This window comes from Aminobacterium sp. UBA4908 (assembly GCF_002398115.1).
Lineage (GTDB): Bacteria > Synergistota > Synergistia > Synergistales > Aminobacteriaceae > Aminobacterium > Aminobacterium mobile.
Window position 1 is genome coordinate 172,744 of the sequence record NZ_DHCG01000007.1, and the last position, 57,671, is coordinate 230,414.

General features: G+C 43.9%; 54 protein-coding genes and 3 tRNA genes (2 of these 57 only partly in view). 53 read left to right on the top strand and 4 right to left on the bottom strand.

The window, feature by feature from the left end; genetic code table 11:
• The 3 genes in view from B4J50_RS07245 to B4J50_RS07255 are tightly spaced (at most 20 nt apart) and all read left to right on the top strand, a layout consistent with a single transcriptional unit that may run on beyond the window.
• On the top strand, positions 1 to 28 hold the 3' end of the coding sequence (locus tag B4J50_RS07245; protein ID WP_024822644.1) for a peptidyl-prolyl cis-trans isomerase. The gene continues 827 nt to the left of window position 1, outside the view; 28 of the gene's 855 nt are visible here — the last part of the coding sequence; its start codon lies off the left edge, out of view; the stop codon is at positions 26 to 28.
• 20 nt (positions 29 to 48) lie between these two features.
• Entirely contained in the window at positions 49 to 489 is a 441-nt protein-coding gene (locus tag B4J50_RS07250; protein ID WP_024822643.1) for a hypothetical protein, read from the top strand.
• Between the two features lie 11 nt (positions 490 to 500).
• Positions 501 to 1,391 carry a mechanosensitive ion channel family protein gene (locus B4J50_RS07255; protein ID WP_024822642.1) on the top strand — a complete coding sequence of 297 codons (891 nt, stop codon included), beginning with the start codon at positions 501 to 503 and terminating at the stop codon, positions 1,389 to 1,391.
• On the opposite strand, the gene B4J50_RS07260 is transcribed toward B4J50_RS07255, so the two are convergent.
• Positions 1,360 to 3,132, bottom strand: coding sequence for a phosphodiester glycosidase family protein (locus B4J50_RS07260; RefSeq protein WP_286954036.1), 1,773 nt, complete (start codon positions 3,130 to 3,132; stop codon positions 1,360 to 1,362). The two genes, B4J50_RS07255 and B4J50_RS07260, sit on opposite strands and share 32 nt — an antisense overlap.
• 282 nt (positions 3,133 to 3,414) lie before the next feature.
• Between B4J50_RS07260 and B4J50_RS07265 the strand changes: the two genes are divergently transcribed.
• The 3 genes from B4J50_RS07265 (at position 3,415) to speD (ending at position 4,759) form a co-directional block, all read left to right on the top strand.
• Complete coding sequence (locus tag B4J50_RS07265; protein ID WP_286845924.1) at positions 3,415 to 4,017, top strand: DUF4412 domain-containing protein; 603 nt, start codon at positions 3,415 to 3,417, stop codon at positions 4,015 to 4,017.
• A 59-nt stretch (positions 4,018 to 4,076) separates the two neighbouring features.
• Positions 4,077 to 4,152: transfer RNA gene (locus tag B4J50_RS07270), tRNA-Ala, on the top strand.
• Positions 4,153 to 4,345: 193 nt separating this feature from the next.
• The gene (speD, locus tag B4J50_RS07275; protein WP_024822639.1) at positions 4,346 to 4,759 is read left to right on the top strand and encodes an adenosylmethionine decarboxylase; all 414 of its coding nucleotides are present in this window, start codon (positions 4,346 to 4,348) and stop codon (positions 4,757 to 4,759) included.
• Positions 4,760 to 4,855: 96 nt separating this feature from the next.
• Here speD and B4J50_RS07280 read toward each other — a convergent pair.
• Positions 4,856 to 4,931, bottom strand: a tRNA-Glu gene (locus B4J50_RS07280).
• An 8-nt stretch (positions 4,932 to 4,939) separates the two neighbouring features.
• Positions 4,940 to 5,013 (bottom strand) — tRNA-Gln (locus tag B4J50_RS07285).
• A gap of 517 nt (positions 5,014 to 5,530) precedes the next feature.
• Between B4J50_RS07285 and B4J50_RS07290 the strand changes: the two genes are divergently transcribed.
• The 7 genes from B4J50_RS07290 to lptB all read left to right on the top strand — a co-directional run bounded on the left by B4J50_RS07290 (position 5,531) and on the right by lptB (position 11,761).
• Complete coding sequence (locus B4J50_RS07290; RefSeq protein ID WP_024822638.1) at positions 5,531 to 6,871, top strand: sodium-dependent transporter; 1,341 nt, start codon at positions 5,531 to 5,533, stop codon at positions 6,869 to 6,871.
• 158 nt (positions 6,872 to 7,029) lie between these two features.
• Positions 7,030 to 8,286, top strand: coding sequence for a class II fructose-bisphosphate aldolase (locus B4J50_RS07295; protein ID WP_286845921.1), 1,257 nt, complete (start codon positions 7,030 to 7,032; stop codon positions 8,284 to 8,286).
• Between the two features lie 111 nt (positions 8,287 to 8,397).
• Complete coding sequence (gene thrC, locus B4J50_RS07300) at positions 8,398 to 9,447, top strand: threonine synthase (protein ID WP_024822636.1); 1,050 nt, start codon at positions 8,398 to 8,400, stop codon at positions 9,445 to 9,447.
• Positions 9,444 to 9,599 (top strand): hypothetical protein, encoded by a 156-nt coding sequence (locus B4J50_RS07305; RefSeq protein WP_286845918.1) that lies wholly within the window; start codon positions 9,444 to 9,446, stop codon positions 9,597 to 9,599. Before thrC ends, B4J50_RS07305 begins: the two co-directional genes overlap by 4 nt.
• 85 nt (positions 9,600 to 9,684) lie before the next feature.
• Complete coding sequence (locus tag B4J50_RS07310) at positions 9,685 to 10,170, top strand: ACT domain-containing protein (protein WP_286845916.1); 486 nt, start codon at positions 9,685 to 9,687, stop codon at positions 10,168 to 10,170.
• A 105-nt stretch (positions 10,171 to 10,275) separates the two neighbouring features.
• On the top strand, positions 10,276 to 11,052 hold the full coding sequence (gene lptC, locus B4J50_RS07315; protein WP_286845914.1) for an LptA/OstA family protein: 777 nt from the start codon (positions 10,276 to 10,278) through the stop codon (positions 11,050 to 11,052).
• Positions 11,033 to 11,761, top strand: coding sequence for an LPS export ABC transporter ATP-binding protein (gene lptB, locus B4J50_RS07320; protein ID WP_024822633.1), 729 nt, complete (start codon positions 11,033 to 11,035; stop codon positions 11,759 to 11,761). Before lptC ends, lptB begins: the two co-directional genes overlap by 20 nt.
• Here the strand turns inward: lptB and B4J50_RS07325 are convergent.
• Positions 11,734 to 12,210 (bottom strand): hydrogenase 3 maturation endopeptidase HyCI, encoded by a 477-nt coding sequence (locus B4J50_RS07325; protein ID WP_286954040.1) that lies wholly within the window; start codon positions 12,208 to 12,210, stop codon positions 11,734 to 11,736. The two genes, lptB and B4J50_RS07325, sit on opposite strands and share 28 nt — an antisense overlap.
• Before the next feature lie 41 nt (positions 12,211 to 12,251).
• Here B4J50_RS07325 and murJ point away from each other — a divergent pair, with 41 nt between their 5' ends.
• The 40 genes from murJ to tgt form a co-directional block, all read left to right on the top strand.
• Complete coding sequence (gene murJ, locus B4J50_RS07330) at positions 12,252 to 13,835, top strand: murein biosynthesis integral membrane protein MurJ (protein ID WP_024822631.1); 1,584 nt, start codon at positions 12,252 to 12,254, stop codon at positions 13,833 to 13,835.
• Entirely contained in the window at positions 13,822 to 14,370 is a 549-nt protein-coding gene (locus B4J50_RS07335) for a hypothetical protein (protein WP_024822630.1), read from the top strand. The genes murJ and B4J50_RS07335 overlap by 14 nt, the downstream gene beginning before the upstream one ends.
• Before the next feature lie 5 nt (positions 14,371 to 14,375).
• Positions 14,376 to 15,392, top strand: coding sequence for a tRNA (adenosine(37)-N6)-threonylcarbamoyltransferase complex transferase subunit TsaD (tsaD, locus tag B4J50_RS07340; RefSeq protein ID WP_286845907.1), 1,017 nt, complete (start codon positions 14,376 to 14,378; stop codon positions 15,390 to 15,392).
• A 198-nt stretch (positions 15,393 to 15,590) separates the two neighbouring features.
• Positions 15,591 to 15,881, top strand: a complete 291-nt coding sequence (groES, locus tag B4J50_RS07345; protein WP_024822628.1) for a co-chaperone GroES — start codon at positions 15,591 to 15,593, stop codon at positions 15,879 to 15,881.
• A gap of 30 nt (positions 15,882 to 15,911) precedes the next feature.
• Complete coding sequence (gene groL, locus B4J50_RS07350) at positions 15,912 to 17,549, top strand: chaperonin GroEL (RefSeq protein ID WP_286845905.1); 1,638 nt, start codon at positions 15,912 to 15,914, stop codon at positions 17,547 to 17,549.
• Between the two features lie 127 nt (positions 17,550 to 17,676).
• On the top strand, positions 17,677 to 19,209 hold the full coding sequence (guaA, locus tag B4J50_RS07355; protein WP_286845903.1) for a glutamine-hydrolyzing GMP synthase: 1,533 nt from the start codon (positions 17,677 to 17,679) through the stop codon (positions 19,207 to 19,209).
• A gap of 145 nt (positions 19,210 to 19,354) precedes the next feature.
• On the top strand, positions 19,355 to 20,434 hold the full coding sequence (locus B4J50_RS07360; RefSeq protein ID WP_286845901.1) for an AI-2E family transporter: 1,080 nt from the start codon (positions 19,355 to 19,357) through the stop codon (positions 20,432 to 20,434).
• Positions 20,435 to 20,443: 9 nt separating this feature from the next.
• Entirely contained in the window at positions 20,444 to 21,094 is a 651-nt protein-coding gene (locus B4J50_RS07365; RefSeq protein ID WP_286845899.1) for a molybdopterin-guanine dinucleotide biosynthesis protein MobB, read from the top strand.
• A 118-nt stretch (positions 21,095 to 21,212) separates the two neighbouring features.
• A complete protein-coding gene (locus B4J50_RS07370) occupies positions 21,213 to 23,174 on the top strand; it encodes a sodium-translocating pyrophosphatase (RefSeq protein ID WP_286845897.1) in 1,962 nt (653 codons plus the stop codon).
• A gap of 93 nt (positions 23,175 to 23,267) precedes the next feature.
• The gene (gene dnaG / locus B4J50_RS07375; protein WP_286845895.1) at positions 23,268 to 25,019 is read left to right on the top strand and encodes a DNA primase; all 1,752 of its coding nucleotides are present in this window, start codon (positions 23,268 to 23,270) and stop codon (positions 25,017 to 25,019) included.
• A gap of 88 nt (positions 25,020 to 25,107) precedes the next feature.
• Entirely contained in the window at positions 25,108 to 25,383 is a 276-nt protein-coding gene (locus B4J50_RS07380; RefSeq protein WP_286845893.1) for a S4 domain-containing protein, read from the top strand.
• A gap of 35 nt (positions 25,384 to 25,418) precedes the next feature.
• Positions 25,419 to 26,705 (top strand): phosphopyruvate hydratase, encoded by a 1,287-nt coding sequence (gene eno, locus B4J50_RS07385; protein ID WP_286846116.1) that lies wholly within the window; start codon positions 25,419 to 25,421, stop codon positions 26,703 to 26,705.
• A gap of 43 nt (positions 26,706 to 26,748) precedes the next feature.
• Complete coding sequence (locus tag B4J50_RS07390; RefSeq protein ID WP_286845891.1) at positions 26,749 to 27,375, top strand: redox-sensing transcriptional repressor Rex; 627 nt, start codon at positions 26,749 to 26,751, stop codon at positions 27,373 to 27,375.
• A gap of 85 nt (positions 27,376 to 27,460) precedes the next feature.
• Positions 27,461 to 27,844 carry a preprotein translocase subunit YajC gene (gene yajC / locus B4J50_RS07395; RefSeq protein ID WP_286845889.1) on the top strand — a complete coding sequence of 128 codons (384 nt, stop codon included), beginning with the start codon at positions 27,461 to 27,463 and terminating at the stop codon, positions 27,842 to 27,844.
• Between the two features lie 86 nt (positions 27,845 to 27,930).
• Entirely contained in the window at positions 27,931 to 29,325 is a 1,395-nt protein-coding gene (secD, locus tag B4J50_RS07400; protein ID WP_286845887.1) for a protein translocase subunit SecD, read from the top strand.
• Between the two features lie 48 nt (positions 29,326 to 29,373).
• Positions 29,374 to 30,219: a protein translocase subunit SecF gene (gene secF, locus B4J50_RS07405; RefSeq protein ID WP_286954043.1), complete on the top strand. Its 846-nt coding sequence runs from the start codon at positions 29,374 to 29,376 to the stop codon at positions 30,217 to 30,219.
• Between the two features lie 263 nt (positions 30,220 to 30,482).
• Positions 30,483 to 31,862 carry a radical SAM protein gene (locus B4J50_RS07410; protein ID WP_286954045.1) on the top strand — a complete coding sequence of 460 codons (1,380 nt, stop codon included), beginning with the start codon at positions 30,483 to 30,485 and terminating at the stop codon, positions 31,860 to 31,862.
• A gap of 39 nt (positions 31,863 to 31,901) precedes the next feature.
• Complete coding sequence (locus B4J50_RS07415) at positions 31,902 to 32,294, top strand: LapA family protein (RefSeq protein WP_286845880.1); 393 nt, start codon at positions 31,902 to 31,904, stop codon at positions 32,292 to 32,294.
• Complete coding sequence (locus B4J50_RS07420; RefSeq protein WP_286845879.1) at positions 32,291 to 33,955, top strand: single-stranded-DNA-specific exonuclease RecJ; 1,665 nt, start codon at positions 32,291 to 32,293, stop codon at positions 33,953 to 33,955. Before B4J50_RS07415 ends, B4J50_RS07420 begins: the two co-directional genes overlap by 4 nt.
• Positions 33,956 to 33,973: 18 nt before the next feature.
• Entirely contained in the window at positions 33,974 to 36,283 is a 2,310-nt protein-coding gene (locus B4J50_RS07425; protein WP_286845877.1) for a RelA/SpoT family protein, read from the top strand.
• Between the two features lie 7 nt (positions 36,284 to 36,290).
• The gene (dtd, locus tag B4J50_RS07430) at positions 36,291 to 36,740 is read left to right on the top strand and encodes a D-aminoacyl-tRNA deacylase (RefSeq protein ID WP_286845875.1); all 450 of its coding nucleotides are present in this window, start codon (positions 36,291 to 36,293) and stop codon (positions 36,738 to 36,740) included.
• Positions 36,741 to 37,379: an MBL fold metallo-hydrolase gene (locus B4J50_RS07435; protein WP_286845873.1), complete on the top strand. Its 639-nt coding sequence runs from the start codon at positions 36,741 to 36,743 to the stop codon at positions 37,377 to 37,379.
• 2 nt (positions 37,380 to 37,381) lie between these two features.
• Positions 37,382 to 38,056, top strand: coding sequence for a RadC family protein (gene radC, locus B4J50_RS07440; protein WP_286845871.1), 675 nt, complete (start codon positions 37,382 to 37,384; stop codon positions 38,054 to 38,056).
• Entirely contained in the window at positions 38,053 to 39,132 is a 1,080-nt protein-coding gene (locus B4J50_RS07445) for a rod shape-determining protein (RefSeq protein WP_051461145.1), read from the top strand. Before radC ends, B4J50_RS07445 begins: the two co-directional genes overlap by 4 nt.
• 21 nt (positions 39,133 to 39,153) lie before the next feature.
• Positions 39,154 to 39,957 carry a rod shape-determining protein MreC gene (gene mreC / locus B4J50_RS07450; RefSeq protein WP_286845868.1) on the top strand — a complete coding sequence of 268 codons (804 nt, stop codon included), beginning with the start codon at positions 39,154 to 39,156 and terminating at the stop codon, positions 39,955 to 39,957.
• The gene (locus B4J50_RS07455) at positions 39,954 to 40,415 is read left to right on the top strand and encodes a hypothetical protein (protein WP_286954047.1); all 462 of its coding nucleotides are present in this window, start codon (positions 39,954 to 39,956) and stop codon (positions 40,413 to 40,415) included. Before mreC ends, B4J50_RS07455 begins: the two co-directional genes overlap by 4 nt.
• Positions 40,408 to 42,156, top strand: coding sequence for a penicillin-binding protein 2 (mrdA, locus tag B4J50_RS07460; RefSeq protein ID WP_286845864.1), 1,749 nt, complete (start codon positions 40,408 to 40,410; stop codon positions 42,154 to 42,156). The genes B4J50_RS07455 and mrdA overlap by 8 nt, the downstream gene beginning before the upstream one ends.
• A gap of 14 nt (positions 42,157 to 42,170) precedes the next feature.
• Entirely contained in the window at positions 42,171 to 42,839 is a 669-nt protein-coding gene (gene minC / locus B4J50_RS07465; RefSeq protein ID WP_286845861.1) for a septum site-determining protein MinC, read from the top strand.
• A 26-nt stretch (positions 42,840 to 42,865) separates the two neighbouring features.
• Complete coding sequence (minD, locus tag B4J50_RS07470; protein WP_024822590.1) at positions 42,866 to 43,669, top strand: septum site-determining protein MinD; 804 nt, start codon at positions 42,866 to 42,868, stop codon at positions 43,667 to 43,669.
• A gap of 25 nt (positions 43,670 to 43,694) precedes the next feature.
• Positions 43,695 to 43,952: a cell division topological specificity factor MinE gene (gene minE, locus B4J50_RS07475; RefSeq protein ID WP_034326862.1), complete on the top strand. Its 258-nt coding sequence runs from the start codon at positions 43,695 to 43,697 to the stop codon at positions 43,950 to 43,952.
• Between the two features lie 10 nt (positions 43,953 to 43,962).
• Positions 43,963 to 45,072 (top strand): rod shape-determining protein RodA, encoded by a 1,110-nt coding sequence (gene rodA, locus B4J50_RS07480; RefSeq protein WP_286845859.1) that lies wholly within the window; start codon positions 43,963 to 43,965, stop codon positions 45,070 to 45,072.
• 21 nt (positions 45,073 to 45,093) lie between these two features.
• A complete protein-coding gene (locus B4J50_RS07485) occupies positions 45,094 to 46,929 on the top strand; it encodes a TIGR03960 family B12-binding radical SAM protein (RefSeq protein ID WP_286845857.1) in 1,836 nt (611 codons plus the stop codon).
• Positions 46,929 to 47,585 carry a TIGR03936 family radical SAM-associated protein gene (locus tag B4J50_RS07490; RefSeq protein WP_286845855.1) on the top strand — a complete coding sequence of 219 codons (657 nt, stop codon included), beginning with the start codon at positions 46,929 to 46,931 and terminating at the stop codon, positions 47,583 to 47,585. The genes B4J50_RS07485 and B4J50_RS07490 overlap by 1 nt, the downstream gene beginning before the upstream one ends.
• Entirely contained in the window at positions 47,582 to 49,081 is a 1,500-nt protein-coding gene (locus B4J50_RS07495) for an Rne/Rng family ribonuclease (RefSeq protein ID WP_286845853.1), read from the top strand. Before B4J50_RS07490 ends, B4J50_RS07495 begins: the two co-directional genes overlap by 4 nt.
• Complete coding sequence (gene smc / locus B4J50_RS07500; RefSeq protein WP_286845852.1) at positions 49,056 to 52,472, top strand: chromosome segregation protein SMC; 3,417 nt, start codon at positions 49,056 to 49,058, stop codon at positions 52,470 to 52,472. The genes B4J50_RS07495 and smc overlap by 26 nt, the downstream gene beginning before the upstream one ends.
• The gene (locus B4J50_RS07505; RefSeq protein ID WP_286845850.1) at positions 52,460 to 53,206 is read left to right on the top strand and encodes a tRNA1(Val) (adenine(37)-N6)-methyltransferase; all 747 of its coding nucleotides are present in this window, start codon (positions 52,460 to 52,462) and stop codon (positions 53,204 to 53,206) included. Before smc ends, B4J50_RS07505 begins: the two co-directional genes overlap by 13 nt.
• Positions 53,206 to 54,027 carry a 16S rRNA (cytidine(1402)-2'-O)-methyltransferase gene (gene rsmI, locus B4J50_RS07510; protein WP_286845848.1) on the top strand — a complete coding sequence of 274 codons (822 nt, stop codon included), beginning with the start codon at positions 53,206 to 53,208 and terminating at the stop codon, positions 54,025 to 54,027. The genes B4J50_RS07505 and rsmI overlap by 1 nt, the downstream gene beginning before the upstream one ends.
• A gap of 22 nt (positions 54,028 to 54,049) precedes the next feature.
• The gene (gene metG / locus B4J50_RS07515) at positions 54,050 to 55,981 is read left to right on the top strand and encodes a methionine--tRNA ligase (RefSeq protein WP_286845846.1); all 1,932 of its coding nucleotides are present in this window, start codon (positions 54,050 to 54,052) and stop codon (positions 55,979 to 55,981) included.
• Between the two features lie 66 nt (positions 55,982 to 56,047).
• Complete coding sequence (locus B4J50_RS07520; RefSeq protein WP_286845844.1) at positions 56,048 to 56,842, top strand: TatD family hydrolase; 795 nt, start codon at positions 56,048 to 56,050, stop codon at positions 56,840 to 56,842.
• On the top strand, positions 56,843 to 57,671 hold the 5' portion of the coding sequence (tgt, locus tag B4J50_RS07525; RefSeq protein ID WP_286845842.1) for a tRNA guanosine(34) transglycosylase Tgt. The gene runs 299 nt beyond the window's last position; only the first 829 of its 1,128 coding nucleotides appear in the window; its start codon is at positions 56,843 to 56,845; its stop codon lies off the right edge, out of view.

A 57,671-nucleotide genomic window follows, 5' to 3' on the forward strand; every position in this document is an offset into this window, starting at 1 on the left:
CGAGTTGAAACGAATTCGGATCCCCTAAAGAGAGGAGCGTCTATAACCATGGGTGATCGGCTGACAGTTTCTTCGTTTTCTTATCCGATGTGGGCAAGAATAGCTTCTTTGATAGTGGGTTTTTTGCTTGTATCTATAGGTATGGGAAAAATTTTTGCTCGTTCCATAACAGACCTAAAGTTGTTGCTTCCATATGTGTGCGTAGGGGTTATTTGTCTTTATATGGGCGGAATAAATGTAAGATTTTTTTTGTCAGATCAGGGGGTAGTACGAGAGTTCTCTAGCTGGGGGAAAAAAAAGGAAGAGCTCCTTCCGTGGAACACAATAATAGCTATTGATACTATTCAAAGAAAAAAGATTTTTAGTGCTTTTTTTATGAAGGAAACAGGAAAAGGATGGCAAGTTACTTTCCCTGTTGTTTTATGGGAAGATTTTCTGACAACGGTGAAAAAAGCTCGTCCAGATCTTTCTATACAAATCAAAAACTGAGGAGGGGCTATATGGGACAGATTAAGGCAGCATTCCCTTTTGCCCATCAAATAATGGTAATTATAGGTATTATTATAACGTGGTTTATTGTAAACAAAGTTGCTTTATTGGCTATTTCCAGGGGTTTTTCTTTAGTGTACAGATCAGTTGAGAAGAACGGGAAAAATGGTAATCGGCCGGTAGCTCTTCAGAGAATTGAAACATTAAGGGGAATTACGCTCAATATAGTGAAATGGGTGATAGGCGCTATTTTTGTTCTAAGCATAATAGGTAGTTTAGGGTTTAATATCACCCCGATTTTAACAGGTGTCGGGCTAGCGGGCCTGGGAGTTTCTATGGCTGCCCAAAATATTATTCGTGACTTTATAAATGGAATCTTTGTGGTAATAGAAGACCATTATGGGGTTGGAGATTGGATCCAAACAAATATGGGTAGTGGAACGGTTGAGAAACTAACCCTTCGCACCACCCATTTGAGAGATGTAGATGGGAATCTTATTATTATGCCAAACGGGAGCATTGATGGAGTTACAAATTACACAAAAAATTGGTCCCGAGCAGCTATTAAAATCAGAATTCCCTTTGATGCAGATACGCGAAAAGCCATGGCTATTATGGAAAAGGTAGCATTTGATTTAAAAGCAGAAAATCCGACGCTTTTTATTGGCGAACCTTCAGTTCAAGGGATCTTAGATTTTCTTGACAGCTCTACTCTTTTGAGAACGCTTTTTGATACCACTCCAGGCGACCAATGGGCTATGTCAAGAGAGTACCGTCTTAGAGTAAAGGAAGCCTTCGATAACGCTGGTATCCCTTTGGCAATTCCGCAAACCGGTGTGAGGCTTCAAACTTCAGGAAGCACACCTTCCTTTACGAAACGGGAGATCCCTCCCCGCCAGTAGTGCTGGGTGCGAAAAAGATTCCATAAGGGAGAGGTCTCTCTCTTCCCCCAGGAATGGCATTAATAATTTGTCCTTTCCAAACAAGTTCGGAAGACCCTCCTCCGTCAAGGTTCAAAACGGTGGATAGGCCGAGGTCGTTAGCGAGGCGAGCTGCTTCTAGAAGCGTTGCTCCTCCACTGTGCCATGGGTTACGACCATCTATTACTATCCACCATACCTTTTGTCCGTCAGTTCCTACTATAGTGCGTGGATGTTTCTCTTCTCTCAGCTTTTGAGAGAACCCTTCATTGCGTGTCTGAAGTTGCCCATCTTTGAGAAGCATTGGTCCACCTTGCAGGGCATAAGATGATCCATCCATAGAGGGGTCTCGCCACTCTATTTCCATAGAAATAGTTTTTCCTTCAGAGATGAAAGATTTAATCATATCTATGCCTATTCCGCGAGCGGCGAGAAGAAGGCTGTTATCTGGAACAGCTCGCTGAGAACGAATGAGAGATCCAGCTTCCGAAATACTGTCATTTCCGAAGAGATAAAGAACTGAATCTAGAGGAAGAGGTTTAAAGAACTGTCCTGCTATGGAAGAAAACAGCCCTAAACCATTCTCTGGAGGAACAGAATTAAGATCGGTTATAGGGGCTATACGATATTCGTCTCTTAATAGGGCACGGAATTCTCCATTCCCCCAGAAAGTAGCCCCTTCTTCGGTCCATCCCATAGCAGAACGCTGTGCATACGAGGGAGAAAGAGGAATGCCACGAACAATGAGGGTTCCTATTGGTTTTCTCGAAGAGAAAAAGCCACCATTAATAGCAGCTTCAGCTCTTGTTTTGTCGGTCATGTGTTTAAGAGGCAAAAGTGGTTGTCCTAAAGATGGAGCTGTTATGATGGTTGGTGTTTTCTGGATACCCTCTGTTTGAAGAGCTGCCCAAAAAAGGGCCTCGCTTTTTTGTTGACTGTGAGGAACGATTTTAGCGCCCAACTCCGTAGGTAAGGTTTCGAATATTTCCCATGCTTTAACAAAATTAGAGTATGGTCCTGTGTAAACAGTGTAGGTAGTTTCAGAATTAATAATAAAAGCAGAGAGCCCTTTTTGAGATAACTCTGCTTCTATTTTTTGTGCAGCAGTTGCATCTGGTGTTTCTGTTATAAAAATAGCCCAGGAAATAGGTGGTGTTCCGACCTTTTCTCTATGTATTCGAAGACTCGTGTGTTCTCCATAAAAAGTTTGATCCCAGATCATAGAGCGGCGGCATGAATAAAGCCAGTTGGCTAACTCAGCAAGGTCTTCTCTCTCAAGGTTTTGTCGGGGAAAGTTGATGAAGGGTTGTGGAGCCAGAGGAGAACAAAGAGCCCCTAGAGATAATGAAGGCAACATAAAAGGAGGGATATCTTCGTTTTCTTGAGGAGCCAAAAACTGAGCGATTTCTGCTTCGTGAGACCATCCCATGGCTTTGAAAGCAAAATGGAGAGCTTCTATTCGTGTGGCCTCCAAATCCGGGTGAAATTTTTCTCCGGGGAAAATAATCCCATAAGCTCGAGCTGTTTCTATTGCAGAAAAAAACGGATGATCTGTGGGCACATCGGAAAAACGATCTTGTCCTGTCCATCGAGGGAGATCTAATGTTTTAATTATGACCTCAGCCATTTCTCCACGACTAACAGCTGAAGCAGGTTGTAGGTTTACGCAAGATATGAGGAATAGAAGACCAATTAGCAATAGTGATGTCGTTTTTCTTCTCACAATTATCAAGACTCCTTTTATGTGTGTGTTTGGGTATTATTACTAGCTGCGACATTTAATGTAATTATTCAGCTCATGGCGAAATTACTTTATGTATGTTGCTATAAGTATTTTCTCATTGCCTCTTAGGGGAATCAATCAGACTCAGGGAGGGAAGTTGAAAGGGTATCTAGTCCTTTTTTCACGTGATAGCTTTCCCTTAATATTTTTAAGGTGTAGATGAATGTTCGATACTGTAGAATAATATGGAATTACCTAATTCTTCAAAAAGGAGGCGATGTGGTGAGGAATAGAATTATTTTGATTGCATTAACTGGCATCTTTGTTTTATGTGGCCTATCGTCATGGAGTTTTGCTGGAGCGAGTGTGGAGTTTGAGGCGAATTTTACTATAAATATCGAGGGAGAAGAAACGGAATCAGGACGTATTTATGTAAAGGGACAAAAATTTCGTCAGGAAGTAGAGGAGGACGGGGTAGCACGAATTGTTATTTCTGAAGGTCTTCAAGGGAATGTTCTCGTGATTTTGCCGGAAGAAGAAGCGTATCTGAAAATACCTTTGGATGGATGGAACGTAGCTATGGACCAAAAGAGCGCTGAAGAAACTTTACAAGGAAAAGCTGTCATGGAGAATCTTGGCAAGGAAAAAGTGAATGGATATGACTGTAACAAATATCGCTATACATACCGTGATCCTGATATGGGTGTTATGATAGTGTGGTTTTCTGAGAAACTCCAAGCCTCTATAAAGCATATTCAGACAGGCCCTTCTGGTACATCAGAGATGATACTTTCAGATATAAAAGAACATACAATACCTGATCACCTTTTCGAAGTTCCGAAAGGATACCAGGAGATGAATATTTTTGCTCCGGGAGGGAAATAACTGTTTTAGAGGTTGACAGAAGCTCTAGAGCTACTTATAATACTCACGTTCTGCGATGTGGGGCTATAGCTCAGCTGGGAGAGCGCTTGAATGGCATTCAAGAGGTCAGGGGTTCGAATCCCCTTAGCTCCACCAGATTATATAGCGGTCTATCTTTAAGGAGATAGGCCGTTTTTTTATCTCCTTATTCTTATATCTAAATCAAGAAAATTTATAAGAAAGGTTTTTATTGTTTTTATTTTCTTATGTGTTTTTTGCTCTTTTTGTAATATACTTATCCCACTTGAACCTAAGGTATGGTTGTTAGGCGTAAAGAGGAGGAGGGTACATGTCACCAAAAGGATATCACTTTATTGTTGAAGCTTCTGGGTGTGGTGATGTTATCGGACAGGTAGAGAAACTTCAGGAGATACTTGTAGAAGCGGCGAAGAGGGCGCATACTCAGGTTTGGTCCGTATCCTTTCACAGATTTCCTCCTAATGGGGTAAGTGGCGTAGTAGTGATCAGCGAATCGCATCTTTCTGTTCATACTTGGCCTGAAGCGCAGTATATGGCTCTCGATATATATACGTGTGGGGAACATAGCATGCCGGAAGCAGCGGTTCAGTATGTACTTGAGCAAATAGAGGCTACCCATACTCACATTACAGAGATAACTCGAGGAATTGACGATGGAGATCAACTCTATTATCACTCGTTTATCACTTGGGAAGAGAGACTAAAAGAGGGAAGCGAAGGGTAGAAAATTAGTTTTAAATAAAAAGGGGAAGCAAAAGCTTCCCCTTTAGTTTTCCCGTGCCCTCTTATCGAATCTTCTCGCTAAGCAACACGTTTATAATGGTAGCCCCAACGGGATTCGAACCCGTGTCTCCACCTTGAGAGGGTGACGACCTTGACCTCTAGTCGATGGGGCCTTTTTTACTGGCTGGGGAACCTGGATTCGAACCAGGATTACCTGATCCAGAGTCAGGCGTGCTGCCGTTGCACCATTCCCCAATCATATATATCCAATATCTGTGTCCATCACAGCGAAGGGTATATTATCATGGTCTTTATGAAACTGCAACCCTTTTCTTTTTAGAGTAACGAGAAGATCGATTTGAATTTTTTAAGAATACCTCTTCGGGAAAGAGCTTTGAAATATTTAATGAAATAGAATTTGACAAGTCTGAAAATAATATATAAGATAACGCTACTTTCAAGGATACAAAATACACTAATAGCAAGGAGGGGAACGCAGTGAATATCAATTGGAATATTTTAATTAACATAATAATTATACTCCTAGTTATTATTAGCTGCGGGTCCTCTTCCGGAGCGCCTACTGGCATTTGATTTTTTAGCCGGCAGACTTTTCGGGGTCGGACCCTTTTTAGGGTCTGACCCCTTTTTTTATCCGGTTATCATAATCATATTAAATTTTTAAAAAGCTAAATATTTAAAGATATAAATGAGGCTTATCACTGCGCATCTTTCTTTTTTGAATATTCAAATATTGATAGGAGGGGTTTTTGTGAAACAGGAAGAAACGGAAAGGGAACAATGGGGAAGCCAAGTTGGTTTTCTCCTCGCATCAGCAGGATCAGCAATTGGTCTTGGTAATATTTGGCGTTTCCCCTACATTACAGGGAAAAATGGAGGAGCAGCTTTTCTAGTGATATACGTTATTTTGGCATTCACTATTGGAGCGTCAATAATGCTGGCAGAGTTTGTCATCGGGCGTGCGGCGAAAAAAAATGCAGTGGGAGCTTTCAAGGAGCTAAAGGGAGGGGCCTGGCCTATCGTTGGTTGGATGGGACTAGTTGTGGCTTTTATTATCCTCTCGTACTATGCAGTTATAGGGGGATGGACTTTCGCTTATATTTTCAAGTCGTTCACAGGCCTCATGTCTCTTCATGATACGTCGGCTGCTCAGAATGCTTTTCTAGGCTTTATTGCCAATCCCACTCAAGTTCTTTTTGCTTTTTTTGCTTTTATGCTTATGGTTGTTCTTGTAGTGTATAAAGGCATTGGACAAGGTATTGAGCGGGCCAGCAAAATCCTCATGCCAGGACTTTTTGTCATCATACTCATTCTTGTTGCCAGGGCTTTGACGCTTCCCGGAGCATCGAAAGGTGTTGCTTTTTATCTTAAACCCGACTTTTCCAAAGTTACTGGGGGCACGATTATTGATGCTTTGGGACAGGCTTTTTATTCCCTTTCTCTCGGCATGGGGGTCCTCATTACTTTTGGCAGTTACATTGGCAAGAATGAAAATATTCCAAAATCAGTTGCCATAGTTACTCTTCTTGATACCCTTGTTGCTTTTCTTGCAGGATTAATCATTTTCCCTACTGTTTTCTCTTTTGGTATTGATGCGGGAGCAGGTGCAGGCCTTACTTTTATAACTTTGCCCGCAGTCTTTTCGAAGATGTGGGGTGGTATGGTTTGGTCGGGGCTCTTTTTTGCACTTCTTTTTATAGCTGCACTTACCTCGTCGGTATCTCTTTTTGAGGTGGTCGTTTCTTACTGTAAAGATGAATTGGGCTGGAGCAGAGGAAAGAGTTCCTTTCTTATGGGAACGGCTATCTTCCTTCTTGGAATTCCATCAGCTCTCTCCCAGGGTGCCTATCCCATTAATCTTTTTGGTAAGAGTTTTCTCGATGCCATGGATTGGATCTGCAATAACATTCTTTTAACTACAGGCGGTCTTTTGATCTCCCTTTTTGTAGGATGGGTTGTAACAGATAGAATCAAAGATAATGTTTCCAATAAAGGCAGACTCAACTTTGCCTTTATGTCACCGTGGCTTTTGATACTGCGTTTTTTTGCTCCTATAGCTATTGTTCTAATTATGTGGAATGGCCTTCGTTAGGGGCTTTTCATAAGTAGAGAGGACATCTTAATTTTATAAGATGTCCTCTCTTTTTTTTAGTTGAAAACCTTGTGGTATAGTGTATCGTATATCATCCTATGGGAGTCTACCTTTGAGATAGAAAATTAATGAAAATTGTACAAGGAGCGTGACAACGGATGAGAACGAACAGCGCCTCATATAAGGAGATGCTGAAAAAACGCCCTCTGAATGTTCAGGCTTTGTGGGGAAATGAAGAAGTTGGATTAGTCAGTGGTCGTGATATTGTTCGAGCTTTTAGAGAAGCGAATGCTATTATTCTTGCTGCTAATGCACGAAACCCTTTGACGGTAAAAGGAGTTTTCAGAGCTGCTAAAAAATTGAATGCTGCTGTTTTTATCGAGATTGCAAAGTCAGAATCGACATATTGTGCTGGCAATTTTGATAACCTTCCAGAATATGCAGTGAAAACATCTTCCGAGTTGGGGCATGGTGTAATTTTTGGCCTTCACGTCGATCATTATGCTATTAAATCCGAAGCGGATCTTTTTAAGGCAGTGAGTCACATCCCTTCGGTTATTCAAAAGGGATGGACCTCTGTTGCTATAGATGCATCTCATCTGCCAGATTGGGAAAATTTGTGCAATACTCGAGATGTAGCTATGCATATTCCTGCCTATCTTGGCTTAGAAGTGGAAGTTGGCGAGATAAAAGGGCCAGGGGAATTGACAACAGTAGAAGAAGCAAAATTCTTTATCGGTGGCCTCAATGCTTGGGGAATTTTCCCTGATTTGCTTGCTATATCCAATGGAAGTCTTCATGGGACTTACGATACAGGACAACAAGAGGGTATCGACCTTGATCGAACGTTGGAAATAGCTCAGGCAATCCGCCCTTATGGTGTTTCCATCGCACAACATGGTATCTCTGGAACTCCTATAGAAAAAGTTGCCAAATTTGCCAAGTATGGGATTAACAAAGGGAATGTAGCTACTCTTTTCCAAAATATAGTATTTGGAATCAAGATGGATCCAGATACAGGAAATGCTATAACAGAAAAAGGTTCTTATGTAAAAGAATCTCACCGAGGTGTTTCTGAAGAGACATGGAAGAAAATTGTGGAATGGTGCGATGCTCAGGGCTACAGCCGTAAAGATGGAAATTATAAAAGATCCAACCTTCCTATGGGCAAGTATATTATGAATGAATCTCCTGAGATCATCGGGCGTATCATAGATGAAACTGAAGAGTGGGCTACGCGTTTTATAAAAGCCTTTAATGCAGAAAACTCAGCGGAAAAAGTGCTGGAAGTAATTTCTCGACGGCAGGATTATAACGGGGCTCCTGAACAAGCTATTTTGGGAGCTCGGGCCAATTATAATAAAGAAACAGCGCCAGATCTTAGCAAAAAGGATAATAAAGACTATTCCGACTAGCTTCGCCGCAGGGTAGAGCGGAATCGCGAGTGAAGCCCACATCCGCTCCGGGGCTGGAGTGGTGTGGGCTTTTATGTATAATATAACGCCGAGAGGAGGGGGAGATAGTAGATGCCAAGATTAGGGATCCTTTGTCGATATGAACAGCATCTTCCATTGACGGAGGCCACTCCTCGTATATCGCTTTTTGAGGGGGAAACGCCTCTTTTCCCTCTACGCCATCTCAGCCGAGAACTATCAGTGGTTCTTTGGGCAAAATTTGAGGGTCTGAATCCAACGGGGTCTTTTAAAGATCGCGGAATGGTTATGGCCGCTGCTAAAGCATTAGAGGAGGGGAGTAGAGCCTTTATTTGCGCCTCTACAGGTAATACCTCTGCTTCTGCAGCTGCTTATGCGGCACTGGTAGGGCTGCCTTGCTTCGTGTTGCTCCCGGCAGGGAAGGTGGCTCTTGGTAAGCTGACACAAGCTCTTATACATGGAGCCAAAGTTGTAGCGATTCGAGGAAATTTTGATGAAGCCTTGGAACTAGCTCATCAAGGAGCTTTAGCGAAAAAACTTACGCTTGTTAACTCTTTGAATCCTTTCCGCCTTTTGGGACAGAGAACTGCTGCGTGGGAGATTTGCGATGAATTGACAGATATGCCTGATTGGATTGTTCTTCCAGTAGGCAATGCGGGCAATATTAGCGCCTACGGAGCAGCCTTGGAGTATTATCGAGAAATAGGTAAAATTCATAAAATACCTCGCCTTATAGGGGTACAAGCAGAGGGGGCAGCTCCTCTTGTCTTGGGACATACGATAGAGAACCCAGACACTATAGCTGCTGCTATACGCATAGGAAACCCCGTGAATAGGGAGAAAGCTTTGCATGCAGTAGAAATAAGTCGAGGGCAGTTTTTTTCTGTTTCTGACGATGAAATTCTTTCAGCACAGAAAGAATTGGCTTCTCATGAAGGCCTTTTTGCCGAGCCCGCATCTTGTGCTCCTGTGGCGCTACTCTGCAAACTTAAAAAATTAGGCAAGCTTCCGGAGGGCATTCAAATTGTGGTGGTCCTTACAGGGAATGGCTTAAAAGATCCAGATGCACCTCTCCAGGGGATTCCCGATCTAAGTGTAGTCGATGGAACCCTAGAAGCTCTTGGAGGCATATTGGGCCTATGAGACACCTTTTTCGAGTTTGTGCGTCTGATCCGATCACAAATTGTAGCTCTGATGCTGCTATAAGTGGTTTGGACCCTAGTATGATAGCCTTTCCCGAGGGGACTATCGGAGAAGATGCCCCAACTCGTGTGTTCTATTTTTTCGAGGCATAGAATCCGTTTTCGTTTTTTTGTTTTGTCGGAAGAGAGTGAAGGATTTTGTCTCTTATAAAATAATAACAGTCGGGAGGTTCTCATAATGCAAAATATAAACAGAGAAAAGACCTCAAGTCTCATTTTTCTTGATCTGGATGTGGCGAAAGTAGCCCTCCTTGGAGTGCCAGATATTCCAGGCATAGCAGCCTCCCTCTTTGCAGCCCTTGCTGAAGTAGAAATCGATGTAGAGATGATTGTTCAGAGCGTTATGAGAGGACAAGTGAATGATATAGCTTTTTTAGTGAGAAAAAGCGGGCTTGAGGGAGCTATCCGTGTTTGTCGGGCTGTTTCTATGGAGATTGATGCTCAAGGGGTTATCTTCGATACAGAGATAGCAAAGATATCTGTTTCTTCGTTGCCCTCTGATAAGAGGGATTTCCCTGCTAGAGTTTTTAGCGCTCTAGCCCATCAAGGAGTAAATATTGATATGATTTTAGCTCTTCCTTCTAGCGTAACGTGTGTTGTAGCTGCAGCGAAGGTAGAAGAGGCTTTCGAAGCGTTGAAACAAGAACTTGGGGGCTGTGAGTAGATAAGTTTAGATTATGTCTCTGGGCTTGCCATGCGAGAGCGTGAAAAGGTAGAATAACGGCGGCATTTGAATGTCTAATTTTTTTCTCAGAATGGTGTGAGTGGGATGCATAAATGCTTAAGACAGCTAAAGTTATTCGTCCCCTTTTGTTTCCTTTTAATTTGGGCGGGGGTTCTTTGGGGAGAAGAAGCCCGGATAACAGCGGAAAATATGTCTTATGATTCCAAAACGGGGGCTTTTGTAGCGGAAAAAAATGTTCGAATAGAGCGAGTGGAGTTATTTATTACAGCTCCGCGAGGAGATGGAAATCTCAAGAGTCGAAAAATAACCCTCAGTGGGGGAGTTCATATTGGCGGGAAGTGGGAGCAGGAGCCAGTTGATCTTTCCTGTAATTCTTTAGATGGTGATTTGTCTCAGGATGGTGAATATATTCTTCGAGAAAAGGTTTCCGGATACTTCGGCACTCGTTCCATTGACGCTGATGAGCTTAATATGAGTAAAATAGCTTTCTCTTCAAAGAAAGTGCGGAAATTTGAGGATAGCCAGCAGAAAATTTTTGTTTCAGCTGAATCGGTGAAGGGTACCATAAAAGAAGGACAGACCACAGATATAAACGCTTCAGGAAATGTGGTGATAATTTTTACCGGCACAGATGGGCAAAAAACCCGTATCACCGGTTCCACGGCTACCTATTCAAAAGCTCAGGACTTGTTGCGAGTGCGTGGGAACGCAGTAGCTCTGCAGTTGGATCGCACTTTACGGGCAGAAGAGATCTTGTACTCGCCAGGAACAGGTAAAATGGAGGCCTCAGGGCAACCGCAGGTTACTTTCCAGCTTCATGAAAAGAAAGGGAACGATGCAAATGAGCGCAAAGACTCTTAAAGCTCGAGAGGTCTGCAAAGCATACAAGGGAAGAACTGTGGTCTCTTCTGTCGATATTGATGTGCATATGGGAGAGATTGTGGGGCTTCTTGGTCCTAATGGGGCTGGTAAAACTACGACATTCTATATGATTGTAGGTCTTATAAAGCCAGATTCTGGACGGGTTATGATTGATGAAAAAGACATCACTTCTCTTCCGATGTATCGCCGAGCAAGAATAGGAGTAGGCTATCTTCCTCAAGAGGCATCAGTTTTTAGAAATCTTTCAGTGCAAGAGAATATAGAACTTGTTTTACAGGAACTTGGTCGGCCTAAAAAAGAGATAGAGAAAATGGTGGAGCACATTCTTGACGAACTGGGGCTTACCGATCTGGCAGATGTTCCAGGTTATGCTCTCAGCGGAGGAGAGCGACGGAGGGTAGAAATCGCACGGTGCCTTTCTATCATGCCGGATTTTGTTCTGCTAGATGAGCCCTTTAGTGGTATTGACCCCATAGCAGTCTACGATATCCAGCAAATCATACTAAGCCTGAGAGCGAAAGGGTACGGTATATTGCTTACAGACCATAATGTGCGCGATACTTTGGCGATTACTGATCGTACATACTTAATTCACCAGGGCGAAATTATTATTGAGGGCCCACCTGATGAAGTAGCTCAGAGCGAAGTCGCTCGCAAATTCTATTTAGGCGATCGCTTCTCTTGGTAAAGAAGAGGGATATTTTCCCATTTGCCAGAGAGTAGCAAAGATATAAGTTCTAATGCTGCATTTTGAACTGGCAGAGAAAGGGAATCACCCAATTCTTGCGAATATGGTTGTATTCCGATAAAAATAATAGGTATTTCTTGAGCCTTTTCTTTTAACAACAGATCTAAGGGGAGTCCGTGAGTGCTAAATGTGGCATTTTGTATTTCTTCAAAGGGTATCTGACGTGTGGATCCCGGAGGAAGCCCCATATCGGCTGCGTCTACTATAAGCAGCAGGTCTGGGTGTTGTCGTTGCAAGTCGCCAATATAATTTTCCGGAGTTGTTTCGCAATTAATAGCGCAGATGGGATGTTCCATCTCTTTTTTCTGTAAATATTGGGCGACAAACGGACCAACTCCATCGTCACCAAAGAGGGGATTTCCTGTACCCCAAAGAATAATAAAGCTCATATAAAGTACCTCATTTCCTTGTTGTTCAGGAGGCGTCGTTCATGTCCTCTCGTGTTTCCAGAATGGTTCGCCACGCATTAGTTATGATGGTGGGAACTTTTGCCAGCCGAATTTTAGGGTTGGCTCGTGAAATTGTTACGGCAGCTCTTTTTGGTGCATCGAGCGAACTCGATGCTTTTTATATTGCTTATACTTTAGCAAATTTATCCCGACAAATGTTGGCTGAAGGAGCTTTGTCGGCGGCATTTGTTCCTGTTTTTTCTCAAAGCTTGGCTCAAAAAGGCAAAGAGAGGGCAGCATATCTGGCGAAACAAGCTTTTTCTATTCTCCTCATTGCCGGATTTTCAGTGGTCTTAGTGGGGATATTCTTTTCCCCCCTTCTTGTGAAAATTATGGCCCCTGGCTTCGATGCTGTCAAAGCATCTCTCGCTGTCTCAATGACGCGTTGGCTGTTTCCGTTCCTATTACTTGTTTCTTTAGCGGCTTTGGCCATGGGAGTGCTAAACAGTCTCGATTCTTATTTTGTCCCGGCCATAGCGCCAGCTCTTAGTAACGTTGTTTATTTATTGGTTCTGTTTCTGTTGGTTTCTCGTTGTGGGATATGGACCCTTGTTGTTGCTGTTTTGGCTGGAGGTGTTTGTCAATGGGGGCTTCAATGGTTTTGGAGTGCCTGGAAAGGTGTTCCTCTTGTACCAGCGAAGCCTGATCGTCATGATAAAGATCTGAGAAAAATGATGACACTCTTTTTCCCTTACGCATTAGGACTTTCCCTTAACCAGGTCAATCCGGTAGTGAGTCGGATGTTAGGGTCTTTTTTACAGGACGGAGCCATCTCAGTATTGAACTACGCCAATAGAGTAATACAACTCCCGTTAGGACTTTTCGTCATAGCAATCTCCCAAGCTGTTTTGCCAGAACTTTCACGATGTGCAACTGGTGATAACCACGAGTTTAAAGAGACTGTTCAGGACTCCGTTCGTTTTGCTCTTTTTATAGTACTTCCGGTAACAGTGGGACTGATTCTTGTCTCCGACGAAGTTGTTAATTTTCTTTTTTATCGAGGTGCTTTTGATAGTTGGGCCTGGCATGCCACTGGTAAGGCTCTTGCAATGTACGCTTGGGGGTTACCCGGCATGGCTTGTACTACCATTTTTTTGCGGGGACTTTATGCTCAGAGCAGCCCTCGGGCAGCTTTAATGGTCACAGCTTCCAGCGTGGTATTCAATATTATATTCTGTCTTCTCCTAATCAAACCCATGGGATTTTCAGGGCTTGCTCTTGCTACTTCTCTCGGGTTTACGGTCTCAGCTATTGTAGGTGGATATTTACTTTCGAAAGTTATGGAAAAACCCCTTCATATCTTTACCGTACAATGGAGCGGCCGAATAGTAGGAATTTTAGCTATTATGTCTGGTGCTGTTTGGCAATACCGGAAATTTTTACTCTACCCAGTTGGAGCTTCTCTTCCCATGAAAGGTATCTGGATTTTAGCAGTTTTCATTATTGGAGCAGTGGTATATGGAGGCTGTACATGGTTCTTTAGTTTTAAAGAATGGGGATGGCTTATGGGGGCTTTCTCTAAAAAACGTTCCTTCAGAGGAGAGAACATGGATGACAAAAAATAGATCATTAAAGTTGTTTTTACTCGTGATATGTGGATTCACTTTAATTTCTTCTTGCTCTTGTATTGCAGAAGCAAAAGAGTTGCAGCAGCTCATGGATGAGCGAACCGTTTCCTTCTGGATTGAAGGTGAAGTTTTGGGAGATATGGTCATAGGGGCCAGGGCGCAAGTTGCCCTCGTATATATTGATGGAACCCTCTCTAAGGCTCTGGTCTCTGATCCCCAGGCTCCTGAGTGGCTAAAATGGCATGCTAGCCATTTTAGCAGTAAAGATTTGAAGGGAAGGGCTCTCTTTGCTATGCGTTATAAAACTCAAAAACGATGGAATTTTGAGCCCAAAATGTTACAGATCGGTGATTACGTAATAAAAGATGAAGATGTTTTAACGAGCAAAGATTTTATGATAGTAGGGGACATTCCTCCAGATACTACGGGAACTTTAGCTTTTTCCGTCCCGGGGAAATACGTAAAAAAAGGACAGAATATAACTGTAGTCTGTGGAAAGGATTCGGAAGTCTTTGCCGTCCCAAAGAGGTGACAATAGTGAATTCTAATTTTTTGACCTTGGGAATAGAGAGTAGCTGTGACGATACGGCTGTTTCTGTTCTAGAGGGGCAACGTAATGTTAAAGCAGATTTTATTTCAAGCCAGATCAAAGAACATGCCCCTTTTGGAGGTGTTGTTCCGGAATTTGCATCGAGAATGCATCTCGAAGCGATTTTACCCCTTATACAGGCGGCCTTTAGCCAAGCTGGAATTAGTGATCCTGCTTCAGAACTTTCCCTGATAGCAGTTACCGCAGGTCCGGGACTCATGGGATCGCTCATGGTTGGAGTCATGACAGCTAAGGCCTTTGCCCAATCATGGGGAGTACCTCTATTAGGAGTTAATCACCTGGAAGGCCATCTCTTTGCTAATGTAGTGGCTTCTGAAGATCTTCTTCCTCCTTTTATCTGTCTCATCGTTTCTGGGGGGCATACTGAAATTATACTTGTAGAAGATTGGGGTCAATATCAGCTTCTCGGAGAAACAAGAGATGATGCCGCTGGAGAGGCTTATGATAAGGTTGCAAAACTCTTAGGCCTCGGATATCCTGGGGGGCCTGTTATTGATAGGCTGGCACAACAAGGAAATCCAGAGGCTTTTCGTTTTCCTGTTCCTCTTAAAGGCAGTAATGAAATTGCTTTTAGTTTTAGTGGTTTGAAAACGGCGGTACTTTGGACAGTAAATGAGTTGCAAAAAAGCAAGACAGATCTACCTGTTGCAGATATTTGTGCCTCTTTCCAGCGAGCGGCTGTTACGGCGTTAGTTTCCAAACTGGAACGGGCCACTGAAGTGACGGGGATTCAGAAAATAGCTATATCAGGAGGAGTAGCTGCTAACAAGGGTCTCAGAAAAGAGTTATTGAAGAGGAAATATTGGGAAGTATTTATTCCGCCTGTAATTAGATGTACTGATAATGCCGTTATGATAGCTGCTGCTGGATATAATAGCTTTCAGCGAGGGAATATTTCAGATCTTTCTCTTGCTCCTAACCCTTCTTGGCACCTGCTTTCGTAGTGATGAGTATCAAAAAACTGATAAAAAGAGAGATATAAAGAGATAGTATCGTATTTATAGAGATAAACTCTATTATTTATGATTATTTATCCTTGAGATAAAAAAGCATGAGAATTAATATTTAAACCGTTCAGTTAGCACTCGACACGAAGGAGTGCTAACATCTTAAAGGATAATATTTCAGGGAGGGATTTTCGAATGAACTTAAAACCGCTTGGTGATCGTCTCGTCGTTAAGGTCATCAATCAGGAAGAAAAAACCAAGGGAGGCATCGTTCTTCCAGATACTGCCAAAGAGAAACCCCAGGAAGGGGAAGTTATAGCTATTGGAACTGGGAAAGTGCTTGAGAACGGACAGAAGCTTCCATTGGAAGTTAAAGTTGGTGACCGTATCATATTCAGCAAATATGCCGGTACTGAGATCAAGCTTGACGGAGAAGAGTTTGTGATCTTCAGTGAGCGAGACGTTCTTGCTATTGTAGAGAAATAAGAGACGAGATAACTAAGGAGGAATGTAAAAATGGCGAAGATCCTTACTTTTAATGAAGATGCACGCCATGCTATGTTGCGTGGTATTGATAAAGTAGCCGATACAGTTGGTGTGACCCTTGGGCCTAAGGGGCGCAATGTAGTTTTGGAGAAAAAATTTGGATCCCCTACTATTACGAACGATGGTGTTACCATTGCAAAAGAAATAGACCTTGAGGATCCTTTCGAGAACACAGGGGCACAGCTGGTCAAAGAAGTTGCTTCTAAGACCAATGATGTAGCTGGTGACGGTACCACTACAGCTACAGTACTTGCCCGAGCCATTATCCGTGAGGGAATGAAAAACGTAGCAGCTGGTGCTAATGGCATGTTGATGCGCCAGGGAATTGAAAAGGCCATTGATTTTGTAGTGGACGAACTGAAGAAGATGGCCATTCCCGTGAAGAATCGAGATAAGATTGCTCAGGTTGCCGCTATCTCTGCTAATGATTTTGCTGTTGGACAGCTTATTGCTGAAGCCATGGAGAAAGTGGGACAGGATGGCGTCATTACTGTGGAAGATAGCCAGACTGTAGGAACGACTCTTGAGATGGTAGAAGGACTTCAGTTTGATAAGGGGTACATTAGCCCTTACATGATCACTGATCCTGAGAGAATGGAAGTTGCTTTTGATGATGCGTATATCTTGATTCATGATGGCAAGGTAAGCAACATTAAAGATCTTCTTCCTGTTCTTGAAAAAGTTGTCCAGACTGGAAAGCCTCTTCTGATTATTGCTGAGGATGTGGAAGGAGAAGCCCTTGCCACTCTAGTTGTGAATAAGCTGAGAGGTGTCATGCAGATAGCTGCCGTTAAGGCTCCTGGCTTTGGCGAGCGTCGCAAGGCAATGCTGAACGATATTGCCATTGTGACTGGTGGCCAGGTTGTGAGTGAGGATTTGGGTATTAAACTTGAAAGCGCTGACATCTCTATGCTTGGTAAAGCTAAAAAGATTCGTATTACAAAAGAGGAGGCCACTATTGTAGAAGGTGCTGGTTCCTCTGAAGAGATCCGCAAGCGCGCAGCTCAGATCCGAAAAGAGCTTGAGGAATCCACTTCTGAGTATGATAAAGAGAAACTTCAGGAACGTCTTGCCAAACTTGTGGGTGGCGTAGCCGTTGTTCAGGTCGGTTCAGCTACAGAGACGGAGCAGAAAGAACTGAAGCATCGTATAGAGGATGCGTTGAATGCAACAAGAGCAGCTGTCGAAGAAGGCATTGTAGCTGGCGGCGGAGTTGCTATCATCAACTGCATTTCTTCTCTTGATAAGTTTATAGGGAACCTTGAAGGTGATGTGAAAACTGGCGGAACGATTATTCTCAATGCTCTCACGGCACCTCTTCATTTGATCGCCCAGAACGCAGGGTATCAGGGTGATGTGGTGGTAGAGAAAGTTCGCGGTCTAAAAGCAGGTCAGGGACTTGACGCAGCTACTGGCGAGTATGTGGATATGATTGAGGCCGGCATTATCGATCCTGTAAAAGTAACGAGAAGTGCCCTTCAGAATGCTGGTTCTATTGCTGCCATGGTTCTCACCACAGAGGCTATTGTTGCTGACAAGCCAGAACCCAAGAGCGCTGCTCCTATGCCTGGTGGAGCAGGAATGGGTGGTATGGAGGGAATGTACTAGGAGTAAGTTTTCCACTCCAATAAGTTGTTATAAAAAGCCCCCTTTTGGGGGCTTTTTCTTTCCCCTCTTCTCTCTTTCTGGTAATATAAGCAATGTTGACGATTTTGTTTTTTTCGGGGGAATGTAAATGGATAATATAATAATTCTTGACTGTGGTTCTCAGTTTACTCAATTGATTGCCCGCAGGATTCGAGAGATGAAAGTGCATAGCGAAATTCTCCCCTGGGATACTTCTATTGATGAAATCAAGAAGAGAACTCCTCGGGGCGTCATTATCTCTGGAGGTCCGCAAAGTGTTCATGACGAAGGAAGCCCTACCGTATCCTTAGACCTTTTCGATCTTGGAGTTCCAGTTCTGGGGGTCTGTTATGGTATGCAACTCCTAGCAAAAATTTTTGGTGGACAGGTAGAGTCGGGAGCTAGTCGTGAATATGGACGAACTGCCATAGTGGTAAAAAATCCAGAGGCAACTCTTTTTATGGGCATATCAGAATCTTTTGAGGTGTGGATGAGCCACGGAGATCATATTGCGTCTCTACCAGAAGGGTTCCAGCTCGTTGCCGTTACAGATAAAGGAGTTCCTGCAGCCTTTGAAAATAGAAAAAGAAAGATATGGGGGCTTCAATTTCATCCAGAAGTGGCCCATACTCAGAATGGTACGGCTATCCTCTCTAAATTCCTCTTCGATGTTTGTTCGTGTTCTGGAGACTGGGATCTTGGAAACTGGATTGACACTATGGTGGCACGGATACACAAAAAAACGAAAGGTTGCCAGGTTATTTGTGGGCTTTCTGGCGGGGTTGATTCCACTGTAGCGGCTGTTTTAACTGCTAAAGCCATAGGTGACCGCTTAGAGTGTATTTTTGTAAATAATGGCTTGTTGCGACATCTGGAGGCTGAGAGAGTCCTTGAGCGATATAAGGCGCTCGATTTGAATGTTCATTACGTAGACGCCAGCCATCAGTTTTTGCAGGCCCTTCGAGGAGTGACAGATCCAGAACGTAAGAGAAAGATTATTGGGGAGACGTTTATTCGTGTTTTCGAAGCGGAAGCCTCTAAAATAAAAGGTGCGGAATGGTTGCTTCAAGGGACCTTGTATCCTGATGTTATTGAAAGTGGGCATAAAGGGAAAGGCGCTTCGGTTATTAAGAGCCATCATAACGTAGGTGGATTACCTGAAGATATGAAACTAAAAGTTCTTGAACCGTTAAGGGATCTCTTTAAAGACGAAGTCCGCGCGATAGGAAGACTCTTAAGCGTACCTCCCGAGATAGTGGATCGACAGCCTTTCCCCGGTCCGGGACTCGCTGTTCGCTGCCTTGGCGAGGTTACAAAAGAGCGCCTTGATACGCTGCGGGAAGCGGATGAGATTTTTAGGGAAGAGTTCTCAAAAAGTGACATTTATTCTTCTGTTTGGCAGGCTTTTTGCGTGTTGCTTCCAGTGAGAACTGTGGGAGTTATGGGAGATTCTCGAACATATTCAGAGGTGGTGGCCCTTCGAGCCGTAGAATCTGCAGATGGGATGACGGCTGATTGGGTACGAGTTCCGTATGATGTTCTCGATAGGACAGCAAGACGAATCTGTAATACTGTAAAGGGGATCAACAGGGTTGTTTTAGATGTAACAAGTAAGCCACCTTCCACTATTGAGTGGGAGTAAAAGCAAAGGGACAAGAGAAGAAGTAGTTTTAACTGCTTCTTCTCTTGTGACATATAAGCGAATGAGTAAAGGGAGGGATCATAAGCTGACGTATCAGAGTAGGCGACCTTATAAAAGAATTAGAAGCTTTTTCTTGCCCTTTACGTTGATTTTTTTTGCTCTGGGTTCTCTTACCTATCTCGTTTCTTTCAGTCTTTTGCGCCCTCTAGCCTGGTCTGCCATCTTGTCTTTTTTTGTATATCCCTTTTACGCATATCTTTATGAGCGTGTCTTATCTAAAAGGTTTGCTAATGGAGCAGCAGCTGTTACGACTGCTGCGATCGTTCTTCTTATAGTAGTACCCTCTATTTTGGTGGGGACTGTAATGGCTCGAGAGGGAATTCGAATATATGGCTATTTGTCCGATGTTTTTTCAGATGTGAACGTAGAGCAAGGTCGTACTTTTGTGTCTCTCCTTTTCCCAGAGGCAATAATGGAAAAAATACGTCCTTATCTGGTGGAATATCCGTTCCTTATGACGGTCATTCGACAGATTGGCTCTTGGAGCATCTCTACGCTGGCAAACATATCCAAGTCCTTTTTGGGAGATACAATTCGAATTATTTATCAATTAGTAGTAATCGTTGTCTCTTCTTTCTTCTTTATTCGGGATGGACATGTTATCTTAGACTACATTGATGATATTGTTCCTTTACCACCTAAGGAGAAAAAAGCTTTTTTTGACAGGGCTAAACAGATTCTTCAAGCCGTAATTTATGGCATTACCTTGACAGCAGGCATACAGGGAGTATTGGGGGCTTTCGGCTGGTGGTATGTGGGACTTCCTAGTCCGGCTCTTTTCGGGGCGATCATGGCCCTTCTTGCTATGATCCCATTTATAGGAACTCCCCTCGTATGGGGGCCTGGAGCTATTTACTTATTCTATGTGGGTAATATTAAGGGAGCCATTATTCTGGCGGTTTGGGGCATAATGATAGTGAGTACTGTAGATAACTTTATTCGTCCAGTCTTCATTTCTGGAGGAGGCAAAGTCCATGTTTTAATGGTTTTTATTGGAGTTGTAGGCGGATTGGCTACATGGGGCTTCTTAGGGCTTTTCTTAGGGCCTCTTATTATTAGCTTGTTTATCTTCCTTCTCGACAGTTATCGTAACATCTGGAAAAGATATACAAGTGCCTATATTCCTAAAACACCATTACCGAGCAGTCCTCGAGAAGGAGAGTGACGAGAGGGCATGGCTTTTGTCTTTTCTGTAGCTGGCTTGAAGAACAGCGGAAAAACATCTTTATGTACGGCTCTTATTCCTCATCTCAAAAAAGAAGGGCTGAAGATTCTCTATATAAAGCATACTCATGAAAGAATAATTCCTTCGAGTAATACAGATACGGGGAAAATGTTGGAACTCAAGGTCCCTACTGTTTTTTGGGGAGAGGAAGGAGTTCGCATAGAGTCTGCGAAAATATTGTCCTTATCTGATTTTCAGTATAAGATGGGCTACGATTTCGATCTTTTTCTGTTAGAAGGAGGCAAAGAACTCCCCTGTCCGAAAGTGTGGCTAGGTTCACCTGAAACATGCCCTACATTTGTGCATGGAGTAGTTGCTTATTATAATGCCAATCTCCAGGGCGAGGATGATAAGGGGGAAAAAGATGTTTTTTTTAAACCAGGAGAAGAATTGCTTCTTGCCAAACGAATAGCGTATTTGTGTCGTCAATCTCAAAGAGGTGGTGTATCTCTCTGGGTTGATGGACAGGCGGTCCCTTTGAATGCTTTTGTTTCGGATTTTTTAGCTGGAGGAATAAAAGGGATGTTATCTGCCCTGAAAAAAATAGAACATCTCGATAAGGATATTGACATTCATATATCAATAGAAAAAAGGGAATAAATTTTTACTTGTCTTTAGTATGGCTCCTTACTATAATTGACGGAGTTTTGGGAAGCCGCCCGCCTTCGAGGCGGGCCGTCTTTTTAAAGTTTGTAGAAATTAAGGGAGGTTTCGGTGTATGGATTCTCAGGCATTTTGGATTATTGTTGGGGCTGGGATACTGGCTCTGGTCTATGCCATTTTTGCCTATGGCAAAATTAAGGCATTTAAGGTGGATCATGAAAGGGTCAATGAACTTTCAGAGATCATTCATCGTGGCGCAATGGCTTTTCTTTCAAGAGAATATCGATGGCTTTTCCCCTTTGCTTTATTGCTCGGTGGCGTTCTCTGGTTCAAGATAGGAAGAGGGACGGCTGTTTCTTTCATATGCGGGGCCCTTTTTAGTGCTATGGCCGGATACGTGGGTATGGTTGTGGCCACCCGTTCCAACGGAAAAACCTCTTTTGCTGCTACCCGTGGAGTAAATGAAGCTCTCGGCATTGCTTTTAAAGGTGGCAGCGTCATGGGGATGTCCGTGGTGGGCCTTGGTGTGCTTGGTATTATGCTCTGTTATGTTCTTTTCAAAGACCCCAATATTGTGACAGGATTTGGTTTGGGAGCCAGCTCTATTGCTCTATTTGCCCGTGTAGGAGGAGGAATCTACACGAAGGCTGCCGACGTAGGTGCAGACCTTGTGGGTAAAGTTGAAGCAGGAATCCCTGAAGATGACCCTCGTAACCCAGCTGTTATTGCAGATAACGTTGGCGATAATGTAGGGGATATTGCAGGTATGGGTGCTGACCTCTTCGAATCTTATGTAAACTCTATTATTGCAGCAATGGCTATTGGTCTAACAGTGTACGGTTCTCAAGGAGTCTTTTATCCTTTGGTCCTGTCTGCTCTTGGTATAGTCGCTGCTATTATCGGAACCATGTTTGTTCGTGTAAAAGAAGGCGGTAATGCTCAGGTGGCCCTTCGTATAGGAACCTTTGTTACTGGTGGTGTAATGATCATTGGTTCTTATTTCGTGACGAAAGCTGCCTTTGGTGAACTGACCCTTTTCTGGTCCGTTCTTTCTGGTGTTGCGGTGGGTGTTCTCATTGGTTATGTCACGGAGATCTATACTTCTGGAGACTATGATTCTGTAAAACAGATAGCTAAATCTTCTCAAACAGGCCCAGCAACTGTTATTTTATCTGGTTTGGCAGTAGGTATGAAGTCTACTGTTATCCCTGTGATCCTTATCTGCGTGGCGACTCTTGTAGGCTATAAGTTTGGTGGTCTTTATGGTATTGCTTGTGCAGCTGTAGGCATGCTTTCCATAACCGGCATGACTTTGAGCGTAGATGCTTACGGTCCCATAGCGGATAACGCTGGTGGAATTGCTGAAATGAGCCACTTACCTCATGATGTTCGAGAGATTACCGATAAACTTGATGCCGTAGGGAACACTACTGCTGCCATGGGTAAAGGACTTGCAATTGGATCTGCTGCGTTGACAGCCTTAGCGCTTTTTGCAGCCTATGCTCATGCAGTTAATCTCGATGCTATAGACTTGAAGGATCCTCGAGTGATGGTAGGACTCTTTATCGGAGGAATGTTGCCTTTCCTTTTCAGCGCGCTAACTATCCAGGCTGTTGGACGTGCAGCTCAGTCTATGATAGATGAAGTACGAAGACAGTTCCGGGAAATTCCTGGGATTATGGAAGGGACTGGTCGTCCAGAATATGAGCGTTGTGTTGATATTTCTACAGCTGCGGCTTTGAAAGAAATGATCATCCCTGGTGTTCTTGCTGTAGTTTCTCCAGTAGTTGTAGGGCTTATTCTTGGGCCTGAAGCTTTGGGTGGTCTCTTGGGTGGTTCCATTGTGACTGGCGTAATGATGGCTATCTTTATGTCTAATTCTGGTGGAGCTTGGGATAATGCCAAGAAATACATTGAAGAAGGAAACTTCGGAGGGAAGGGCACAGATAATCACTCAGCTACTGTAGTAGGTGACACAGTGGGAGACCCCTTTAAAGATACTGCAGGGCCGAGCCTTAATATTCTGATCAAGTTGATGTCAGTTGTGGCTCTGGTTTTAGCTCCTCTCTTTCTATAAAAGTTATACTGATTTTTCTCGATAGGTGTATATTCGGAGGGGAAGGATTATGTAATCCTTCCCCCTTTTAGTGCGTTTTAAGGAGGTGTTTTTATGGACGATGGGGCAGTTCGACAGATTAAAGAGCGTTTAGATATTGTGGATGTTATAGGGGATTATGTCCGTCTCCATAAAACTGGCAAAAATTTTAGAGGGTTATGCCCTTTCCACCAGGAGAAAACACCTTCTTTTTTCGTCTCTCCAGATCGCCAGACGTTCCATTGTTTTGGATGTGGAGAAGGCGGAGACATTTTTTCTTTTGTAATGAAGATCGAGGGGTTAGAGTTTAAAGAAGCTTTGGATTTCCTGGCTCAACGGGCAGGCATCCCTCTCCCTACCTATTCTATGGGGGGGAAAGTGGATAAAAGCAAACCTTCTCTTTACGATATTATGGAACGGGCCCTGTCTTTTTTTCGAGCGTCTCTTAAAGACGTGGCATCTGGTCGTTTAGCACGACAATATTTAGTTTCGAGACAGATTACGCCAGATGCAGCTACGCTTTTTGAAATTGGCTGGGCTCCTTCCTCTTGGGACTCTTTGTGGAGTAAGTTACAAGAAGAGAAAGTGTCCTTTAAAGAAGCTCTTGATAGCGGGCTCGTTTTAGAAGGGCGAAAGAAGCCTTATGATCGTTTTAGGGGCCGGATTATGTTCCCTATTAGGGATGTTTCTGGTCGTCTCTTGGCTTTTGGAGGGCGAATTATAGATGGAGATGGAGCCAAGTATATTAATAGCCCTGAAGGGATTTTGTACAGTAAAAGGCAAAATTTATACCTACTTTATCAAGCGAAACAGAGTATTCGAGAAAAAAATCGCTCCATTCTTGTAGAGGGGTATATGGATGCGATTCGTCTTCATTTATGTGGATATACAGAAACAGTTGCGTCTTTAGGAACATCTTTGACAGAGGATCAGGCTCGTCTCTTAAAGCGCTTTTCCAATCGTTGTTTTATTTGTTATGACTCCGATACTGCTGGGATTGAGGCTACCGTTCGAAGTATGTACGTATTGCAGCAAAATGGGGTTGATGTTCGAGTAGTAGAATTGCCAAAAGGTAAAGACCCAGATGATCTTTTGTCTCAAGAAGAAGGGAAGAAGCTTTTTCAACGATCTTTGGATAAGGCCTTGCCTCTCGTGCTTTTCCATTTAACCTTACGCCGCACTCAACTAGAGCAGGAAGAAACGCGAAGATCTGCAGCGGATGATCTTCTGCGAGGAATAGCTCAATTGAGTCCTATAGATGTAGCGCCATATCTTCCGAGAATAAGCGCAGTTTTGGGAATATTACCTCACGAGTTGCAAGAAGAATTAGATGAGATTCGTTCTCGAAATGTCCAGGGGAATAAAGAGGGGCAGGATCGAGACTCTTCTTTTCCTATAGAGAAAGAAAAATCTATACAAAAAAATGAAGAAATCGAGCCATTAGAGGCGGCTTTAATTTATTGTTTATGGAATGATAGTTCGTTACGACAAAAAATACATCCCCATGATATTTTCCCTTTAGTAGAGAGTCTTCCTGCCAAGGAAGTTTTGGCCGCTGTTTTTTCTGGCCATTCTCCAGAACGTTTGGAGGAACACTGGCGAGATATGGGGGAAGATATGCCGTTCTCCATACTCGCTATGGGTGGCGCTTTTTGTGAGTCTTTTGGAGAAGATCAAGATTCTTGGGAAGCTGTTTCTTCTGCCTTGGAGCGGAAAAGAAATGAACAGAAATTCCAGGCTCTTCATAAAAAAATGCTTAAAGGAGAGGCAACGAAGGAAGAATTAGCGCTTTACTGGGGAATTGCTAAAAAGCTGAAGAAGCGTTAATTTCTTTGTGAAAAAAACCATTGTGTTGATCGATTGTCGCCTCTTTTTGTTATACTAAGCACTAAGTTGAAACGTGGAGGGACTGTATGTGAGGCTCGATAAGTTTTTAAAAGACTCTAGACTTGTAAAACGCAGAGTAGTTGCTCAGGAAATGATAGAGGTTGGAGCCGTTCGTTTGAATGGTCGTCAATGCCGTTCTTCTGCTCTTGTAAGAGTCGATGATGTAGTGGAAGTAGCCTATCCGACGAGAATCTTAACTGTTAAAGTACTGGTCGATGACGAAAAAGTCATAAGAAGAAAAGGCATAGTTTCTTATGAACTTTTGGAAGAGCGTCGTGTCAGTGGGGAAGAAAAGCCGTGGTGAGGCTCTTATTTTTGTGAGATTGGAGATGATAGATGATGGGTATCATCGCAGGTGTATGTGGAAGAGAAATTCTTGATTCTCGAGGGAATCCCACTATAGAAGTGGAGACGTGGCTTGACAATGGAGTCGTCGGAATAGCTGCTGTCCCTTCAGGAGCTTCTACCGGTACTCATGAAGCATTGGAGCTTCGTGACGGTGGGAGTCGCTATATGGGCAAAGGAGTTTTAACGGCGGTCGATAATGTAAATAATAAGATTGCTCCAGAAATTGTTGGGCTTGATCCTTCTGATCAAACTGCTATAGATGAGATAATGTTAGATCTTGACGGTACACCCAATAAATCGGTGCTCGGGGCGAATGCTATCCTCGGTGTTTCCATGGCAGTTGCCCGTGCGGCTGCAGAAGATCATGATTTGCCTCTTTGGGCCTATTTAGGTGGGATTAAAGCATATCTTTTACCCACTCCCATGATGAATGTCATAAATGGAGGAGCTCACGCTGATAATAATCTTGATATCCAGGAATTCATGATTGTACCCCACGGAGCAGGATCCTTTGCAGAAGCTCTTCGTATGGCTGTAGAAACCTACCATACTCTCAAGAAAACGTTGAAAGAAAAAGGGTATAGCACGGCGATAGGGGATGAGGGAGGGTTTGCACCTAACCTTCAAAGCAACACAGAGGCTCTTGGCCTTATATTGGAGGCTATTGAACGGGCAGGATATACCCCTGGAGACCAGATAAGCTTGGCACTTGATGTCGCAGCCTCAGAACTCTATAAAAAGGGGCATTATATTTTTGAGGGGGAGAACCGTACTTTTTCATCAGCAGAAGAAATGGCCCAGTATTATAAGGATCTTTGTGACGCCTATCCTGTTCTTTCTATTGAAGATGGAATGGCGGAGGACGATTGGGAAGGGTGGGCTACACTTACTCAGACGCTGGGAAAACGGATTCAGATTGTAGGGGATGACCTTTTTGTTACGAACATTCATCGCCTGGAAGATGGAATTCTCAAGGGAGTAGCTAATTCTATCCTCATAAAATTGAATCAAATAGGCACTGTATCAGAAACAATGCATGTTATCGATACGGCGGTAAGACATGGATATAGTACAGTCATTTCTCATCGCTCAGGAGAGACAGATGATACCTTTATCAGCGATCTCGCTGTCGCCGTAGGTGCGGGGCAAATAAAGAGCGGAGCTCCTGCTCGAGTGGATCGAGTTGCCAAGTATAATCAGCTTCTTCGTATAGAGGAAGAAGTTGAAGGGCTTGGAGCAGGTTATGCTGCTTTAACTCGATTTAACATTCATCGGTAGGTTGGGAAGTTTCCCCAAAAGCAAAGCTGAAGGACGTGAAAATATGAAGATAGCAGAACCTACAGTAGAAAGGCTTGTTCAGTATCATCGATTATTAGAACAGCTTTATAATGAAGGGCAAAAGGTGGTTTCTTCCCAGGAAATAGGGGAAATGCTAGCCTTTAAGGCCAGCCAGGTGAGGAAGGATCTCTCTTATTTTGGCGAGATAGGCAAAAGAGGAGTAGGGTATCATGTTGAGAAGCTATATAGACACGTGGACCAGATTCTTTCTTCTCCTCATCGTTGGCCTATCGCTCTTGTGGGCGTAGGGCGGCTTGGTGAAGCCTTGCTCGGACATAAAGCCTTTAAGAGCAGTAAGTTCGACATTAAGGTCCTTTTTGATGTGGATCCAGATAAAGTGGGGACCCCAATAGCGGGTATCCCTTGCTACCATATGGATGACATTGATCAGGTGATGCGAGAGAATGGCATTGAGGTAGTGATTCTTACAGTTCCTTCTTTGGTAGCGCAGGAATGCGTTGACAGAATTGTAGCTGTAGGGACGGTCAAGGGGATATTAAACTTTTCCCCGTTGGCTATAGTAGCGCCAGATGATGTCTTGGTCTATAGTGTGGATATATCTGTAGAGCTCGAAAAACTTTTGTTTTACCTCAAGCACCGTGAGGAATAAATTACCCCCTTTAACAGGAAAAATATTCTGTTAGAATAACCGTGTTGAAATCTATGGTTTGAATTAGTAGAGGAGGCGTTTTGTTTTGAATCAGCAATGTGGACAAACAACAGGAGCGGGTGGAGCCCAGGGCGGAGTTTTGGGGATGTTTTTCCCTCTCATAATATTTGTGCTTATTTTTTATTTCTTTATCATTCGTCCTCAGAAAAAGAGACAAAAGCAGCACGATGATCTTTTGGCTTCTTTGACTCGTGGAGATCAGGTCATTACCGCTGGTGGTTTCTTTGCTACTGTGCGAGAAGTAAAAGATGACAGCCTTATCGTTGAGATCGCTGATGGAGTTAAAGTCCGTGTCCTCAAAAGTTCCATCGTTAACAAACGTTCTTCAGCTCCTTCCGAGCCTGTAAAGGAAAAAGCTACTGAGGAAAAGGGAAAAGCTGAGGTTGAAGCAAAAGAAGAGGAAGAGTAACTGCTTGCTTTTTAATATGCAAATGGAGTGGGCTTTCATGTCCGCTCCTTTTTCTATGATTTTCAGGTTTGTAGGGAGGTTAAGTCATGTTGAAAAAAGACCGTTGGCGGCTTGGCATAGTACTTCTAGTCGTAATAGCTGCCCTGGTAGCGGTGTTTCCCGTTAAGGGGAGGATGAATCTGGGCCTTGACTTAAAAGGAGGAGCCCATATTGTCCTTCAAGCAAAGGGGACACCAGGGAACCCTGTAACTGACGATAGTATTGAAAGGCTCTTAGCTGTTTTGAGAAATCGAGTAGATCAATATGGGGTAGCTGAGCCAGTTATACAAAGGGAAGGGAAAGATCGTGTTATTGTAGATCTTCCTGGTATCGAGAATCCTGATGCAGCTCTTGAACTTATTGGGAAGACAGCTCTTCTTGAGTTTCGCAAAGTACTAGGTGCGACTATGAGCGTACCTCCTGGACCGGAACGCCCAAATTATGACAGCGAGGAAGAGTATAAAACAGCTCTTTCCCGCTGGGAAGAAGCGAAAACCCAGGTAGAAGGTATGAAAGGGGAGCTAGAAAAGAAATCTCAAGAAACAGAGGAATCTATCGTAGCTCGAGACGAAGAGGGTCGTTATTTCCTTTTAGGGCCAGCTTTAGTAAGTGGAAAACATTTGGTAGATGCTAAAACCCAGTATGATAATCTTGGCCGGGCCGTGGTTACGATAGAGTTCAACAAAGATGGAGCACAGCTTTTTGACCAGGCTACAGCTCAGAATGTAGGGAAGCAGATAGCGATAGTCCTTGATGGGAACGTGGTATCAGCACCAGTGGTTCAGGAGAGGATTTCTGGAGGAAATGCTCAGATATCTGGCAGATTTTCTGTTCCTGAAGCACAGCGTCTTGCTATTATGTTGCGAGCTGGATCTCTTCCAGTCTCTGTGGAAGTGGCGGAAAACAGATCCATAGGTCCCAGCCTGGGAGCCGACTCTATTAATGCAGGATTGAAGGCTGGTCTTATTGGGACGCTTCTTGTTTTAGCCTTTATGTTTATTTATTATCGGTGGTTAGGTATAGCGGCGGATGTAGCTTTGGGCGTATGTATCCTCCTTATTTTTGCTGCCCTGATTGGTTTAAAGGCGACTCTGACTATGCCCGGTATAGCTGGTATTATTCTTACCATAGGAATGGCTGTTGATGGCAATATTTTAATATATGAGCGTATTAGAGAAGAAGCTCAGTCTGGCAAAACTCCTTCTGCTGCTGTGGATGCTGGTTTCAAAAAGGCTCTTGCCACCATTCTTGACTCGAATATTACGACGCTTATCGCAGCTGGAGTGTTGTACTACTTCGGAAGCGGTCCAATCCGAGGGTTTGCAGTGACTTTAAGTGTAGGCATTATAGCCAGTGTCTTTAGTGCTGTCGTAGTGACGAGAGTGCTTCTTCAGGTTCTTATGCACGGTCCTATGGCTTCGGTTTTTGCCCGCCGTTCATAAGAGGGGGAGGTTTTCAGTATGATATCGAAAGAATTCTCATTTAACTTTATGAAGCATCGGAAGAAAGCCATTCTTCTGAGCTTATTGGCTATAATTGCGAGTCTAGTTTGTCTTATGACGCGAGGTTTGAATTTCGGCATAGACTTTACAGGTGGCAATGTCATTCAGGTCGAGTTTGAATCGTCAGTGCCGGTAGGGGATGTACGAGATGTCCTTGCAGATATCGGTCAGAATCAAACCGTTATCCAGGCGTACAGTGATCGAGGAGTTATTATCCGGGTCAATGTGGATACGGAGGACGCGAGAAAGGAACTGGTACAGGCTTTGAAGAATAAGTATCCTTCGATGGAAGTTCTTCGCCATGAAAAAGTTGGGCCTGTAGTAGGTGAGAAGCTAAGACGTGAAGCCATGTTGGGGTTAATGTTGGCTTTGTTGGGAATCTTAGGCTATATTACTGTTCGTTTCCAGTTTCGGTTCGCTGTAGTTAGTGTCTTAGCCTTGATGCACGATGCTATTATTACGTTAGGGATGTTTAGTCTTACGGGGAAAGAAATCTCTTTACCCTTTGTTGCGGCAATTTTGACTATCGTTGGTTATTCTCTTAATGATACAATAGTAGTGCTCGACAGAGTGAGGGAAAACTGGAAATATCTCAGGGAAAAAGGCATACTTAAAATTCTTGATATGTCTATTAATTCTACGCTATCCCGGACGATTAACACGTCCTTGACAACGTTCCTTCCTGTTTTAGCGCTATTTATTTGGGGAGGTCCAGTTATAGCCAATTTCTCTTTTGCCCTGCTTGTTGGAATAGTAGTTGGAACGTATAGCTCTATTTATATCGCAGGTTCTCTCTTGGCAGAATGGTACTTGAAGACCCCGGGGAAAAACTAATATTATTCAGATCGAATCTTACAAATATCATATATCTAAAACATGGGGCAAGAGGGTATACCCTCTTGCCCCATGTTTTAGAACGAAGGGCTTACTTTACTGGGTATAAATACTATATTAAAATAAGAGACAATTTGCTATTGTGCAGGTGAACGTAGAAAAATATCAAAAATCAGTTAAAGGAGATGATGATGGTGGCCATTTCTGTGATAAATAAGGCGAAAGGGCTCTTTTCCCAGAAGGCCATCGAAAGAGCCGCGTTAATGTTTCGGAGAGGGGATGACAAACAGCTTATATCTCTTCTGAAAACTATAGGGAGCATTGCTCCAGCTCGCTATCATCGTGAAACCTTCAAACAGTTAGCTGAAATGGTAGAAAAAGATGACCCTTTTGTAGGTGTTATCAAACGTATTGTTTTAGAACTTAACCCACATTGCCTCTCTAAACTCATTCAAAATCTTATTGTCAATTTTATGGTTCTTGGTCGCGGTATTCGCGATAAAAAGGAAAAAGAGTATCATGTACACTTACCTAATTTTATGGTCATCAGTCCTACAATGAGATGTAATTTGCATTGTAAGGGGTGTTATGCGGGAGAATATGACACCACTGGAGAGTTAACGTTTGACGAGTTGGATAAACTCCTCAATGATGCGAAGGAGCTAGGGATGTTTTTCTTTACCTTTTCTGGTGGAGAGGCCTTTTTCCGTAGAGACCTTCTCGACTTGTGGGAAAAACATGGAGATTGCTATTTTCAGGTTTATACCAATGGAACTCTTTTAGACGAAGCCATGGTCAGTCGTCTCGTGGATCTTGGGAATGTTATGCCCATGATTTCGGTGGAAGGGGACAGAGAGGAGACAGATTTTCGACGAGGTTCGGGTATTTATGATAAAGTAATTAACGCATATCAGAGGCTCTATGAAGCTGGCGTTATGTTTGGTTTCAGTGCAACTTGCACTCGCTCTTCGGCAGAATATATGTCTCAAGATGAATTTATCAGAACGATGATAGAAAGAGGCTGTAAAATCGGCTGGTTTTTCCAGTATATTCCCATTGGCGCTAACCCAGATATGAGTTATATGGCTACGCCAGAACAGCGGGCTTTCCTTCATAAAAAAGTGGAGGCATGGCGGTATAGTAAAGATTTCCCCATTTTTATTGGAGACTTCTGGAACGATGGCCCATATGTAGATGGATGTATGGCGGCTGGTGAGCGCTACTGGCATGTCATATCTGATGGGAGCGTAGAACCATGTGTTTTTGCCCCCTTTGCTGTAGATAATATTCGCGAGAAGTCGCTAGTGGAGATTGCAGGAAGTCCTTTCTTCACGTATATTCGTAATCAACTTCCTTACCATGGGGAAGATAATTTGTTAAGACCATGTATGATTCTGGATCATCCAGATGTGCTTCGTGACGCAGTTCATAAGTTTGGGGCTAAACCGTGTCATTGTGGTCTTGAAAAAATTCTTTCAGGAACTATCCCAGAGGGTCTTGATTCTTATGCAAGACGAATTAAAGCGATTTATGATCCTCTTTGGGAGGATGGCGAGAAAGAGAAGTATCTCAAGAGCCTTGAAAGAGAGGATAAAAAGGAGCTGCTTGAGAGAATGAATCCACCGACGAGCTCTCGTTCTTAAAATGGGACGGGAAGCTGGGTCCCACGAGGAGGGGGTCACATGAGAAGCTATGCGTTGGCTATAGGACTGGCCATGCTTTTATCTGCGATATATGCCTTTCAAAATACGGGCGAAGTGGCGGTCAAATTTCTAATATGGACACGACAAGTTCCCCAGGGAATCTGGGAAGTTGCCGTTTTTGCAGGAGGTTGTGTCCTCATGTGGCTAGTTTCGCTGTCCGCGGCCTTTGAATCCCGTGGTAAATATAAAAAGAAGACCCGGGAGCTGGAAGAACAGGTAAAAAAGCTAGAAGATGAGCGAACTTCTCTTCTAAATGCTTTAAATGCCACTTCCCATCCTTCTACGAAAGAAGAAGTAATCCAGTTGATAGAGAGCGAACCTCAAGAGCAGGATAAAGAAATCAAACCAAGAGAGGAAAATGAACAGCAGTGACTTCTTTTTGTTTACAATCGAAACTTAACATAATAGTTCCGTCAGACTCCACTCGTTATATTGCTGAACAGCTTGATTGTCCACCTCTTGTTGCGGCTGTTTTAGAGTTGCAGGGGCGAGTTTCCCCCCATAATATAGACAAGGCTCGGGCCTGGCTCTGTCCGAGCCTTGATTTCTTGCTCCCTCAATGTTATTTGGGAGCTTCTGCTGAAGAAGCAGCTCGAATGTGGCATCGTTTACCTTCTTTAGGCAATGTAGTGGTGTATGGTGATTACGACGTAGACGGTGTTGCGTCTACTACTTTGGCTATGGAAATTTGTTGTTCCCGTGCGCAGGGGGTGCGTTTTTATATCCCTCATCGTCATCTTGAAGGCTATGGGCTTCATCGTCAGGCTCTCCTTCAGCTTGTCGAGGCTGGGTGTAATACCCTGATGGTCGTTGATTGTGGAACAAAGGATACGTCCCTCTTGGCTGAGGCCAGATCTTTAGGTCTCAATGTCTTTGTTTTTGATCACCACCTTCCAGATAGAGAAGACATTTCAGACCCCTATGTGGTCAATCCTCAAATTGATGGTGATATGGAGACTCGACGGCTTTGTGCCACTTCTGTGCTTTGGCTCTGGGCTTTTCTTTTTGATATTATGCCCAAAAAGTGGCTTTATGAACGGCTTGATCTCGTAGCTCTCGCTACAATCGCTGACTGTGTTCCTTTAGAAATGCTTAATCGTTCCCTTGTCAAGGAAGGTCTGGATGTAATGCGCTCTACACCGCGCCAGGGGCTTCGACATCTTTTCAGTCGTTTGGGTCTTGCTCCTTATTATTTAAATGAAGAACAGCTCGCTATGAAGGTGATCCCTTGCCTAAATGCTGCTGGGCGTCTTTCTTTTGCTGATTTAGCTGTGAAAGTGCTTGTCGGGGAGGAGCCTGGCGTTCAGAATGTAGAAGAACTAGTTTCTTTAAATAGGAAAAGGCAAAACCTTTCCAGCCGAATCACTCGTGAAGCTTCTAAGGTAGCAGAAGAGAAAGATCGCCATGTCCTTTTTCAAGAGTCGTGGCCTATTGGAGTCTTAAGTGGAGTTGCAAGCCGACTTTGTTCTGAGCGAAATGTTCCAGTTGTGCTAGCAGCACCTGTTCGAAATTGGATACGAGGGACATTACGTATGCCTGCTGGAGGAAATGCAGTACAGGTACTTGATTGTATTTCAGATCGTCTCGAAGCTTGGGGAGGGCATAAACTGGCGGCAGGGTTTTCTGTCTCTAAAGAAAACTGGCAAGACATAGAGATAGATCTCGAACGCATGCTCTCCAATGTAGAGTGCGAGGAGCCTGAAATTTCAGCTATTAACATCCACCCCTCTCAGATTAATATGAAAACATGGCAGTCTGTTGCAGACCTTGGTCCCTTTGGGATTGGGAATCCGTACCCCTTGTTATTTTGTGAAAAGAGTGAAGATGAGAAAATCTTACCTTTGGGGAAAACAGGAACCCATTTAAAAATACAATGTGGCGAAGATTCCCTTGTGGCTTTCAACGGGGTTCATGTTCTTAATTCTATTGCCTCTTCGAATATTGCTGGCTGGGTTTATCATCCTCGGTTCGATTATTGGCGAGGACAGCTTCGACTTCAGTTTATGCTCGATTACGTTATTATCGAGCCTTAATTTGGAAGGTATCAAGCCATGGTAGAGATACATACAGATTCATTAGAATATGAAATAGATCCTTTTGATCCCAAAGAACAGGAACGGCATCTTAAAAACCTCGGCCTTGACAGAAAAAGTCTTGGGAAACTTCGGGATAGTTATATTGGTCGGGTTCCAGAATCAGAGAGAACTATTTCCGTTAAATTTGCTTGGCATGAATTGTGGTCAAAGGTGAGTTGCTATTTTACAAAAGATGAGCTGAAAAAAGTCGGTGAAGCCCTGGTGGTAGCCGCAGAGGCTCATGGAGAGCAGAAGAGATCCACAGGGGATCCTTATATTGTTCATAGCATCAACGTCGCGTCGATTTTAGCCGACATGCAGCTTGATCTGGTAACCCTCCAGGCCGCATTACTTCATGATGTTCTTGAAGATACAGCCCTTTCTGCAGAGAAAATAGAAAGTAGCTTCGGTAGTGAAGTGCTCACACTCGTGGATGGCGTAACAAAATTAGGGAAACTCCCCTTCAAGTCTTTTGAAGACTATCAAGCAGAAAATCTGAGAAAAATGTTTCTTGTCATGGCCAAAGATATTCGTGTAGTTCTCATTAAGTTAGCAGATAGGTTGCATAACATGAGGACTCTTGGGGCTTTGCGTCGAGACAAACAGCTTCGAATAGCTCGCGAAACATTAGAGATATATGCTCCTCTCGCTCATCGCTTGGGAATCTATCAAGTGAAGAGAGGATTGGAAGACCTAGCTTTTAAGTATGCAGATCCTGATATGTATTATGAAATTCGACGGCGAGTTCGTAAAAAATTGCCGGAACGAGAAGATATTATTAAGAAAGCCATCGAAATATTGCAAGAACGGCTTAAACAAGAGAGTATCCACTTTAAAGTGAAGGGAAGAGCCAAACACTTTTATAGTATTTATGAAAAAATGAACAGGAAAAAACTTTCTGTAGAGCAACTTTATGATCTTCTTGCTCTAAGAGTTATTGTAGATGATGTGGCTTCTTGCTATACGGTATTGGGAATAGTCCATACTATATGGAAACCCATTCCTGGCCAGTTTGATGATTATATCGCCAACCCTAAGTCGAATATGTATCAGTCTCTTCACACCACTGTTGTAGGGCCTACTGGGGAGCCTCTGGAAGTTCAAATAAGAACAGACGAAATGAATAGCCTTGCGGAATATGGTATTGCTGCTCATTGGCGGTATAAAGAGGGAAGTGTAGGACTGGATGAATTGGATGCTCGCCTTACATGGATTCGACAAGCTTTAGAGGGAGATCATGAGGGGGGACCTTCTGAATTTCTTGAACGACTCAAAGAGGATGTTCTCACGTCAGATGTTTTTGTTTTTACGCCTCAAGGGAAAGTAGTTTCTTTGCCCAAGGGGTCTTCCCCTATTGATTTTGCTTACGCTATTCATACGCAAGTAGGAAACCGATGTGTAGGCGCTATGGTTAATAATAGGATTGTTTCTCTTTCTTACGAATTAAGAAATGGCGATATTGTTAAAATTATTACATCTCCTCAAGGTGTCCCTTCTCGAGACTGGTTGAAAATGGCCAGGAGTGGTAAGGCTAAAAGTAAAATCCGGTCTTTTTTCCGTCAACAGGAGAAAGTAGAAAAGCAAGAGAAGATGCAACGAGGGCACGAACTTCTGGAGCGAGAGTTGAAACGTAGGGCAGTAGAAGAGATAAGTCCTGTATTAGGAGATATTATCCCTCGCCTGAATAAAATATCTCGAGACATTGGGCATGCGAATGGAGAAGATATTTTAGTGGCTTTGGGGAGTGGCTCTTTGAATGTGTCTACTGTCATTCAAAAATTATTAGGCAAAGCACAAGCTCCTCTTTTAGAAATCCCAGAGGAACCTTTAACGGGTATAAAAAAGACAGACTCCGATATTATTGTGGAAGGGGCAGAGGGAGTACAAGTTGTGATAGCGAATTGTTGTTTGCCTGTTCCGGGAGACGAAATTGTAGGGTACTCTACTCGAACACGAGGAATTACCGTTCATCGAAAGGATTGCCCTAATTTGAGTGATGCGAGCGAATCTCGGCTCATCCAGGTGTCGTGGGGAGCGGGAACGTTAGGGAATCGTTATACGACGCGACTTAAATTAGAGGGAATGGATCGTGCTGGGCTTTTTACTGATGTGGGACAAGCCATAATGGCTTGTGACGGGAGTATTGTGGGTATAAAAGCCCATGTAGTAGGCGGGACCCTCGCTCGAATGAAAATAGAGATACGAGTTCGTGACGTAGAACATCTTTATGCCGTTGTTGCCAAGCTGAATGGGGTAAAAAATGTTATAGAAGTAAAGCGGGGGTGACAGAAAAGTGAGAGCAATCGTACAGAGAGTCTCATCGGCTTTTGTAACTGTAGAGGACCAGCAAGTTGGGGCTATTGATAAGGGGCTCCTTGTTTTGCTGGGAGTAACTGGAACTGATAGTGACGTTGATGCAGAGTGGCTTGTAGATAAAATTATTCACTTGAGAATTTTTGAAGATGAAGAAGAGAAACTCAATCGATCCCTTCTTGATATTGGCGGGGAGCTTCTTGTTGTATCTCAGTTTACTTTATATGGGAATTGCCGAAAAGGAAGACGACCTTCTTTTGTAGATGCGGCGAATCCGGAACTGGCGAAGAGACTTTATGAAAAATTTATAGCACTGGCGCAAGAAAAAAATGTGCCGTTACAAACAGGTGTTTTCCAGGCGCATATGATGGTTCATCTCGTTAATGATGGGCCAGTTACCCTTATTATTGATACACCGGAGGGAGCGTAAATGGAATATAAACGATTTCCCCTCGGCCCTTTATGGACGAATGGATATCTTTTCTACGATAGTCAGGGGAAGGGCTTTTTTGTCGATCCAGGTGGGGATCCTGCCGATGTATTGACCTTCTTAGACGAACATTCAATACGACTTGAATGGATCCTTTTAACTCATGCGCACATTGACCATATTGGAGGTATTCCAGAGCTGGCACCACTGGCTTCTCTCGGAGTTGCCCTTTCTAAGAACGACTCTGAATTGTTACGAGACCCAGATTTAAATCTTTCCCATTGGATGGGCCTTGATTTTCCTGGCTGGGAACCTGCAAAACTTTTAAGTGATGAAGATGAGCTTAACATTGGAGAGTTTATAGTAAAAGTAATAGCCACCCCAGGCCATACGCCAGGGAGCGTGTGTTATCTCATCTCTTTAGGTGAAGAGCAGCTTCTAGTATCAGGAGATACTCTTTTTGCCCGAAGTGTAGGGCGAACAGATTTACCGGGAGGAGATGGGAGACAGTTAGCCTCTTCCCTTAAGAAACTTGTGACGTTGCCTGATGGAATGTTAGTTCTTCCTGGCCATGGTCCAGAAACAACGATAGGGCAGGAACGGGAAGCAAATCCTTTCTGGCCGGAAGGGTTACAGTAGGAGTGAAGTTAAAATATTTGCCACCATCGGAACGTCCCCGAGAAAGACTTTTCCGAAAGGGTGTGTCGGCTCTTTCTCATGTTGAAATTTTAGCAGTATTGCTTCGCACAGGCAGTGGGGGGAAAGATGTCTTAGAACTTTCAGCGGAACTCCTCCATGTTTTTGGAGATATTAAGGGGCTATCTCGTGCTTCTGTTTCGGAGCTCCTTAAAATCCAGGGAATGGGACGAGCTAAAGTAGCAGTCCTTATAGCAGCTTTTGAGCTTGCGAAAAGGTTATTAGCTTGTGATGTGGAAGCCTCTCAGGAACGTAAAGAGTGGGAGAAAGGCCTTCATCTTCTATGCCATGCTCTTTCAGGAGAGTATAGGGAGTTCATAATTTCTCTTTTTCTTGATGGAAAAGGAGGCGTGATTTCCCAGGAAAGAGTATCATATGGAGGAATTGACGGAGCCTTTCTTGATGTAAAGTATTTATTTCGACAGGCCGTACGGCTTAATGCAAAAGGGATGGTTATGGTGCATAATCATCCCGGTGGAGTTCTAAAGCCAAGTCGAGAAGATATTCTTTTAACAGAATATGTGGAACAACAACTAGAACTGCTTAGTATTCATTTAGTGGGGCATTTTATAGCAGTGGGAGGGGAATTCGTAAAAGTCCCCTCAAGGCATACCGTATGAAGGTGGGGAGTGTACAAGTGTTTAGATTTCTTTCGGGCGTGTTTGGTACCGATGTGGGCATTGACCTAGGAACTGCCAATATCGTTGTATATGTGAAAGGGAAAGGTATTGTTATCAACGAACCTTCTGCTGTTGCCATTCGTAAAAAGACGAAGGGTGGCGGTAATATTGAAGTCATAGCTGTAGGTGGCGAAGCAAAAGCTATGGCCGGGAAGACTCCTACTGGCGTATATACCATTTGGCCTATGCAGGATGGTGTCATCGCCAATTTTGAAATGACGGAAGAACTTATTCGCCATTGCCTTAGAAAAGCAACGGGTGGGAATATGGTCCTCTCCCACCCTCGGGTCGTTATTTCCGTTCCAGCGGAAGTAACAGAGGTAGAGAGAAAAGCTGTAATAGATGCAACGTTAGGTGCTGGAGCCCGAGAAGCCTACGTTGTGGATGAGCCTGTTGCCGCAGCTCTTGGTGTGGGGCTTCCTATAAAAGAACCTCGAGGAAGTATGATTCTCGACATAGGCGGAGGAACGAGCGAAGTAGCGGTTCTCTCTTTAGGTGGAATAGTGGTGACGAACTCTCTTCGTACGGCGGGGAGAGATATGGATGAGGCTATTATTGCCATGCTTCGTCAAAAATATGCTCTTCTTATTGGCGAGACTACTGCTGAAGAAGTAAAAATCGAGATAGGCTCAGCTCTTCCGTTGGAGAGCGAGTTAGAGATGGCTGTGAAGGGCCGGGATCTAGCTGACGGTCTTCCCAAAGCAGATGCAGTGACTTCTTCTGAGGTACGCGAAGCGCTTGAACCCATCGTTCGTCGAATTGAAGATATGGTTAAAGTTGCATTAGAACAGACACCGCCAGAGTTATCTAAAGATATAGTAGACCAAGGCATTATTTTGTCAGGTGGAATTTCTTTGCTGAGAGGGTTATCTCAAAGACTCTCCAGGTCTCTTAGTACGCCAGTTATTGTAGCGGAAGACCCTTTATTTGCTGTTGCACGTGGAGTGGGGAAAATTCTTGAAAATCTTGATGATATGAAGAAGGTTCTTCTCTCTGTAGAAAAAGGAGCTCAATAGCTCTTTTTAGGAGCTTTGACTATGCGGAGGCCTCTAAAAGGTAACAACTTTAGTGGGGAATTAATTCATGGATTAATAGCTATTGCTATAAGCCTCTTGCTTTTGGCTTTTGCCCCTCGTGCAGGAGAGGTATACAGAATTCCAGCAGACGCGGTGGGTAAGTTTCTCTATTATCCTGAATACCCGGCGGTTTTCTTAAATGCTACTTTTAGAAAGCTCTCCCTCTGGTTTACAGAGCGAGCGTCTCTTATTTCCCAAATTCAATCTCTTTCTCGAGAAAACTGGTTATTAAAGGTTGCGGCTGGTCAACGTAAGGTTGCAGAAGAAATTATTGTGTTAGACTCCTCAATAGTAAATACGAGAGTAACATTGCGATCCCCAGAGAACTGGTGGACAGAAATTCGGTTGAACAAAGGACAAGAAAATGGGTTAAAACCAGGGCTTCCAATGCTCCAAGATGGTTATCTTATAGGACGTCTTTCCAGAGTTGAATCAGGGTACTCTTGGGGGGACCTTATTACTTCTCCTTCTCTTCTTATCCCTGTAGTTGTAGATCAAACTCGTGATCTAGGAGTAGTGACAGGAGATGGGCAGGGGAGTGTTTGGCTTCAATATGTTCCTGAAGGTCGTTTTATTGAAAAAGGAATGACAGTGAGTACTGCTCTTGTCAGTGAGAGTCTGCCCCCAGGTCTTCCCATAGGAATGGTTACAGGTGAGACGAGACGCCTTTCAGGAGATGTAGATGCTTATAAAATACAGCCAGGGGGAGATTTTGTTCGTCTTTACACTGTGGAAATACTAACAGAGGAGAAGAAAAAACCGTGATGACCTATTTCATATCGTGGTATATCCAAGATTTCCTTCGAGTTTTTTCTTCGGGACATTTTCTGGTTCCAGAGATATTTCTTCTTGCACTTCTCTATATTGTTCTTGTAGACGAAGAAAAAGGAGTATTGTCTTTTTGGGTCGGCTTTATTGGAGGACTTTTATGGGATCTTCGATGGCCAGGTGTTCCAGGTCTTTCTTCTGGTGTTTATGTGTTTTCAGTTTTGATAGTGCGCTGGGTATGGTTTTCTCTTCCATCCCCTGGCCGAACAGTACCCGTCTTTGGCTTGCTCCTTTGGAGTGGACATTTGCTTATAACTTTTATTCGGCTTCTTATGTGGGGGCTTCGAGAACAAGAGATATTGAAAACTTTTGTGGTACAACAGGCGGTTCTTATCCCGATGGTAATGTTAGCCTGTCTTTTATATGTATGGAGGATGAATCAAGACGATGTCTAATGTTCGTGGTGACATCGATAAGAGGCTCCGTATCTGGAGAGTCGTAATGCTCTGCGTCATGGGTGGATTGGTGGTAGCTCTTTATTTTTTTCAGATCATTCACGCAGACACCTATGTAAAGCTTGCGGCAGGAAATAGACTTCGATTTATTCGACTAGCCCCATCGCGAGGGAATATTTTCGATAGAAATGGAGCTCCTCTCGCTATAAACATACGTACATTCGATATTATGGGATATCCCCTTGATTTTGAAAATGAGAATTTAGCTATGTGTACTTCAGCTATTTTTCGTAAACATGGGATTCCTCTTTTGCCAGAAGAAATTACTGCTGCTGTGAAGCGACAATATTGGGCTCCTTATAGAGTTGTACGCATTGTTTCAAATCTTACCTTAACTCAAATGGCTGAACTTTTGGCGGATCCGGAATTCCCTTCTCAACTTTTTCCAGTTCCAGTATGGCGTAGGACCTATCCTTCCGGAGCTCTCACAGCAAATGTGACAGGGTATGTAAGTGAAATAAGTGAAGAAGAACTCCGTGTAAAACGAGAAGGAGATTATGTTGGTGGAGATTTGGTTGGTAAGTCTGGCATAGAATATACATATGAAAATATACTTCGTGGTTCTCCTGGAGTGGAAGCGATAGAGGTAGATGCTCGAGGAAGGCGGATTCAGGAGATAGATTTCAGGCCTCCACAAAAGGGGGAAAACCTCTATCTGACCTTAGACCTTGGTGCACAACGGTTGGCTTCTGACCTTATGAAAGGATTACGAGGTGCGGTAGTTGCTCTTGATGTTCATACTGGAGCAGTGCTCGTTCTTTACACTGCCCCCTCATACGATAACAATCCATTGGCTTGGGGAGTTTCGGCTCGAGAATGGAAATCTCTTCTCAACGACCCAGAACGACCGATGATGGATAGATCTATTGCAGGGGTTTATCCGCCTGCGTCTACTTTTAAATCATTAGTTGCGCTGGCAGCTCTTTCTGAAGGAGAGATAACCGCTAAAACTGCTTACTTCTGTGGAGGAGCTTTTCAGTTGGGGCGTCGCACGTTCCGATGTTGGAAACGAACAGGACATGGAACTTTGAATATGAAGGAAGCATTGAAAAATTCTTGCGATATATTTTTTTATCAGGTAGGCATAAAAGTTGGGATTGACAACCTTACCAAGTGGGGGCAAAAGCTTGGAGTGGGGGAACTTACCGGAATAGACATTCCTGGCGAGCTTTCTGGAAACAGAGCTGGACGTGAGTGGAAAGAAGCGGTCGTGAAAGAGTCGTGGTACAAGGGAGATACTGTAAATTATTCTATTGGACAAGGATATTTGCTTATGACCCCCATCCAGCTTGCTAGAATGTACGCTGTTTTTGCTAATAGAGGGAAGCTCGTAACCCCATATTTAAATGAAAAAAGCGCTGTAGTTCCTAAAGATTTACAGATTTCGAGTAGCTATTTGAAGCTGGTCAACGATGGATTACAAGATGTTGTGAAGCGTGGAACTGGTTGGCGGGCTGGTACTTTTAGTGTGTCAGTAGCAGGTAAAACTGGAACAGCTCAAAATGCCCATGGGGCAGATCATGCCCTTTTTGTAGGGTATGCTCCTGCGGATAAACCTCAGTATGTGGTGGCTGTTGTTGTAGAAGCAGGAGAACATGGTAGTTCTGTAGCAGCCCCCATATCGGGGGAACTTTTGGCTTATCTTGTAGAACGCCAGTCTCAGAGCATACCTCGACAATAAAGGAGGAGGGGGCCATGGAGACTTTTCATACGCCGATACAACTTAAAGGGACAGGAGGAGGTCTGCGTCTTTTTATTCCAGAGGAACTAGCTGAAGAAGAGATTATGTTAGAGCTGGAAAGAATCTCTAAAGAAGCCGGCGCCTTACTGGGGTTACAGGTTATTCTTGATTTCCAGGGGCGCAAGCTTAGTCAGAGTCTTGTCGGGAAAATCGTTACGGACTTTATTTGGGCGCGAAAAGTAGTGGTCTCATCGTGGATTACATATGACGTTGAGAGCCAGAATCTTTTGCGTTCCGTAGGAATATCTATAGGAGAGCCGACAAAAGATTTCTTTCCACGAAAAGGGAAAAATTGTGATACTCTTTTCTTGGTGCGTTCTCTTCGATCCGGTCAGAGAATAGAGCATGGCGGAGATGTAATTATCATAGGGCATGTCAATGATGGTGCAGAAGTTATTGCATCTGGAAATATTTGTATATGGGGACGATTAAAAGGCCTTGCTCATGCAGGTAGCGATGGCGATGAAGGGCAAAGTATAATTGTAGGAGATTTTCAGGCGAAGCAGGTGCGTCTCGGTCATAAAGTTGGGAGTTATCTGGATAGTTCAATGGAATGGTGGGGACGCTCAGTACTAGTTTCATTAGAAAAAGACTCGTTATTTGTGCGGGAATTAAAGATATAACTCACTTTCGGAATGGAGGGATCCCCGTGGAGCCTCGTGTTATTGTTGTAACGTCAGGGAAAGGCGGTGTTGGCAAAACAACAACTACGGCTAATGTCTCTTTTGCGCTGGCGAAGGAGGGCTATAAAGTAGTAGCAGTCGACGCTGATATCGGGCTCAGGAATCTCGATGTTGTCATGGGCTTGGAAAATAGAGTTGTTTATAATTTTATTGATGTGATAGAAGGAACTTGTCGTCTCCCTCAAGCTCTTATTCGGGATAAGAGAGTTGATAATCTCTTCCTTCTTCCTGCTGCTCAGACTCGTACCAAAGATGCCGTCAATCCTGAGCAAATGATAGAACTTTGTAACATGTTAAAAAAAGAAGATTTTGATTTTATTCTCCTTGATAGTCCTGCAGGAATAGAAGGTGGCTTTAAAAATGCAGCGGCTGGGGCTACAGAAGCGTTGGTAGTGACCACTCCAGAGGTCCCTTCTGTTCGTGATGCAGATCGTATTATCGGCCTCCTTGAATCTATGGGGAAAAATCCTATTCGACTTGTTATAAACCGCGTAAAGGCGAATATGGTTCGAGAAGGGGAAATGCTTGACGTACAAGATGTCCTTGATGTACTTGCTGTGGAATTGATAGGCATCGTTCCTGATGACGATAGTGTGGTGAAGTCTGCAAATAGAGGGGAACCTCTCACATATGGAGATTCATCTCCTGCAGCGCAGGCTTTTCGAAATATTGCCAGCAGGCTACTTGGTAATGATGTCCCTTTCATGAAGCTAGAGAGCCAGGAAGGATTAGGATTTTTCTCCGGCCTCAAAAAGTTGTTGGGCTTCTAGGTAGCCGGGAAGAGAGGACGATATGATGGGAATACTGCAAAAGCTGTTTGGCCGGCAAGGCTCAAAGAAAGCTGCAAAAGAGCGGCTTCAAATTGTTTTGATTCATGATCGAACCGATATTTCCCCAATGTTAATGGAGGAGCTGCGGAAAGATATGATCGATGTCCTTTCCAAATATATGGAAATTGATGCGGAGAACATCGAAATGGATCTCGATAAAGCGGATCACTCTGTAGCTTTTGTAGCAAATATACCAGTTGTGCGTATTAAGAGAAGAGCATAAACAAAAGGGTATGGACGACAAAAAATTAACTTTTAAAGAGTTTTGGGAACATGCGGATACACTGCTTTTGGTTTCGGTAGTTATGCTTTTTGTTCTTGGCGTTCTTTCAATATACAGTGCTGAAATGAGCGTAAGTCGTAGGTCTGGGGGCTTTGCTCTTCGACAGATTGTTTGGGGTCTTATTTCTTCTGGTGTTTTCTTTGTAGTAGTCAAAATAGGGTATCGACGTTTACTTCGTTGGGCATACCCTCTTTATTGGTTATCAATAGTCTTGTTGTTGATAGTGCTTCTTATGGGGCTTACGGTGAAAGGTGCACAGAGCTGGTTGAGTGTAGGCCCATTGCGCCTACAACCTGCTGAAGTCGGTAAAATAGCTTTGGCTCTTGTCCTTTCAAAGCACCTTTGTCGCTACCCCCCAACTTCCGCTTCTCGATATATAGGTGGATTGGGGATTGCTGCTATTTCAGGTCTATTGATATTCGTGCAGCCAGATTTAGGGAGTACCATAGTATATGGTCTCATGGTTTTCGTTTCTCTTATTGTGGCTGGAGCGCCTAAACGTTATACTTTAACCCTTTCAGGGTTAGGAATGATGTTGCTCCCTGTAGGATGGTTTTTTTTAAAGGAGTATCAAAAGAAAAGGCTTCTTGTTTTTATAAATCCGGCTTTAGATCCTTTAGGAGCAGGCTATAACGTTATTCAATCACGTATTGCCGTTGGATCTGGGGGGCTGCTGGGGAAGGGTTTTCTTCAAGGTCTCCAGAGCAAATTGCGTTTTTTACCTGAACCTCATACGGATTTTATATTTAGCGTTTATGCAGAAGAGTTTGGATTTATAGGAGCTCTTTTGGTCATAACGCTCTTTTGTCTTGTCTTTTGGAAGATAATCGATGCAGGACTTCGATGTAAAGATATACGTGGAAAGGTTCTCGTTGCAGCTCTTTCTGCATGGATATGGTTTCAAGTTGTTGAAAGTATAGGGATGAGCATGGGCCTTCTTCCCGTAACGGGGCTTCCCCTCCCTTTTTTAAGTTATGGAGGCAGCTCTCTTCTTGCAGTGACAGTGGCCGTAGCTCTTGTTGTAAGTGTATATCTTTCAACAATTAAAGATTATGAATAGATTTCTGCGGGGAGGAATTTTATGAAATTCCCGGAATTTGATGATGAGCTGTGGCCTTTATTGGCCCAGACTTCACGCCCCTCTCGATATGCGGGGTGCGAGTGGGGGCCTGTGGCTCCCAAGAAGGGGGAAAAGGGCGATATTGTGCGATTTTGCCTTGCATTCCCTGATGTTTATGAAATAGGAATGAGTTATGTAGGATTCCAAATTCTTTATAGTCTTCTAAAAAAACAGCCTCTTGCCGACGTAGAACGGGCCTATTGTCCATGGGTGGATATGGAGCACTTGTTGCGTAGCCATAAAATCCCCTTGGGGTCTATCGAGACGGATAGACCTCTTTCTGCTTTTGATGCTGTGGGTTTTACTCTTCAATATGAGTTGAGTTTTACGAATATTTTAACCATGTTGAACTTAGGCGGCGTTCCTTTCTACTCAGAGGAAAGAAAAGAACAAGACCCAATAATTTTTGCTGGAGGGCCGGGGGCTTTAACACCAGAACCCATCGCTCCTTTCATAGACGCTTTTTGTCTTGGAGCGGGGGAAACCTTACTTCCTAAAATGGTGACCGTTCTGTCTGAAACGAAGGGGATGAAACGATCTCAACGTCTTGAGACGTTGGCTCATATAAAAGGAATTTATGTTCCGTCCCTTGTAAATGCCCATCAGGATGGAGATGCTGTCCATTTTTCTTCAGCGTTGTCTCTCCCGATCAAACGCCAAATAGTGGAAGATTTTCGAGGCTCTTTTTATCCAGAGGAACTTATTGTCCCTACAGCTGATGTGGTTCATGATCGAGTTCCCATCGAAATTTTTCGTGGGTGTTCTCGTGGGTGCCGTTTTTGCCAGGCTGGGATTATTTATCGTCCCGTGAGGGAACGGACGGTAGGAGAAATTGTGAATTTGGTTTCTAACTTGACAAACACCTCTGGTTGGGAAGAGGTGGGGCTTATTTCCCTTGCTTCCTGTGATTTTTCTGGCTTAACAGAGCTTCTTCAGAAGATCGAGCCAATAGTCAATGGTAAAGGGATCAAAGTCAGCTTGCCAAGTCTCAGAATGGATAGATTTTCTGTAGATTTAGCGGCTTCTCTTGAGGTCATGCGCCGTGGAGGACTGACTTTTGCTCCTGAAGCAGGAACGCAGAGACTTCGAAATGTTATCAATAAAGGAGTGTCTGAGGAGGATATAGAATACGCCCTTAACGCTGCCTTTAGCCATGGATGGGATCGCGTGAAGCTCTATTTTATGATGGGGTTACCTACCGAAACGGAACAAGATCTCGATGGTATCGTGGATATTGCCCTTCACGCACTTTCCATCGGGAAATCATGGAAGAGAAGAACAAATATAGCAGTGTCTGTAGCAGGTTTTGTCCCGAAAGCCCATACCCCATTCCAGTGGGAACCTCAAAATTCTATAGAAGAACTACGGCAGAAAGGACAATATTTGAAAAGTAAGATCTATAACCGAAGAATCTCTCTTAAATATCATGAGCCGGAACAAAGCTTCTTAGAAGGTGTTTTTGCCCGTGGAGATCGGCGTTTAGCCTCAGTTATTGCTTTAGCATGGGAGAAAGGGGCTCGTTTTGACGGATGGAGTGAGACCTTTTCTCTCCAGCGTTGGTTCGAGGCTTTTGAGGAGAGAGGAATAGATCCTAGCTCCTTTAATTTGCGATCTCGCGAAGAGAAAGAAGGTTTCCCTTGGGACCATATAGATACAGGGGTATCCCGCGATTTCCTTTGGAGGGAACGAGAAAAGGCCATACAAGGTCTTTTAACGCCTGATTGTCGCTGGTCTCATTGTCATGGGTGCGGTTGGCAGTCTTATGGCTGTCAATGGTCGCAGGGAGGCGTTCACTAATGTTCCGGGTGAGAATCACTTACTCAAAACGGGGACGAGGGTGTTTTATCTCTCATATCTCTATGCCTCAAACGCTTTATCGAGCAGGAAGAAGGGCAGGTTTGGATTTTGTCCTTACAGAAGGATTTTCTCCCAGACCAAGAGTGAGCTTAGGTCCAGAGCTTCCGGTGGGGATCATAGCTCTTTCGGAACCTGCTGACATTTGGGTGAGGAATTGGAATGATGACTTTTTAGAAAGCTGGAATAAAACTCTTCCATCTGCTTTCACTATTACAGGTGGTGCTATTTACGAAGGACCTTCCATTAGTAAAAGCTGCAATGCTTCAGGATATCTTATAGGTTTTCGTTCCGAAAACTCATTGCCGAAATTAGTACGCCAGCTGGAGGATCAAGCTTTTTTGCCAGAGAAACTACTCAACTGGACGCTCTGTTCCCCTTTTGTTGAGTGCGTTTTTTCTGATCCCTATAGCTTAGGCCCGGGCGCTTTAATAAAGGAGTTAGAGCGAGTAGGCCTTATACAAGGGTGGGCTGACGTTAAACTTGTACGGACCACTGTGGGAAAATGGAACGAAGGGAACCTTGAACCCCTTGTTTTTCAAAAGAATCCTCCTCGTTTACCAGCTCAATTTATAAGAGGTGAGGGGGTAGTTCAATGACTGATAGAAAGATCGTGGCCAACATCGTCGACCCGGAAGAGATGAGAGTGGCTATTATTGAAAATGGCCGCCTTGTGGATATCTTTATTGAGCGAATGTGGGAGCGACAAAAAACTGGAGAGGTATATAAGGCTAGAGTGGATAGTGTATTGCCTGGAATACATGCGGCTTTTGTAAATCTAGGCGATGGTAGAAATGCCTTTCTTTACTTAAATGATGCCAAGGGACTCGACCTTAAACCGAATATTGAAGTAGTGGTTCAAGTTGTTAAGGCCGCTCGTAAAAATAAAGGAGCTCGAGTTACAGCAAGGATCTCTCTCCCCGGACGATACCTCGTATTTGTTCCTGAGGGGCAGGAGACGGGGGTTTCAAAACGTATTACAGACGAAGAGGAGCGAAAACGTCTTCGCGCCCTCGCCAAGAAGCTGAGAGATGAGGGCAATGGATATGGAGTTATTATTCGTACGGCGGCAGAAGGTGTTGATGAAGAGGTATTAATGCATGAACTTCATAACCTTCAGGATCTTTGGGAGGAAATAAAGCATAACGCTCAGGTACAGTCGGCACCATGCCTTATTTATCGGGATATAGGTCTGGTGGGACGGGTTCTTCGCGACGAGCTTACTGGAGATGTAAGTGAGATTATTATTGATAGCGAAGAAGAGTATGAAAAAGTAAATGATTTCCTTGTGAGGCTTTTGGAAGACAGGGCTCCTGAGGTAGAGCTATATCAGGGGAATACCCCTATTTTTGATTTCTATGGCATAGAGAGAGACCTAGAGACGGCCCTCGATAGGAAAGTGTGGTTAAAATCCGGAGCGTATCTCATCATAGACCATACTGAAGCGCTTACAGTTATAGATGTGAATACAGGGAAATTCGTAGGAGATACGGATCTTCGTCACACAGTCCTTGATACCAACCTGGAGGCGGCAGATGAAATAGCTCGCCAGCTTCGGCTCCGAGCTATCGGTGGCATTGTTGTGATCGACTTTATAGATATGGAATATGAAGAGGATAGACAAAAGCTTCTTAAGCGTCTCGAAGAAGTCTTTCAGAGCGATCGATACCGAGCCAGAATATTTGGAGTTTCCCAGCTTGGCCTCGTAGAGATTACCAGGAAACGGGCTCGTCCCGATGTCCGTTCAGTGATGACCCGAGGTTGTCCCTTTTGTGGTGGATATGGTTGGGTTCTTAAAGAAGATAGCGTCGCTATGCATATCAAGCGCTTTTTACGGAAAGTTGCGCTTTCCAATAAATCAGAAGCCATGCTTCTTGAGGCTCATCCAGCTATTGCCCAATATATAGCAGAAACATATCTTTTTCTTTGGGAGGAAGAGTTTGGGCGAAAGATCTTCATTGCCGGAGCTCCGGAGTTTGCCTGGAGTAAATACAGGTTAGATGTTCAAGGAACGTTGGATCTTGTGGAGCGTAAAGTAGAACAGATGGAGCAGTGGGAGGCAAAAATTCGTGTTTATCGAACGGCTTCGTCTTAAAGGATTTAAAAGTTTTGGAGGAGAGCATGAACTTCTTTTTTCTCCAGGATTCACTGCTATTGTAGGCCCTAATGGCAGTGGCAAGAGTAATATTCTCGATGGGTTGCGCTGGGTCTTAGGAGAAGGGAGCCCTAACCGTCTGAGAATTACCAAACAGAGTGACCTCCTTTTCCAGGGAAGTGCCAGTGTTCCTTCAGCTGGGGAAACTGAGGTTCTTCTCTCTTTGCGAGAAGATCCTCAGATTTGTACTGTTAGAAGAGAGTTCTCCCCAGAAAGTGGAACGACTCTTTCTGTTGATGGGGTGCGTATTCGTCTTCAGGACCTTGATGAGATTAAACGTGAATGGCATCTTGAAGGTGAGCAATTTGCCTTTATTGGTCAGGGAGAAGTAGCTGAAGCCATTCGGCAGAGGCCCCTTCAGCGTCGTACAGTTCTTGAAGCGCTCTTTGGTATTGATCGATATAGAAAAAAAAGAGAGGACGCCAGTCAGAAACTTAAATCGGCTACAGATGAGCTAGCGAGGCTCCAAACTCTTGTTTTGGAACTTACAATGCGTCGAGATGAAATTTTACCTTTAGTATCTATAGCTGAAGAAGCCAGGGGGATTCTCCATGAGCTTGAAGGGCGGCGACGGGATTATTATTTTTCGCGGAGAACTTTTCTTGAGAAAGAGATTGTATCTTTACAACATCATGTAAGCAGCGTAGATAGTCGGAAAGCTCAAGCCATAGAGTGGGAAACTCTATGGGAATATGGTCTCCGTTTTTACCAATCGAAAATAGCGGGATTGAAACAAAATAGCCGATCTCTTGGCGAAACTCTCATTGCGTTGGATTCTCAGAGAGACTCTCTTCATCGGCAATGTTTTGCTGTGGGACTTTCTGTTAAGGGAGCTCGCGAAAAACTATGCTCTCTGGCTGAAGATACTAAAATATTAGAGGGGAATCTCAAAGAGGTACGAGGCGAAACTGCAGTTACGAAAAAAGCGTATGTCTCGTTTTGTAATGAGCTAAAAGAAAAAGAAGGGGTTATTTCATCTATTTCTGAAGAATTTTTCCAACTGCGTACATCTCTCCATGAGGAAAGAAAACGACGTCAGAAATGCAGAGAAGAAGTGGCTCGTTTGGAAATGGAGAAAAATCGTATAGACGCACGTCTTAAGGCTAGAAAAGCTGCCTTGGAAGGGAGTCTTCGAGAGCGTGATGAGGCAGAAAAAAAGTTGCAAGAGCTTATGAAAGACTCGGAACATAAGCAACACGAGCTTTTGGATCTCCAGGCCCAGAGAGAAGGAACCTCCGCTCTCCATGCAGAGGCATACGCCTCTTGCCAGCAGTTAGCCTCTTCTGTAACTTTTGCAAAAAAGAATGTAACCCAACTGGAAAATCAGCTGGAAACTCTTTATGAAAATACGGAACAACGACTTTATCCCGAGCCAGTTCGTGTTGTATTAGCGGCGGGGAAACTAGGAAAATTAAATATAAAGGCTACTCTTGTGGCTGATGCTTTTACGTGTTCCAGTGAATTGGCGTCGCCTCTGGAAGCGTATCTTGGTGGCCGACAGTTCTGGTTGTTGGTTTCAACTCTGGAGGAGGCTCGCGAAGGCATAGAACTTGTAAAGGAACGAAAAGCAGGCCGTGTGACCTTTTTGCCGCTAGAACGATGTTATCCCCGCACACCTGACCGTAATTTTCATCTCTCTGATAAAGGAATTGTAGGATGGGCCGTAGACTTGCTCTCTATAAAAGAACCATGGGACCCGGCAGTGCGGCACCTCCTTGGAGATCTTCTTATAATAGAATCATATGATGTGGGTGTCCAATTAGCCCGTATAGGCGCTTCTTTCCCCATAGTGACTCTTGATGGAGATGTCTTTACTGTTGCAGGAAGTGTGAGCGGTGGTAAATTCCGTCGTTCTGGAGGTGCTATTGAACGGCGCCTTCTTATAGATGAACTGAACAATCATCTCGAAAAGGAACGTCTTGCTCTTAAAAATTTTTCTTCTGAATTACGGGAAGCGGAAAAACGGGAACAAGAAGTTGCTTTTCATAAAACAGGACTTTGCGAGCAGGAGCAAGAAATAGAGAAGGAATTGTCAATACTTATAGCCCGGAAAGACAGCCTCTTCAAAGAAGCGCAACGTTTGAAGAGGGAAGAAGACGCATTTAAAAAAGAGGCAGAACAGGATGTAACGTTGACGGAGCAAATAATCCTTCACTCTGAGGAACTGGAAAAAACGATCCTGGATTTTGGTGATTTGCCAGATGAAGCAGATCTGGAGCATAAGCTTTCCTCAGCCCAGGCCGAAGCCGCTATAACGAGGGAAAAAGTTCGAGCCCATCACGTCCTTGTAGAACGGATGGATTCGGAGGTGCGGCGCATGGAGCGAACGCTCCTCGATTTGACACAGGAACGGGAGAAGGTATCAGGGGATCTTTTGGTAAATCTCGACAGACTTCAATCTCTTGGAAAAGAGTCGTACCATGTGTGGTCTCGTCGGGGGAATGCGCTAAAAGAAGAGAAGAGAGTGCAAGACGACCTGGTTGTTATAAATAACAAGATAACTTTTTTGGTACAGCGTCACGCAGATGCCGTACAGTTTCGCCAAAATTGTGAAGAACAGCTACGTGATTGCCGTCGGCAGCTTGACAACGTAGAGGGAGAACTCACTCAGATTACCTCTTTGTGGGAAGAAAACTACCCCTATCCAGGGCCTCTTTCTCTTCCTGACGATTTGAGAGACGAAGGATTAGCGGGTGTTAAACGACTAGAGAAGAAACTACGGGAATTGGGAGAGTATGATCTCGGCGTCCTTTCTGAACATGAATCTCTCAATGCGCGGCTTGCCTTTCTTTCTGAACAAATGAAGGATGTACGCGCTGGAATAAAGGAATTGCAGGAAATGATCCAAGATACAGACAGGCGTGTGGGACAAGTGTTTGGAGAGGCTCTTGTCAATACCGATAAGCGATTCAATGCTCTTTTCCAACGACTCTTTGGTGGAGGCGAAGCTCATCTTCAAATGGAAGAGGGCCTCTCCCTATGGGAAGCCGGGGTTGATATTTATGCTAGACCACCTGGGAAAAAACTACAGAACCTAACGCAGCTTTCTGGGGGGGAACAATCTTTATCGGCGATAGCCCTCCTTTTTGCTACTATGGAAGTGGCTGCTGTCCCTCTCGCAATTTTGGATGAAGTAGATGCCGCTTTGGATGAATATAATTTGCTTCGATTTGTAGATCTTGTTACAGATTATGCAGCGTATATACAGATATTGGCTATGACCCACCGGAGGAGCACTATGGAACGAGCTGATGTCCTTTATGGTGTTACTATGTCGGAACCTGGCCTTTCAAAAGTTATAGGAGTGAGTCTGGACGAATGGAAGGAATAAAAGCAACCTGTGATAATGTCCTTTATGGGGCCTTAAAAGCGTGGCAGCCGGTAGATGGTCCTCGGGTAACGGTGGATACTATTCTATTAGCCTCTTTTGTTCAGGCGAGAAGAAGAGATAACCTCATTGAACTAGGGAGTGCTACGGGTGTCATATCATTGCTTTTGGCCCTTCGTCTTCCTCAAAGCGTACGTATAGAGGGACTTGAGATACAGAAAGAACTTGTTGATTTAGCCAAACGCAACGCTCTTGAAAACGAATTGGAGGAGCGTGTGCATTTTTCTCTTGGAGATCTTCGGGAAGTAAAAAAGATGTATGTGCCTCAGTCTTTTGACGTGGTGGTCACTAACCCCCCTTACGACGAACCAGCGCGGAGCCGATGGACAAAATCATTCAGTGATGCGACTGCTCGGCAGGGACTTTATTGTTCGTTACTCGATGTAGTGCGGGCGTCTCGGTTTCTCTTAAAGAATCGAGGTCATCTCTATATGATATTTCGAGCTCAACGGGCAGCAGAGCTATTGTGGAGTCTTACCCAGAATAATATACTTCCGAAGCGAATTCGTCTGGTTCATCCCCGTCCAGATAAAAAAGCATCTATGATTCTGGTGGATGCGGTGCGGTCTGCCGGGACTGGTGTGACTATAGAACCGCCCCTTTTCATATATGATGAACAGGGGCATTTCACTCCAGATTTATTAGCGGCGTACCGTTTGCCGGAAGGGAGGGCATAATGCCTCTTTTTGTAGTTCCTACTCCCATAGGAAACCTAGGAGATATAACAATCCGGGCCATTCGAGTACTTCGAGAAGCGGATATTATTGCTTGTGAGGATACTCGGAAAACAGCCATACTCCTTCAACATTATCACATACGAGTCCCTACGATTTCTTATTATGCCCATAATGAATATAAAAGGGGAGAACAACTGTTAGAACGACTTCGTAAAGGGCAACAAGTCGCCCTTGTTTCCGATGCAGGCACGCCTGGCATTTCGGATCCCGGAGCCATTCTGATTCGTGCAGCATTGTCCGAAAATATACTGGTGGATGTTTTGCCAGGTCCGACAGCGTTTGTTCCAGCCCTTATTCAATCAGGATTAGGGCCTCATCCTTTTACTTTTTATGGTTTTTTACCAGATAAAGCAGGAGAAAGGCAGAAAGAGCTGGCTCTTTTGAAAGATCATCCTTTCCCTATTATTATCTATCTTTCCCCTCATAAAGCTCAGAAACATTTGCGAGATATATTAAAATTTTTTGGAGATCGCCCAGCAGCTTTAGTTCGGGAAATCAGCAAAATATATCAAGAAGCCCGGAGATCCTCTCTCTCTCTCCTTCTAAAAGGTATAGAGGAAGAGGGGGTTCGTGGAGAACTTGTCCTTATAGTAGATAGGGCTCTATCCGCGCCACTTGATGAAAGTATATGGCAGGGAAAGGCCCTTGACATGTTGCGCGATGGCATTACATCGAAAGAAGTTGTAGAATTTATAATTCAACATTACTCAGTATCGAAAAATACAGTCAAAGATTGGCTGATTCATAGGGGACAGGACTAAATTGAAAGAAGGAGGAGAAATTATGTCTGAGAAAAGCTTTTATATCACGACTCCCATTTATTATGTTAACGATATCCCCCATATAGGACACGCCTATACAACTATAGCTGCTGATGTTATGGCTCGATATCGACGAATGACGGGCTATGATGTTTTCTTCTGTACGGGAACTGACGAGCATGGTCAGAAAATCCAGCAAAGCGCTGAAAAGAAGGGGCTGACGGCGAAAGAACTGGCAGATAAAACCATGGAAAACTTCCGCAAGCTTTGGGAAGTGCTGAATATTTCAAACGATGACTTTATCCGAACGACAGAGAAACGCCATGAAGTTGTGGTTCAGGCCATATTTAAAAAACTTATGGAACAAGGGGATATTTATAAGGGGACATATGAAGGATGGTATTGTATTCCTTGCGAAACATATGTTCCAGAAAGCAGCATGGGAGAAGATAAGACATGTCCAGACTGTGGGCGTCCTCTTCAGAAAATGGAGGAGGAAAGCTACTTTTTCAGGGCATCAAAATATGCTGATCAGCTTTTAGATTACTATGAGAAAAATCTAAAAGCTATTATGCCTAAAAGCCGGTATAACGAGATAGTCAGTTTTATCAAAAGTGGCCTCCGGGACCAATCTGTTTCTCGCACTACTATCAAGTGGGGCATCCCTCTCCCAGGCGATGAAAAACATGTAGTTTATGTATGGTTTGATGCGTTGATTAACTATCTAACGGCATGTGGTTATATGTCTGATCCTCAAAAACTGGAGAAATATTGGCCCCATGTCCATCACCTTGTTGGAAAAGACATTATTCGATTTCATTGTGTTATTTGGCCCATTATGCTCATTGCGTTGGGGTTGAATCCTCCTGTCTCTGTTTTTGCTCATGGATGGTGGACTGTTGAAGGCGAAAAAATGTCGAAGTCGAAAGGGAATGTTGTGGATCCCTTTGAAATGGTGAAGTGTTATGGCGTGGACCCCTTCCGCTATTTCCTTCTTAGGGAAGTAACGTTTGGTCTTGACGGTGATTTCTCCGAGCAGGCTATGGTACAGCGTATTAATTCAGATTTGGCCAATGACCTTGGGAATTTACTCAATCGAACTCTTCAAATGGTCAAAAACTTTAGAAATGGCGTCATTCCTTCCTATACGTCTTTTAATGCCATGGATGAAGATATAAAGGAGTGTATCGTATCTACCTTTGCTCAAGTAGAGGAACATATGTCTAATTTTGCCTATGATGAAGCTCTAAAAAGCATCTGGGGCCTCATTCGACAAGGGAACAAATATATTGATGAGACTATGCCTTGGAAGCTCGGCAAAGAGGGACCTGAGGAGAGATTAGACACAGTGTTGTTCGTTCTCGCAGAGATTTTGCGAGCTACGGGCTTACTTATCACTCCTGTTATGCCTTATGCTGCTCAAAGACTATGGCAGCAAATGGGGCTTTCTGGAAAGCCAGAAGATCACAGCATTTGTGGTTACGTTTTTGGAGAATTCCCGGCAGGGACTAAAACAGCGAAAGGGGACGTTCTCTTCCCGCGTATTGACTTGGAGAAGTGGAAGAAAGAAAAGGCAGAGCGGGAGGAGAAAAAAAACTCCATGCCCGACCCAGATAACCATGAAGAACAAATTTTAATTGATGATTTTGCAAAAGTAGAACTGAGAGTAGGGCAAATAGTAGAAGTTGAGGATATTCCTAAAGCGAGAAAGCTATATAAACTTTTAGTCGATCTCGGCTATGAAAAGCGTACTATCGTTTCCGGAATAAAGGAACATTTTACAAAGGAAGAGCTCCTTGGGAAGAGGATCGTTGTAGTGGTGAACCTTAAGCCCGTTAAACTTTGCGGTGTCGAGAGCAGAGGAATGCTTTTGGCTTCAGGCCCCGCCGATAAATCTACGTTGGCTTTGTTGACCCCTGACAAAAATATTCCCTTGGGATGTCGAGTTAGCTAAACGGGAGATAAATGTTTGTATCGGGTTTCTTCTCCTGGAAGAGACCCGATATTTTTTGAATAAGGTGTGGTAGATGTGTCATATTTTGTTGATACTCATTGTCATTTAAATTCAGAGGATTATAAAGAGGATCTCTCTCTCGTAGTCGATAGAGCGGTGGAATCAGGCCTTCGACGCATGCTTGTGGTAGGTGGCGACATTCCCTCTAGCAAAGAGGCTGTACATCTAGCAGAAAAATACAGCGCACAGGGCCTTTTTGCTGCTATTGGTGTCCATCCCCATGATGCAAGTACTATCTCATGGGGCATACCGGAAGAGTTGAAAAGTCTTGCTTGTCACCCGCGAGTATTAGCTATTGGGGAAAGCGGTCTGGATTATTTCTACGATTACTCTCCACGAAATATTCAGCAACAGGTGCTTTTATGGCACATTCAGTGGGCCAAGGAAGTGGACAAACCTCTTATCCTTCATGTAAGAGATGCCTTTCAAGATCTCTTCGCCACTCTGGATCGAAGTGGGAACTCCTTTTTCAAAGGTGTTATACACTGTTTTTCTGGAAATATGGAGGATGGAAAACGAGCATTGGATATGGGGTTTTATCTTTCTTTTGCAGGCCCTGTAACGTATAAAAGAAATCATATTTTAAGAGAAGTTGCAGCATCCATGCCTCTAGATAGACTGTTGTGCGAAACAGATGCCCCCTGGCTTGCCCCCCAGCATCATCGGGGAAAAAGGAATGAGCCATCTTTCGTTACTGAGGTATACGATGTAGTGGCCGAGGTTAGGGGAATAAGTGTGGAAGAACTGAAAAGGGTAGTCTGGCGCAATGCCTATTCTCTCTTTCAATGGGAGGATCAATAAATGTTTACATTTCGAGTACTCGCACAATGCCCGGAAACAGGAGCGAGGGCAGGAGAATTTGAAACCCCCCATGGGGTTATTCGTACCCCTGTTTTTATGCCTGTAGGGACTCAGGCAACTGTAAAAGCTATGGCTCCCTTTGAATTAGAAGCCATAAAAGCGCAAATTATTTTATCTAATACGTACCATCTCTATCTTCGCCCTGGGGCAGATATTGTGGAGGAAGCAGGTGGGCTCCATCGTTTTATGGATTGGCATCACCCTATCTTAACTGATAGTGGCGGATTCCAGGTTTTTTCCCTTGCCACCCTGAATAAAGTGACAGATGAAGGCGTTATTTGCCAATCCCATCTCGACGGAAGTCGCCATGTCATGAATCCCGAATGGTCTATGGGTGTGCAACAGAAGCTGGGAAGCGATATAGCCATGTGTTTCGATCAGTGCCTTCACTATCCTTGTACTCGTGAGGAAGCAGAAGCTGCTTTAGCTCGCACGACTCGATGGGCTTATCGTTCTAAAGAAGCCCATCATAGGGTAGATCAAGCTCTTTTTGGCATTGTCCAGGGATCAGTTTATGAAGATTTACGCCGTCAATCTGTGCGAGAGATTACAGCATTGGATTTCCCGGGATATGGCATAGGAGGGCTTTCAGTGGGAGAACCCCATCACGTCATGTATCAAATGCTTGATGTACTGAAGACAGAAATGCCCGTTAATAAACCTCGTTATCTCATGGGAGTGGGCCATCCTTCCAATCTAGTAGAAGGAGTAGCCAGAGGAGTGGACATGTTTGACTGTGTCTTGCCAACCCGTAATGGCCGTACAGGAA

Excerpts from the sequence above, each read along its gene's own strand:
- B4J50_RS07425 (WP_286845877.1), top strand. The coding sequence starts at position 33,974 with ATGGTAGAGATACATACAGATTCATTAGAATATGAAATAGATCCTTTT.
- B4J50_RS07485 (WP_286845857.1), top strand. The coding sequence starts at position 45,094 with ATGAAATTCCCGGAATTTGATGATGAGCTGTGGCCTTTATTGGCCCAG.
- dnaG (WP_286845895.1), top strand. The coding sequence starts at position 23,268 with ATGGACGATGGGGCAGTTCGACAGATTAAAGAGCGTTTAGATATTGTG.
- B4J50_RS07435 (WP_286845873.1), top strand. The coding sequence starts at position 36,741 with ATGGAATATAAACGATTTCCCCTCGGCCCTTTATGGACGAATGGATAT.
- B4J50_RS07390 (WP_286845891.1), top strand. The coding sequence starts at position 26,749 with ATGAAGATAGCAGAACCTACAGTAGAAAGGCTTGTTCAGTATCATCGA.
- murJ (WP_024822631.1), top strand. The coding sequence starts at position 12,252 with ATGTCCTCTCGTGTTTCCAGAATGGTTCGCCACGCATTAGTTATGATG.
- groES (WP_024822628.1), top strand. The coding sequence starts at position 15,591 with ATGAACTTAAAACCGCTTGGTGATCGTCTCGTCGTTAAGGTCATCAAT.
- guaA (WP_286845903.1), top strand. The coding sequence starts at position 17,677 with ATGGATAATATAATAATTCTTGACTGTGGTTCTCAGTTTACTCAATTG.
- B4J50_RS07250 (WP_024822643.1), top strand. The coding sequence starts at position 49 with ATGGGTGATCGGCTGACAGTTTCTTCGTTTTCTTATCCGATGTGGGCA.
- B4J50_RS07335 (WP_024822630.1), top strand. The coding sequence starts at position 13,822 with ATGACAAAAAATAGATCATTAAAGTTGTTTTTACTCGTGATATGTGGA.
- minC (WP_286845861.1), top strand. The coding sequence starts at position 42,171 with ATGGAGACTTTTCATACGCCGATACAACTTAAAGGGACAGGAGGAGGT.
- rsmI (WP_286845848.1), top strand. The coding sequence starts at position 53,206 with ATGCCTCTTTTTGTAGTTCCTACTCCCATAGGAAACCTAGGAGATATA.
- secD (WP_286845887.1), top strand. The coding sequence starts at position 27,931 with ATGTTGAAAAAAGACCGTTGGCGGCTTGGCATAGTACTTCTAGTCGTA.
- B4J50_RS07495 (WP_286845853.1), top strand. The coding sequence starts at position 47,582 with ATGACTGATAGAAAGATCGTGGCCAACATCGTCGACCCGGAAGAGATG.
- B4J50_RS07305 (WP_286845918.1), top strand. The coding sequence starts at position 9,444 with ATGAGACACCTTTTTCGAGTTTGTGCGTCTGATCCGATCACAAATTGT.
- B4J50_RS07415 (WP_286845880.1), top strand. The coding sequence starts at position 31,902 with ATGAGAAGCTATGCGTTGGCTATAGGACTGGCCATGCTTTTATCTGCG.
- lptC (WP_286845914.1), top strand. The coding sequence starts at position 10,276 with ATGCATAAATGCTTAAGACAGCTAAAGTTATTCGTCCCCTTTTGTTTC.
- lptB (WP_024822633.1), top strand. The coding sequence starts at position 11,033 with ATGAGCGCAAAGACTCTTAAAGCTCGAGAGGTCTGCAAAGCATACAAG.
- mreC (WP_286845868.1), top strand. The coding sequence starts at position 39,154 with ATGCGGAGGCCTCTAAAAGGTAACAACTTTAGTGGGGAATTAATTCAT.
- groL (WP_286845905.1), top strand. The coding sequence starts at position 15,912 with ATGGCGAAGATCCTTACTTTTAATGAAGATGCACGCCATGCTATGTTG.
- minE (WP_034326862.1), top strand. The coding sequence starts at position 43,695 with ATGGGAATACTGCAAAAGCTGTTTGGCCGGCAAGGCTCAAAGAAAGCT.
- eno (WP_286846116.1), top strand. The coding sequence starts at position 25,419 with ATGGGTATCATCGCAGGTGTATGTGGAAGAGAAATTCTTGATTCTCGA.
- B4J50_RS07295 (WP_286845921.1), top strand. The coding sequence starts at position 7,030 with ATGAGAACGAACAGCGCCTCATATAAGGAGATGCTGAAAAAACGCCCT.
- B4J50_RS07255 (WP_024822642.1), top strand. The coding sequence starts at position 501 with ATGGGACAGATTAAGGCAGCATTCCCTTTTGCCCATCAAATAATGGTA.
- mrdA (WP_286845864.1), top strand. The coding sequence starts at position 40,408 with ATGTCTAATGTTCGTGGTGACATCGATAAGAGGCTCCGTATCTGGAGA.
- secF (WP_286954043.1), top strand. The coding sequence starts at position 29,374 with ATGAAGCATCGGAAGAAAGCCATTCTTCTGAGCTTATTGGCTATAATT.
- B4J50_RS07505 (WP_286845850.1), top strand. The coding sequence starts at position 52,460 with ATGGAAGGAATAAAAGCAACCTGTGATAATGTCCTTTATGGGGCCTTA.
- B4J50_RS07325 (WP_286954040.1), bottom strand. The coding sequence starts at position 12,210 with ATGAGCTTTATTATTCTTTGGGGTACAGGAAATCCCCTCTTTGGTGAC.
- B4J50_RS07445 (WP_051461145.1), top strand. The coding sequence starts at position 38,053 with ATGAAGGTGGGGAGTGTACAAGTGTTTAGATTTCTTTCGGGCGTGTTT.
- B4J50_RS07370 (WP_286845897.1), top strand. The coding sequence starts at position 21,213 with ATGGATTCTCAGGCATTTTGGATTATTGTTGGGGCTGGGATACTGGCT.
- B4J50_RS07310 (WP_286845916.1), top strand. The coding sequence starts at position 9,685 with ATGCAAAATATAAACAGAGAAAAGACCTCAAGTCTCATTTTTCTTGAT.
- B4J50_RS07410 (WP_286954045.1), top strand. The coding sequence starts at position 30,483 with ATGTTTCGGAGAGGGGATGACAAACAGCTTATATCTCTTCTGAAAACT.
- B4J50_RS07365 (WP_286845899.1), top strand. The coding sequence starts at position 20,444 with ATGGCTTTTGTCTTTTCTGTAGCTGGCTTGAAGAACAGCGGAAAAACA.
- B4J50_RS07490 (WP_286845855.1), top strand. The coding sequence starts at position 46,929 with ATGTTCCGGGTGAGAATCACTTACTCAAAACGGGGACGAGGGTGTTTT.
- metG (WP_286845846.1), top strand. The coding sequence starts at position 54,050 with ATGTCTGAGAAAAGCTTTTATATCACGACTCCCATTTATTATGTTAAC.
- rodA (WP_286845859.1), top strand. The coding sequence starts at position 43,963 with ATGGACGACAAAAAATTAACTTTTAAAGAGTTTTGGGAACATGCGGAT.
- speD (WP_024822639.1), top strand. The coding sequence starts at position 4,346 with ATGTCACCAAAAGGATATCACTTTATTGTTGAAGCTTCTGGGTGTGGT.
- thrC (WP_024822636.1), top strand. The coding sequence starts at position 8,398 with ATGCCAAGATTAGGGATCCTTTGTCGATATGAACAGCATCTTCCATTG.